Source organism: Psychrobacter sp. 1U2, from assembly GCF_051847575.1.
Genome location: NZ_JBPYDC010000009.1, coordinates 1 through 57,671, shown reverse-complemented (window position 1 = coordinate 57,671; position 57,671 = coordinate 1). Strand labels below are relative to the sequence as shown.

At 44.6% G+C, this 57,671-nt stretch carries 41 protein-coding genes (1 of these 41 running past the window's edge); 26 read left to right on the top strand and 15 right to left on the bottom strand.

What is annotated here, in order from left to right; genetic code table 11:
- The 3 genes from ACS8FD_RS06330 to ACS8FD_RS06320 all read left to right on the top strand — a co-directional run.
- Window positions 1-680, top strand: partial view of a DUF1176 domain-containing protein gene (locus ACS8FD_RS06330; protein ID WP_439274992.1) — the 3' portion only. It extends 484 nt beyond the left edge of the window; 680 of the gene's 1,164 nt are visible here — the last part of the coding sequence; the start codon falls outside the window, past its left edge; the stop codon is at window positions 678-680.
- Between the two features lie 537 nt (window positions 681-1,217).
- Window positions 1,218-2,909, top strand: coding sequence for a DEAD/DEAH box helicase (locus tag ACS8FD_RS06325; RefSeq protein ID WP_439274991.1), 1,692 nt, complete (start codon window positions 1,218-1,220; stop codon window positions 2,907-2,909).
- Window positions 2,910-3,133: 224 nt separating this feature from the next.
- Entirely contained in the window at window positions 3,134-4,378 is a 1,245-nt protein-coding gene (locus ACS8FD_RS06320; RefSeq protein WP_439274990.1) for a DUF819 family protein, read from the top strand.
- Window positions 4,379-4,494: 116 nt separating this feature from the next.
- Here ACS8FD_RS06320 and ACS8FD_RS06315 read toward each other — a convergent pair whose 3' ends face one another.
- Window positions 4,495-5,613, bottom strand: a complete 1,119-nt coding sequence (locus ACS8FD_RS06315) for an S-(hydroxymethyl)glutathione dehydrogenase/class III alcohol dehydrogenase (protein ID WP_439275030.1) — start codon at window positions 5,611-5,613, stop codon at window positions 4,495-4,497.
- A gap of 155 nt (window positions 5,614-5,768) precedes the next feature.
- Between ACS8FD_RS06315 and ACS8FD_RS06310 the strand changes: the two genes are divergently transcribed.
- Window positions 5,769-6,638 (top strand): LysR family transcriptional regulator, encoded by an 870-nt coding sequence (locus tag ACS8FD_RS06310; protein ID WP_439274989.1) that lies wholly within the window; start codon window positions 5,769-5,771, stop codon window positions 6,636-6,638.
- Here the strand turns inward: ACS8FD_RS06310 and ACS8FD_RS06305 are convergent.
- Window positions 6,611-8,071 carry an aminotransferase-like domain-containing protein gene (locus ACS8FD_RS06305; protein ID WP_439274988.1) on the bottom strand — a complete coding sequence of 487 codons (1,461 nt, stop codon included), beginning with the start codon at window positions 8,069-8,071 and terminating at the stop codon, window positions 6,611-6,613. The genes ACS8FD_RS06310 and ACS8FD_RS06305 overlap by 28 nt on opposite strands.
- Before the next feature lie 159 nt (window positions 8,072-8,230).
- On the opposite strand from ACS8FD_RS06305, the gene ACS8FD_RS06300 reads away from it, so the two are divergent.
- From ACS8FD_RS06300 to uvrA, 3 genes are all read left to right on the top strand, one after another.
- A complete protein-coding gene (locus ACS8FD_RS06300; protein WP_439274987.1) occupies window positions 8,231-8,908 on the top strand; it encodes a LysE family translocator in 678 nt (225 codons plus the stop codon).
- A gap of 56 nt (window positions 8,909-8,964) precedes the next feature.
- Window positions 8,965-9,924 (top strand): EamA family transporter, encoded by a 960-nt coding sequence (locus ACS8FD_RS06295; RefSeq protein ID WP_439274986.1) that lies wholly within the window; start codon window positions 8,965-8,967, stop codon window positions 9,922-9,924.
- Between the two features lie 162 nt (window positions 9,925-10,086).
- Entirely contained in the window at window positions 10,087-12,627 is a 2,541-nt protein-coding gene (uvrA, locus tag ACS8FD_RS06290) for an excinuclease ABC subunit UvrA (protein WP_439274985.1), read from the top strand.
- A gap of 47 nt (window positions 12,628-12,674) precedes the next feature.
- On the opposite strand, the gene ACS8FD_RS06285 is transcribed toward uvrA, so the two are convergent.
- From ACS8FD_RS06285 to ACS8FD_RS06270, 4 genes are all read right to left on the bottom strand, one after another.
- Complete coding sequence (locus ACS8FD_RS06285; RefSeq protein WP_439274984.1) at window positions 12,675-13,415, bottom strand: peptidase; 741 nt, start codon at window positions 13,413-13,415, stop codon at window positions 12,675-12,677.
- 34 nt (window positions 13,416-13,449) lie between these two features.
- Window positions 13,450-14,235, bottom strand: a complete 786-nt coding sequence (locus ACS8FD_RS06280) for a transglutaminase family protein (RefSeq protein ID WP_439274983.1) — start codon at window positions 14,233-14,235, stop codon at window positions 13,450-13,452.
- 52 nt (window positions 14,236-14,287) lie between these two features.
- Complete coding sequence (locus tag ACS8FD_RS06275) at window positions 14,288-16,597, bottom strand: circularly permuted type 2 ATP-grasp protein (RefSeq protein WP_439274982.1); 2,310 nt, start codon at window positions 16,595-16,597, stop codon at window positions 14,288-14,290.
- A 201-nt stretch (window positions 16,598-16,798) separates the two neighbouring features.
- Window positions 16,799-17,881 (bottom strand): DUF2855 family protein, encoded by a 1,083-nt coding sequence (locus ACS8FD_RS06270; RefSeq protein ID WP_439274981.1) that lies wholly within the window; start codon window positions 17,879-17,881, stop codon window positions 16,799-16,801.
- Between the two features lie 177 nt (window positions 17,882-18,058).
- Between ACS8FD_RS06270 and ACS8FD_RS06265 the strand changes: the two genes are divergently transcribed.
- The gene (locus tag ACS8FD_RS06265) at window positions 18,059-18,802 is read left to right on the top strand and encodes a M90 family metallopeptidase (protein WP_439274980.1); all 744 of its coding nucleotides are present in this window, start codon (window positions 18,059-18,061) and stop codon (window positions 18,800-18,802) included.
- A gap of 105 nt (window positions 18,803-18,907) precedes the next feature.
- On the opposite strand, the gene ACS8FD_RS06260 is transcribed toward ACS8FD_RS06265, so the two are convergent.
- Complete coding sequence (locus tag ACS8FD_RS06260) at window positions 18,908-19,567, bottom strand: hypothetical protein (protein WP_439274979.1); 660 nt, start codon at window positions 19,565-19,567, stop codon at window positions 18,908-18,910.
- A gap of 533 nt (window positions 19,568-20,100) precedes the next feature.
- On the bottom strand, window positions 20,101-20,685 hold the full coding sequence (locus ACS8FD_RS06255; RefSeq protein ID WP_439274978.1) for a hypothetical protein: 585 nt from the start codon (window positions 20,683-20,685) through the stop codon (window positions 20,101-20,103).
- 287 nt (window positions 20,686-20,972) lie between these two features.
- Here ACS8FD_RS06255 and ACS8FD_RS06250 point away from each other — a divergent pair, with 287 nt between their 5' ends.
- From ACS8FD_RS06250 to ACS8FD_RS06215, 8 genes are all read left to right on the top strand, one after another.
- Window positions 20,973-21,989, top strand: coding sequence for a LysR family transcriptional regulator (locus ACS8FD_RS06250; protein WP_439275029.1), 1,017 nt, complete (start codon window positions 20,973-20,975; stop codon window positions 21,987-21,989).
- A 184-nt stretch (window positions 21,990-22,173) separates the two neighbouring features.
- Window positions 22,174-23,460, top strand: coding sequence for an NRAMP family divalent metal transporter (locus ACS8FD_RS06245; protein WP_439274977.1), 1,287 nt, complete (start codon window positions 22,174-22,176; stop codon window positions 23,458-23,460).
- 476 nt (window positions 23,461-23,936) lie between these two features.
- Window positions 23,937-24,827 (top strand): methylisocitrate lyase, encoded by an 891-nt coding sequence (prpB, locus tag ACS8FD_RS06240; RefSeq protein ID WP_439274976.1) that lies wholly within the window; start codon window positions 23,937-23,939, stop codon window positions 24,825-24,827.
- Window positions 24,828-24,863: 36 nt separating this feature from the next.
- A complete protein-coding gene (locus ACS8FD_RS06235) occupies window positions 24,864-25,520 on the top strand; it encodes a DUF2059 domain-containing protein (protein ID WP_439274975.1) in 657 nt (218 codons plus the stop codon).
- A gap of 94 nt (window positions 25,521-25,614) precedes the next feature.
- Window positions 25,615-26,742: a bifunctional 2-methylcitrate synthase/citrate synthase gene (gene prpC / locus ACS8FD_RS06230; protein ID WP_439274974.1), complete on the top strand. Its 1,128-nt coding sequence runs from the start codon at window positions 25,615-25,617 to the stop codon at window positions 26,740-26,742.
- Window positions 26,743-27,004: 262 nt separating this feature from the next.
- The gene (gene acnD / locus ACS8FD_RS06225; RefSeq protein ID WP_439275028.1) at window positions 27,005-29,650 is read left to right on the top strand and encodes a Fe/S-dependent 2-methylisocitrate dehydratase AcnD; all 2,646 of its coding nucleotides are present in this window, start codon (window positions 27,005-27,007) and stop codon (window positions 29,648-29,650) included.
- A 138-nt stretch (window positions 29,651-29,788) separates the two neighbouring features.
- The gene (locus tag ACS8FD_RS06220; protein ID WP_439274973.1) at window positions 29,789-30,100 is read left to right on the top strand and encodes a type II toxin-antitoxin system Phd/YefM family antitoxin; all 312 of its coding nucleotides are present in this window, start codon (window positions 29,789-29,791) and stop codon (window positions 30,098-30,100) included.
- Between the two features lie 21 nt (window positions 30,101-30,121).
- Complete coding sequence (locus ACS8FD_RS06215) at window positions 30,122-30,382, top strand: Txe/YoeB family addiction module toxin (RefSeq protein ID WP_439274972.1); 261 nt, start codon at window positions 30,122-30,124, stop codon at window positions 30,380-30,382.
- Between the two features lie 11 nt (window positions 30,383-30,393).
- On the opposite strand, the gene ACS8FD_RS06210 is transcribed toward ACS8FD_RS06215, so the two are convergent.
- Window positions 30,394-30,546, bottom strand: coding sequence for a hypothetical protein (locus ACS8FD_RS06210; RefSeq protein WP_439274971.1), 153 nt, complete (start codon window positions 30,544-30,546; stop codon window positions 30,394-30,396).
- 86 nt (window positions 30,547-30,632) lie between these two features.
- On the opposite strand from ACS8FD_RS06210, the gene prpF reads away from it, so the two are divergent.
- Entirely contained in the window at window positions 30,633-31,856 is a 1,224-nt protein-coding gene (prpF, locus tag ACS8FD_RS06205; protein ID WP_439274970.1) for a 2-methylaconitate cis-trans isomerase PrpF, read from the top strand.
- 9 nt (window positions 31,857-31,865) lie between these two features.
- On the opposite strand, the gene ACS8FD_RS06200 is transcribed toward prpF, so the two are convergent.
- Window positions 31,866-32,330, bottom strand: coding sequence for a DMT family transporter (locus ACS8FD_RS06200; protein WP_439275027.1), 465 nt, complete (start codon window positions 32,328-32,330; stop codon window positions 31,866-31,868).
- A gap of 100 nt (window positions 32,331-32,430) precedes the next feature.
- On the opposite strand from ACS8FD_RS06200, the gene ACS8FD_RS06195 reads away from it, so the two are divergent.
- The 3 genes from ACS8FD_RS06195 to ACS8FD_RS06185 all read left to right on the top strand — a co-directional run bounded on the left by ACS8FD_RS06195 (window position 32,431) and on the right by ACS8FD_RS06185 (window position 36,723).
- On the top strand, window positions 32,431-34,293 hold the full coding sequence (locus ACS8FD_RS06195) for an ABC transporter ATP-binding protein (protein WP_439274969.1): 1,863 nt from the start codon (window positions 32,431-32,433) through the stop codon (window positions 34,291-34,293).
- Between the two features lie 112 nt (window positions 34,294-34,405).
- On the top strand, window positions 34,406-35,026 hold the full coding sequence (locus ACS8FD_RS06190) for a GNAT family N-acetyltransferase (RefSeq protein WP_439274968.1): 621 nt from the start codon (window positions 34,406-34,408) through the stop codon (window positions 35,024-35,026).
- 167 nt (window positions 35,027-35,193) lie between these two features.
- Window positions 35,194-36,723, top strand: a complete 1,530-nt coding sequence (locus ACS8FD_RS06185) for a bifunctional 2-methylcitrate dehydratase/aconitate hydratase (RefSeq protein ID WP_439274967.1) — start codon at window positions 35,194-35,196, stop codon at window positions 36,721-36,723.
- A 124-nt stretch (window positions 36,724-36,847) separates the two neighbouring features.
- On the opposite strand, the gene ACS8FD_RS06180 is transcribed toward ACS8FD_RS06185, so the two are convergent.
- Window positions 36,848-37,603, bottom strand: a complete 756-nt coding sequence (locus tag ACS8FD_RS06180; protein ID WP_439274966.1) for an SDR family oxidoreductase — start codon at window positions 37,601-37,603, stop codon at window positions 36,848-36,850.
- 202 nt (window positions 37,604-37,805) lie between these two features.
- Here ACS8FD_RS06180 and ACS8FD_RS06175 point away from each other — a divergent pair, with 202 nt between their 5' ends.
- From ACS8FD_RS06175 to ACS8FD_RS06160, 4 genes are all read left to right on the top strand, one after another.
- Window positions 37,806-39,191, top strand: coding sequence for a DUF2868 domain-containing protein (locus ACS8FD_RS06175; RefSeq protein WP_439274965.1), 1,386 nt, complete (start codon window positions 37,806-37,808; stop codon window positions 39,189-39,191).
- A gap of 52 nt (window positions 39,192-39,243) precedes the next feature.
- Entirely contained in the window at window positions 39,244-40,893 is a 1,650-nt protein-coding gene (locus ACS8FD_RS06170; RefSeq protein ID WP_439274964.1) for a DUF3482 domain-containing protein, read from the top strand.
- 226 nt (window positions 40,894-41,119) lie between these two features.
- On the top strand, window positions 41,120-41,788 hold the full coding sequence (locus tag ACS8FD_RS06165; RefSeq protein WP_439274963.1) for a hypothetical protein: 669 nt from the start codon (window positions 41,120-41,122) through the stop codon (window positions 41,786-41,788).
- 90 nt (window positions 41,789-41,878) lie between these two features.
- On the top strand, window positions 41,879-42,442 hold the full coding sequence (locus ACS8FD_RS06160; protein ID WP_439274962.1) for a hypoxanthine-guanine phosphoribosyltransferase: 564 nt from the start codon (window positions 41,879-41,881) through the stop codon (window positions 42,440-42,442).
- A 51-nt stretch (window positions 42,443-42,493) separates the two neighbouring features.
- On the opposite strand, the gene recD is transcribed toward ACS8FD_RS06160, so the two are convergent.
- The 3 genes from recD to ACS8FD_RS06145 all read right to left on the bottom strand — a co-directional run bounded on the left by recD (window position 42,494) and on the right by ACS8FD_RS06145 (window position 53,754).
- The gene (gene recD / locus ACS8FD_RS06155) at window positions 42,494-44,686 is read right to left on the bottom strand and encodes an exodeoxyribonuclease V subunit alpha (protein ID WP_439274961.1); all 2,193 of its coding nucleotides are present in this window, start codon (window positions 44,684-44,686) and stop codon (window positions 42,494-42,496) included.
- 73 nt (window positions 44,687-44,759) lie between these two features.
- Window positions 44,760-49,157: a UvrD-helicase domain-containing protein gene (locus ACS8FD_RS06150; RefSeq protein ID WP_439274960.1), complete on the bottom strand. Its 4,398-nt coding sequence runs from the start codon at window positions 49,155-49,157 to the stop codon at window positions 44,760-44,762.
- A gap of 106 nt (window positions 49,158-49,263) precedes the next feature.
- Entirely contained in the window at window positions 49,264-53,754 is a 4,491-nt protein-coding gene (locus tag ACS8FD_RS06145) for an exodeoxyribonuclease V subunit gamma (RefSeq protein WP_439274959.1), read from the bottom strand.
- A gap of 356 nt (window positions 53,755-54,110) precedes the next feature.
- Between ACS8FD_RS06145 and ACS8FD_RS06140 the strand changes: the two genes are divergently transcribed.
- Together ACS8FD_RS06140 and ltrA are read left to right on the top strand one after the other, a co-directional pair.
- A complete protein-coding gene (locus tag ACS8FD_RS06140) occupies window positions 54,111-54,890 on the top strand; it encodes a hypothetical protein (RefSeq protein WP_439274958.1) in 780 nt (259 codons plus the stop codon).
- Window positions 54,891-55,704: 814 nt separating this feature from the next.
- A complete protein-coding gene (gene ltrA, locus ACS8FD_RS06135) occupies window positions 55,705-57,075 on the top strand; it encodes a group II intron reverse transcriptase/maturase (protein WP_439274957.1) in 1,371 nt (456 codons plus the stop codon).
- Between the two features lie 212 nt (window positions 57,076-57,287).
- Here ltrA and ACS8FD_RS06130 read toward each other — a convergent pair.
- Window positions 57,288-57,671, bottom strand: a 384-nt coding sequence (locus ACS8FD_RS06130) for a transposase (RefSeq protein ID WP_439274956.1), incomplete at its 5' end; no start/stop codon positions are given.

Below are 57,671 nucleotides of genomic sequence, written 5' to 3'. Positions count from 1 at the left end.
AAGTGAACGCACTTCTTAAGGCGCTGACTAAGGAGAGTAAGATCGAGTTTGTGCTTCGTAATACTCGCTGGGAGCTGTCCGGTGACGGCGCAACGGCAGTCATGCTAAAGGCGGATGAAGCGCAAGGCCGAATCGGAACGATTGGGGCGCTAGTGAATAAAGGCACTAAGCCTGACAGCCAAGCGCTAGCCGCTAAATCCGCCCCACAATTACGATTGATTGTACCGACAGCAAGAGCAGCCACAAAAAACAGCTTCAAAATAGAGGCCTCGGCTCTGACGGCTATGATGAAAAATACTCTATCAGATGCAAAGCGCGACTGTCCAAGCTTAAGCGATGATTCAGGCTGGCGAGTGAAGCGCTTAAATGGCACTCAGCTACTCGTCCAACATAAATGCTGGATCGACGCTTATAATGTTGGTCACGGTATGTGGGTCATGAATGACAGCGAGCCCTATAATCCTAAATTGGTCACTAACAGTGCCACTAGCTATGATAGTGGTAAGATAAGCTCCATTCAAAAAAGCCGCAGCCTTGGAGATTGCCTAGAAAAATCAGATTGGATTTGGACGGGTAGTCGTTTCGAAAAAAGCTATGAGAGCACCACAGGTCTTTGCCGTATGGTAGAATCTGGCGGCGCTTGGGATCTGCCGACCTATGTCTCAGACGTTAAACGTTAGGTTCGGTAGTATTTCTGATAATATTAGCACTGGCACTGGCACTGGTACTTAGCGTCTTATCTTCTAACTATCCGTATTATTGGTTAATGCGTTACGGTTATGAAAGTTAAAAAATAGATAGGGATAATACGCAAGCTATGATATACTACGTCGCCACGTTAGCTTCGACTGACGTGTATTATGAGATTGATAACATCGCCTGCGATTTTGGGTCTAGGATGACCATGAGTAATTGTTGCCGATGATTTTGTGTACTTAAATAGCTTTTATTGATAGCGCTATTTTTGACTCATATCTTATCTACTGGTTCATTGGGACTAGATTGGTTGTGGTTTGGATTTATCAGCTTTGGATTAAGTTTTGATAAATGGCTTACAGCAAACAAGGATAAGACACTCGGCACTACCACCAAAATACGTCAGACATCATGCAGATACTTTACCAAGTTAATTGGTAAATAGGCTGTTTGATGAACGGTTATCAGTGGTAGGCAACAAGCACGCTGAATTTACAGCGGCTCAACTACCAAGGATACTCATGACTGACATCTTATCTACTATCGCCGCAGAAAACGGCATCATCGAAAGCAACGATACTCAAAAAACCAACACGCCAGCAATAGAAGCTCAAGCCGCTACTACTGACACGCCTGAGACTACTGAAGAAAACCAAGTGACCTTTGCGGATCTTAACATTGCCAAGCCTATTCTGACCGCGCTTGATCGCAGTGGCTATACTAACCCTACACCTATTCAAGCGCAGGCCATTCCTTTTGCGCTAGCGGGTCGTGATTTATTATTATCTGCGCAAACGGGTAGTGGTAAAACGGCAGCATTCGTTATCCCTTTACTGGATCGTTTGAGCCGTGCGACAAGCTTTGACAAGCATACTAAAGCCCTTATTCTAACGCCTACGCGCGAGCTTGCTCAGCAGGTTCATGATAGCGTGCGTACTTACTCGCATGACATGCGCGGTCTATTTTGTGTCCCATTAGTCGGCGGCGCGCCGTATAACGGCCAAATTCGTGCCCTTAAAAAAGGTGTGCAAGTGATTGTCGCGACTCCAGGTCGCTTGCTTGATCATATCAAAGCCGGCCGTGTTGATTTATCACACCTAGAAGTGCTTGTGCTAGATGAAGCCGACCGTATGCTCGATATGGGTTTTGCTGATGATATTAACGACATCCTAAAAGCGGCGCCAACCGATCGTCAAACGGTTATGTGTTCAGCCACTTGGGACGGCCCAGTGGGCAAAATCGCTGCGAGCTTCACTAAAAACCCTGAGCGCGTTTCTATTAAAGTTGAATCCGCTCATATCGATGAAAAAGTATACTACTGTGACGACTTCAATCACAAAAATAAGATTTTAGACAAAATCGTTTGTCAGCCAGAGATGGAGCAAATCATTATTTTTGCTGCGACTAAGCGTAGTACCGAAAAACTTGCTAATCAGCTCAAAGATGATGGTCACAAAGCCAGCTTCTTACATGGCGACTTGCCGCAAAGCAAGCGTAACCGTATCGTCCAAGATCTGCGTAATGGCAAATGCAAAATCTTAGTTGCAACCGATGTCGCCGCTCGTGGTCTTGATGTCCCTGCTATCTCGCATGTTATCAACTATGACTTGCCGCGCCAGACCGAAGACTATGTGCACCGTATCGGTCGCTGTGGTCGTGCTGGTCGTACCGGTGTTGCTATCAGCTTATGTAGCATGGACGATCGTCCACAGCTAGCGGCGATTAATCGCTACCTAGATCGCAAGATGGAAGTAGAAGTTATCGAAGGTCTTGAGCCGAAGAAAACTTACGTCCCAAGTGAGAATAAACCCAAAGGTCGCGGACGTGGGCGTGGTCGCTCAAACGGTGGCGGTCAAGGACGCGGACGTTCAGGTGGCTATGCCGGTAAGTCTAGCGGCGGTGGTCAGGGCCGTAGTCGCTCAAATGATAGCAATAGTACGGGTCAACGCGCTAGCAACGACAGCGGTTATCAAGGCCAAGGTGCAGGCAAGTCACGTGATTCATCTGGTAAGCCAAAAGATCGTTTCGGCGGCAAGCCATATCAAGGCAAGCGTAGTGGCCCTAGCCGCGGCGACAGTACTAGTGCCCCGCGTGGGGATCGCGCTGCAACCGGACGTGGTCGCCCAAGCGGTAGCCAAGGCCGTCCAGCCAATCGCTCAGGCGGCAATGGTCGTCCAAGTGGGAATCGCGGCAACCGTGGTGGCAACTCGTAATAAGCCGGCTCTAAGCGATACAAATCAGCTACATCCATCTTGATCGCTTAAGTTAGTGCAGACGTTTCAATAAAAAACCAGATATCTAGTTAATAGCTAGTATCTGGTTTTTTTGTATGTCAATGAATAAGGGTAGTCTTATGAGACTCACTTGCGCTCATTTTCGCCCTTCTTTATACTGCAACGCTTATTCACTAACTCTCAATCCCGCTTGGAGCCATTAGATGCTCGCTATTTCTGACTTAAAGATAGACAGCCTGCCGTTAGCTTTTGGCATCATCATGGCGATTATTGGTTTGGTATTTTATACCCAAGGACTACCGGGCAAATTTTGGCGACGTTTTTATGCCGTACTGCCAGGTATCGTGCTGTGCTGCTTTATACCGGCAACGCTCAATAGTTTAGGGGTGTTTGCTGACGGGGTTGGCTCGCAGATTTATGGCTTTACCGCCACTTATTTACTGCCAGCAAGTTTACTGCTGATGACCTTGTCTATGGATGTGCCTAAGATATTGGGGTTAGGCTGGAAAGCGATTGCGATGTTTTTTGCAGCGAGCCTAGCTATCATGATCAGCGGGCCTATCAGTTTGGGCTTGGCAAAATGGGTATCGCCGCAGATGTTCACCGATGATACCTTGTGGCGCGGGTTCTCGGCTGTAGCCGGCAGCTGGATTGGCGGCGCGGCAAATCAGGCAGCAATGAAGGAGCTGTTCGGGGTTAGCGATGATTTATTTGGCATGATGATCTTAGTCGATACCACCAATGCGTCGTTATGGCTACTGGCGATTTTAGTTTTAGCCAAACATAGCGACAAGATAGACCGCCTCCTACGAGCCGATACTAGTAGTATTGAAAAAGTTATCAAGGCAGTGGAAAGCTACGAGCGCGATCATGCCCGTCCTGCTACCTTAAATGATCTGATGGTAATGTTTGGGCTGTGTTTTGCCATGGTTGGCGTGGCGCACTTCTTAGGCGCGCAAATTGCAGATACTTTTGCGCCTTATGCTTGGGCGGTACAGTATAGCTTTGCAAGCAGCTTTTTTTGGATGGTAGTAATTATTACCTTGATCGGCGTTGTCTTCTCTTTTACCAAGATTCGTCGTCTTGATCATATCGGCGCTTCTAAAATAGGCACGGTATTTATTTTTGTATTGATTGCTGCTATCGGTATGCAGATTAACCTTGCTGGTATCGTTTCGCAGTGGCGGTTATTACTCATTGGCCTCGTGTGGATGATCATTCATGTGGCTCTCATCTTTATCGTCGCCAGACTCATTCGCGCGCCATTTTTCTTTTTAGCGGTCGGCTCTAATGCCAATACTGGCGGCGCGTCATCAGCGCCTATCGTGGCGACTGCCTTTCATCCTTCACTAGCGCCGGTTGGGGTATTTTTGGGTATTCTAGGTTATGCGGTAGGGACGTTTGGCGGTTATATCAGTACGCAGATGATGCGCTTGGTAGTGGGGTAGCCGCAGTTATAGCTTATTTGTGGCACTAAAAAGGCAGCATAAATCTAATTTATGCTGCCTTTTTTTTAAGCTAATGAATAGTTATCTTTAGTTTTTAGGTTAAGTATAACCGCCAGCTATTCTTCTCCAAAATGAACAACCGAGCGAATGCTTTTGCCTTCATGCATTAATTCAAACGCTTCGTTGATGTCCTCAATAGGCATAGTGTGGGTAATAAAGTCCTCTAGTGGAATCTCACCTGCCAAATAACGCTCAACGTAGCCGGGTAGTTCAGTACGGCCTTTGACCCCGCCAAACGCCGAGCCTTTCCAGACGCGTCCTGTTACCAGCTGGAAGGGACGGGTGGAGATCTCTTGACCCGCGCCAGCGACACCGATGATGACCGACTCGCCCCAGCCTTTATGGCAGCACTCGAGCGCTGAGCGCATTACATTGACGTTACCAATACACTCAAAAGAGTAGTCGACACCGCCATCGGTCATCTCAACGATAACGTCCTGAATCGGTTTGTCATAGTCTTTGGAGTTGATACAGTCGGTCGCGCCGAGTTTTTTGGCCAGCTCAAATTTGTCTTCGTTGATATCGATACCAATGATACGGCTGGCTTTGGCCATTTTTGCGCCTATGATAGCAGCTAAACCAATACCACCAAGCCCGAATATAGCGACGGTAGAGCCTTCTTCGACCTTAGCGGTATTCATAACCGCCCCCATACCCGTGGTCACGCCGCAGCCAAGCAGGCAGACTTTTTCTAGCGGCGCTTCTTTATCGACTTTGGCTAAAGATATCTCGGGCAACACGGTATATTCAGAAAAGGTTGAGCAGCCCATATAGTGATAAATCGGCTCACCATCTTTATAAAAGCGCGTGGTGCCATCCGGCATCAGACCTTTACCTTGGGTCTCACGTACTGCCGAGCATAAGTTAGTTTTGCCCGAGCGGCACATTTTACAGACGCCGCATTCGGCGGTATATAAAGGAATCACGTGATCGCCGACTTGTACGCTAGTCACGCCTTCGCCAACTTGCTCAACAATACCGCCACCTTCATGACCTAAGATAGTAGGAAATACCCCTTCTGGGTCTTCACCAGATAACGTGAAGGCATCGGTATGGCAAACGCCACTGGCCAGTATTTTTACTAACACCTCACCTTTACGTGGCAGCATCACGTCTACTTCTTCGATAGATAGTGGCTGTTTTGGGCCCCAAGCGACGGCAGCTTTGGATTTAATAAATTCATCAGTAGTATTGGTTTGCTTTGACATAGCTTCGCTTCCTTCTTTTTAATTGTCTTAAGTTTTTGGGTTATGGCGACTATTTTATATTATTTCTAGGGTGATGATAATATAGTAAAATTGAAAATATCTTTTACAAGGTGGTAATAATCATGCAGTGGGAAGGGGTTAGTGAATTTGTTTATGTTGCCGAGTACGAAAGCTTTACTAAAGCGGCCAAAAGGCTAGGAATTTCCACCGCGCAAGTCAGCCGACAAGTGAGTGCGTTGGAGGCTCGTTTGAACATCAAGCTTCTCTATCGTACCACTCGTAGGGTGTCATTGACAGAGGAGGGGCGGCTATTTTATGAGCGCTGCCGGGTGGTGCTAGATGATTTGAGTGCAGCGGAGCAGGCGGTAAGTAATCTGCAGTCTAAACCTCAAGGTAAGATAAAACTAACCGCGCCTGTTACTTATGGCGAGCAGCAACTCTTACCGCTGGTGAATGACTTTATGCTGCAATATAGAGATATTGAGGTCACGGCTTTTTTGAGCAATCAAACCATCGATTTAATCGAAGGCAGTTATGACTTAGCGATCCGTATCGGTCATTTAAATGACTCAACTTTGATGGCTAAGAAATTGAGTAGCCGGACTAATTTTGTCTGCGCTGCTCCTGCTTATTTAGAGAAGTATGGTGCTCCGCATCATTTAGCGGATCTTAGTCAGCATCACTGCTTACTGGGAACGCTAGATTATTGGCGTTTTAAGAGCACTGGTAAAGAAAAAAAGATGCAAGTGAGTGGTCCGGTGCGCTATAACAGTGGCTACAGCTTGGTTGATGCGGCATTAAAAGGCCTAGGTATGGTCCAGCTTCCTGATTATTATGTCCAAAGACATCTGAAGAGCGGCGCGCTAGTGAGTTTGCTGGATCAGTACCGAGAGCCTAAAGAAGATATTTGGGCCGTTTATCCACACAATCGTCATTTATCATCGAAAATCAGACTATTAGTCGATTACTTGGCTGAGCATTTGATCAAATAATCTTCTAACCAAAACAAAAAGTCATCACTTGTCGTTGAGACATTTAAACGCAGATATGTCGAAGCCCTAGCGTCTGGATAAAACAATTGCCCGGGGGCGACTAACCAGCCCTCCTTATAAGCATCTAGTGCCAGCTGACTCGTATCTTGCCCGGCATCTACCCAAACGAACAGTCCTGCCTGCGTATGCTCAGGATAAACAAGTCCAATCTTGGGCAGCGCGCTACGTAGTCTTTGATGCGCGGTATACAGCTGCTGCTGCACTTTTTTAATCTGCCGACGATATTCGCCGTGCGTCCACAAACGGTGAATAACGCGCTCACCAAACTCTGGGGTATTTAGAGTACTCAAGGTTTTTATTCGCAGCATATCATCGATAAATTTATCAGGATACACCAGCATACCGACGCGCCAACCTGACGCCATCGACTTTGAAAACCCCGTGGCATAGAGCACGCGCTCAAACTGATCGAGACTGGCATAACGCAGCACTTGTCCACCCGGTACAAAAGTGGCATACAAATCATCCTCAAAGATATAAGCATCGTACTCGTGAATCAGATTAAGCACTTGATGGGCGCGGGCAGGATGCAGATTATAAGAGGTCGGATTATGCAGTACGCTATTGGTGAGATACAGTTTGGGACGATACGCGGCGAACAGCTTTTGCATGTGCTGGGTATTTGGACCTTGATGATCACGATCTACAGCAACGACATTTAGACCCTGTTGTTGTAGGCTGCTCGATAGCCAATACCAACCCGGGCCATCGACGATAACGGTATCGCCTGCTTGAGTCAGTAATTGCGCCGCCATTGTCACCGCCTGCGATACGCCTGCTGTAGTAATGACATTATCGACATGGGTATGCATGCCTTGCGTATTTAACTGCTGCACGAGCTGCTGACGTAGCGGCAAATAGCCTTGAATATCTCCATAATTATAAACAAAACTGTCCGCTTGCTGCGTCACCTGCCGGATCGCCCATTCCATCTTTTCATTACGCACCCACTCACTAGGCAACGTACCAACGCCCGGTGAGCAGTGATGTGGAATATCACTAAAGACTTGTTGCACTAGCCATCGCGTATCGATAGCAGGGTATTTAACCGCTTGTTTTTTGGCGTTATTTGACGGTACTGGATTTATTTGAGTACGAACGTAATAGCCAGAGCTGGGCTTCGCAATTAATACATTGGTAGCGACCAGCTGCTCATAAGCTTGTACCACCGTAAAGCTCGATATATTCAAGAGCTTGGCTAGTTTGCGTACTGAAGGTACACGCTGATTAGGCAAGTAAATTTGCCAATCAATACGCTGCTGTAGCCATTCAGCGACAGCCGCAGTCTTGGTTAAATTGGGATTGAGCGTATAGGTTTCGACCACGATGCGCCACTTTTGTTTTGTTTTAAGTGCTGACTTCAGCTTGCTCACTCCGAGGCAAAGTTAAAAGAGCAAACCAGTCAATTGTTATGTCCATGGTAACTATACACTTTGTTCACCAATCGTGAAACTGTATCGGGTCTGTTATGGGTATTTAAATTAAAGTTGGTCTTATCAATAACGTTCAGCACTATTAGGGTGAAACAGCAGATGGACTTAACCACGAGCTTTGAAGGCAGTATAACGGCATTAGCTATTTTTATGCTGATCAATTCTATTACGCCAGGTCCTAATAATTTGATGTTATTGCACGGCAGTATCAAACGCGGATTTTGGGCGTGTCGCTGGCATATGCTTGGCATTACTACCGGTGTCGCGGTTATGCTCTGGTTAAGCTATTGGGGTATGGCGGCGTTAGTGGTTAGTTTCCCTGCTGTTATGTTAATTATAAAAATTCTCGGTACGCTATATCTGTTATGGCTGACCTATCAAATGGCGAAAACTGACTTTGCCGCTATTATCAACGAAGCATTATTACGTGAACAACAACGTAAGCAAGATGGTGAGAGTGATATTAAGGTAAAAAGAAGCTTCGGTGAATTACCGTTAAGTTTTGGGCAGGCGCTGCTGTTTCAATGGCTTAACCCTAAAGCATGGACGATGACAGTAGTCGCACCGAGTCTAGCGATGTTCCATGCTGGCAGACCTTGGCTAGATAATTATGCACTGCTTGTGATGTGCGCGCTTATCAACATTTTATCCATCAACTGCTGGGCGGCAGGGGGTCATTGGTTACGCAAGCTAGTACATCTACCACGAGTAATGAAAGTAATTCATGCGGTCATTGTACTCATGACGCTGTACTGCGCAGTAACGCTTTGGCTATAAATCAAACCTGCTTAAAATCTTAACAATAATTAAAAACCATTATCTAGGATAACCCTATGACCCCAATCCACATCGCCTTAGCGGTACTCGTTGCCTTTATATGGGGTGTAAACTTCACTTTCATTGCGTGGGGACTTGAGAGTTTTCCGCCACTGATGCTGACTGCCATGCGCTTCTTCTTTACCGCGGTGCCTTTAGTGTTATTTCTGAAACCGCCTAAATTTAACCGGACGCTATTTGTCTATGCGATTGGTACTTTCGTACTGCAATATGCCTTTGTATTTACTGCCATGCATTTGGGTGCCTCGGCAGGATTAACCGCGCTGCTACTGCAAATGCAGATTTTTATTACCGTATTGCTAGCCTATTTTATATTAGGTGAGGCGGTAAGTCGCAAGCAAATAGCCGGTATGCTGGTTGGTGTATTAGGGTTAGGAGTAATTGCATTAAACCTTGGCGGCGATATGCCACTGAACGGTTTTATTTGTATTTTGATTGCGGCGATAGGTTGGAGCTTTGGCAATATTGCCTCCAAGCAGGTATCAAAGCAAACCGCCATAAGTACTACGCATCAGCAGCCTAACGTGTCTACTATCGCGTCTGTCAATACTGTATCGAACAGAACATCGGCATTATCTGCCTTAGCACTAGTAGTATGGGGTGGTCTGATCGCATGTGTGGTTTTGACGCTATCTTCTCTTATATTCGAGACGGAGGCCTGGCAGTTTGCGACCTTTACGCAGGCATCGCTAAAGTCTTGGCTGTCGCTTGGATTTATTGTGTATATCTCAACCCTCGTTGGCTTTGGTCTATGGGCGCATTTGCTCGCGCAAAATACCGCTTCTAAGGTCATACCATTTGCTTTACTAGTACCTGTATTCGGTATGGCAACCTCAGTATTGCTAATAGGAGAAGTGCTGACGTGGTGGAAAATGCTAGCGATGGTATTGATCTTATCCGGATTGATACTAGCAAACGTGAAGATAGGAGTTAGAAGAAAGCCTGTCATTACTTAAATCTATGAGCTACTAACCACTTTTGGATCGAATCATATAACTATCAAAGTTATCCTTTTGTCTATCTATGCAAGTATATGTAAGCCCAGACCGAACGACTCATAATTACTGTTAGAATACGGAAAAATAGATAATGACATATAGATAGCGACAGGATAAGTAATGACTGATAACAATAATAAAACCTCAAACCATGCCAATAACCAAGTTCAAGTCCGAGGCGCGCGCGTTCATAACTTAAAGAACGTCGATGTCGATTTGCCGCGTGATGCGCTGGTGGTGTTTACTGGGATATCAGGTTCGGGGAAGTCATCGCTGGCGTTTGGAACCTTATTTGCCGAGTCGCAGCGGCGCTACCTGGATTCAGTAGCGCCTTATGCTCGCCGTCTGATTGACCAAGTGGAAGAGCCTGATATCGATGCGATAGAAGGGCTACCACCAGCAGTCGCCTTGCAGCAGCAGCGCGGTACGCCCTCGGTGCGCTCATCAGTGGCGAGCGTCACTACCATCTCCAATGCGCTGCGTATGCTGTATTCGCGGGCAGGGGAGTATCCAGCTGGTCAAGAGATGCTCTATGCTGATGCTTTCTCACCCAATACGCCAGAGGGTGCTTGTCCGACTTGTTCAGGAATAGGCCGAGTATTTGAAGTGACCGAAGACTTGATGGTGCCTGATGCTACCAAATCTATTCGTGAGCGCGCGATTGCGTCATGGCCCGGTGCGTGGCAAGGTCAAAACTTAAGCCGGATCTTAACTACTTTAGGTCATGATATTGACGTGCCATGGCAAAAACTGCCCAAAAAGACTCGTGATTGGATTTTGTTCACCGATGAGACCCCAACGGTGCCCGTCTATCCTGAGTATGATCTTGAGCAAGTGCGAGCGGCTATTGAAAAGGGGGAGAAGCCCAATTATATGGGCACTTATATCAGCGCTAGAAACTTTATTTTGCAATCATTTACGACCACTCAAAGCCCGCGGGTCAAAAAGCGGGTGTCGCAGTTTATGCAAATATCGGTATGCCCAGAATGTCATGGCAAAAAACTCAAAACAGAGTCGCTATCGGTTACCTTTGCAGGGCTAGATATCGGTGAGTTGTCACAACTAACCTTGACGGAGCTGGCGGACAAGCTACAAAGCGCCGCCCATGCCAGCATAAATAGCCCAAACTATGAGCAGAACTATGAAAAAAATCCTGAAAAAGCCATTGTAGCGCAGCGCATTGCTAGCGACATTTTAGCGCGCGTAGAAGCCTTAACTAGACTGGGATTAGGATATCTATCGCTTGAGCGCACCACGCCGACTTTATCTCCGGGCGAGCTTCAGCGTCTTAGGTTAGCCACCCAAATTCGCTCGCAATTGTTCGGGGTGGTGTACGTGCTTGATGAACCCTCCGCTGGTCTGCATCCGGCTGATACGCAAGCGCTACTCGGTGCCTTGGATGAGCTGATAGCCGCTGGCAATTCAGTATTCGTGGTGGAGCATGATGTTAGCGTTATCCGGCATGCTGATTGGATAGTCGATGTCGGGCCGCAGGCGGGCGTGCATGGCGGCGAGATTGTTTATAGCGGTCCGGTAGCGGGTCTGCAGAACATTAAAGAGTCGTCGACGGCTCGTTATCTCTTTACTAATAAAGACAGCAGGAATAAACAAAACCTTAGACAACCTAGCGCTTGGCTTAAGCTTGCTGATATAGAGCGTAATAATATCCAAGGTTTAGAAGTTGAGTTTCCGCTAGGGGTACTTACTAGTGTTACTGGGGTATCTGGTTCAGGCAAATCAAGTTTGGTCAGTCAGGCGCTAGTTGAATTAGCCAATGAAACATTGGGAAAAAAAGCAGTGCTCGAAGCACCAACCGATGAGGTCGATTTGCTAGAACAAGAGTTTGAAGCGCCAATCGGAGGGCGCATTGTCTCGGGCATGGATAAAGTGAGCCGGCTGGTGGACATTAACCAAAAAGCCATTGGTCGTACACCGCGCTCAAACCTTGCGACCTATACCGGATTGTTTGATTATGTGCGCAAATTATTTTCTGCTGCCGAAACGGCGAAAGCACGCGGCTATGATGCGGGTCGCTTTTCATTTAATACGCCTAAAGGACGTTGCCCGAACTGTGAGGGTTTAGGGTTTGTCAGCGTTGAGCTGCTATTTTTACCCAGCGTCTATGCGCCTTGCCAAGTTTGTCATGGACAGCGTTATAATAATGAGACGCTTGAGGTGACTTATCGCGATAAAAATATCGCTGAGGTGCTGAGTCTAACGGTTGAAAAAGCTCATGAGTTTTTTGCCAATGAAGCGCCTATTTTGCGCGCGCTAGATGCTCTCTTGCAAGTCGGCCTTGGCTATCTACGTTTAGGTCAGCCAGCCACTGAATTATCAGGCGGAGAGGCACAGCGCATCAAGCTTGCCACCGAGCTGCAACGTATCCAGCGCGGCGATACGCTCTACATCCTTGATGAGCCGACTACCGGCCTGCATCCAGCTGACGTTGCTATGCTGATGGCACAGTTAAATGGGCTTGTTGACGCAGGCAACACGGTTATTATGGTTGAGCACGATATGCAGGTGGCGAGCAATAGCGATTGGATTATCGATATGGGACCGGAGGCAGGAGACAAGGGCGGACAGATTGTCGCTCAAGGCACGCCTGATAAAGTGGCTCAGTCAAAGACTAGCCGTACCGCGCCTTTTTTAACCTTATAAGCTTCAGCTTTATAAGGTTAACTCTGTAAATAAAAAAAGGATAAGTATTAGCTCCAATAATCATCAGGGCAGGCAGGCAGCTCTACTAAAGTATTGCGTAGCGCCTCCGACCAATGACGGCTAATCTTATTAAAGTGCTCGTCATCGGCTTCGATACGGCGACCTTTAGGCAGGGTTAAGCGATCGTTTTGATAGATTAAAAAGTCTATCGGCATACCCACAGACAAGTTGGAATGAATGGTCGAGTCAAACGATAGCATCAGCGCTTGGGTGGCATGATTGATATCAGTATCGTATCTGACCGAACGATCCAAAACAGGCTTGCCGTATTTGATCTCGCCCAATTGAAAGAAGGGAGTATCTTCTGTGGCTTTTATAAAGTTGCCTTCAGGGTAGATCATGTAAAGCTCAGGCTCTTGGCCTTTTATTTGACCACCGAGCAAAAAAGAGCTGGTAAAGGTACTACTATTATTATCGTTAGCCACCGCTTGTGCGTGTGCCATTACATTACGCATACATTCGCCCACCATCTGCGCGGCATCAAACAAAGTCGCTACGGTATTGATATTGCTCTCGGCGCGTTGATCGATATCGTTTTGTAGCTTATTAAACACCGCTTGCGACGTGGCTAAGCTGCCGGCGGTTTGTAGCGCCATAAAGCGCTCACCTTCAACGCCGTATTGATAAAGCTTACGGAAGGTAGAGATGTGATCGACTCCAGCGTTGGTACGCGTATCACTAGCGAAGATTAGACCGTCTTTAAGGCGAATAGCGGCGCAGTAAGTCATGAGTATCCTAAGAGTATATAAAAAGTAGTGAAGGCTATGATAGCCGCGTGACTAGTACTTGACTGTAAAGATTTTCGTAACCACCTCCTATTCTGACGCCGCGTACGGGCGCGGTATCTAAGTAGTCGCGGCCAATAGCAACATACACGTGCGAGTTTGGCTGGAACGCTTGGTTTGAGATGTCAAAAGTGTACCAAAAGCCGTCTATATAAGCTTCCGCCCAAGCGTGGCTAGCCATATGGTTTTCGGTATCGTCATACAAGTAGCCTGAGACGTAGCGCGCAGGGATTTGCTGATCTCGCAGTAAGCTCAAAAACACATGGGTATGGTCCTGACAGACGCCGCCCGCCATTTTGAAGGCCTCAGCAGCCGTAGTACCGACATGGGTAACGTCTTTGACAAAAGGCATGGTCATGATCAGCGCATTAGCCATTTTTTTTAGGCTATCAAGAGTAGGGGTTTTTAAAAAGGGCGCAGCAAACTCGCGCATCTCCTGTGAGCATTTAGTTAAGGGACTTTGTACGGTGAATAGCAGATAGGGCACATTTTCCATATCCTCAAGCCGCTCGGTGTCGGGGTTAATCTCAACGATACCAGAGGCCTGCATTTGCAAGTTATCATGGGTCTCATTACGGCTAAGGGTTAGCCAATCGTTACCAAAGCCGTCTTTTTGACTGACAGCGACTTTGGGCAGTAGCACATCCCAGCGGTGTATAATTTGGTGCGGCAGCTGCATCGGGGTCATACGGATATACTGTACACTGCGCTGCGCTTGTTCACCATAGTAGTAGTTGGTCTGATGACTGATTTGTAGTTTCATAATGTCCTCGTATTATTCTATTTATCATTTCTTATTAGGGTTACTTATGCACCTAGACACCTTGCTGCAAAATGATATTGAACTCACGGCTGATCAGCTTAAAGTCGCTGAACTGCTTTGAGCGAATCATTTGGTTGGTCAAACGTGTCAGCTCACGCCAGCGGGTATTTTCAGGGAGCTGGTTGATCCAGTATTTAAATTGCAGACTGATCTCGCTAGTCTCTTCATCGAGCAAGACTGCGCGCTCAAGCTGCTCAAAGTAGCGTCCCAGTTGCCAAAAGCAGGTCACCGTTGGATGCTCTTGCTTCATTGCGGCGTTACAGGCATACAGCTGCAGCGTTGCTGCGCGGTAAGTGCCCGCATTGGACAGACGCTTAATCAGGTTATATAGCTCTGCAGTGTCTTTACCAATGACGCCTTTTGCTTCTTGTACATTGGTCTCGATAGAAGTGACCACGCTTGGGATTATATTTTGTTCCAATTCATTGAGCATCTGTGCTTTCATCATTTTTAGCGCGCCGCTAGTATCAGCACTAAAGCCTAAGTTATGAATGAGATGCTGAACCTGTGATTTTTTGATATCACCATTGATGAGCTGCTTCATGATACTGTCATAGTAATACAAGCGCTCGCTATAACGACCGAGCCAAATCAAATAGCTCCCAGTGGATAGAAGCAGGATCATCGGTGCGTCGTCTAAATCCTCAAATCCTGCTTCAGTTGGCTGCGCGCGGTTGTAGTAGCTGGCATGATTGACAGCGCTGCTATCAAGGTTTGCTAGGCTTGAGCCGTCAGCTCTATCAGCCGTTTTATTCACCTGAGTTTTGCTAGTGTGAGGTTGATTTAACTTATCATCATCGACAACCCAAGTATCTTTAATGCCGCCGCCTTGAGAGGAATTGACTACTAATGAGCCTTCAACCATGGCTACTCGCGTGAGGCCACCTGGAACGATGTCGACTGAGCCATCGCCATGACTGAGTATGAACGGACGCAAATCAATATGACGCGGAGCGATACCGTCGATGACGGCGGTAGGATTGGTCGATAAAGAAATGGTTGGCTGCGCGATAAAGCCTGCTGGGTTTTCAAGCAAACGCGTGCGGTAGTCGCTAATCTCTTGTTTACTAGAGGTCGGACCAATTAGCATTCCGTAGCCGCCCGAGCCTTGGGTTTCTTTGACGACTAATTTATCGAGATTATCTAACACATAGGCGAGCTCATCAGGTTTGCGGCACTGGTAGGTTTCGATATTAGGGAGCAGCGGCTCTTCATTAAGGTAGAACTTAATCATGTCCGGCACAAAAGGATAGAGACTCTTGTCATCAGCGACGCCCGTACCTGGCGCATTCACAATGACGACGTTACCGGCGCGGTAAGCACTCATTAAGCCCGAAACCCCTAAAATAGAGTCTGATTGAAAGGCAAGCGGGTCAATAAAAGGATCGTCGATTCGGCGATAAATGATATCGACTTGTACTTTACCGCGTATGCTTTGCATATAGACTTTACTGTCCTCAACAACCAAATCATAACCGTGAACGAGTGGCACATTCATCTCATGCGCCAAAAATGCATGCTCATAATAAGCGCTGTTGAAGCGCCCTGGGGTTAAGATGACGATTTGTGGGTCATATTTGCTGGTTGAGCTGGCAAGACATTTCTTTAAGCGTTTCGGGTAATCGCTGATGCCCAATACCGGCGTATGCGCAAATAAATCAGCGAGCAGGGTTTCAGATATTGTGCGGCTCTCAAGCATATAAGAGACGCCAGAAGGGGTGCGCAAATTGTCTTCTAATACACAAAACCGGCCGTCTTCATCACGAATCAAATCGATACCGCTAATGTGCGAGTAAATCGGCTTATCGAGCTTAATTCCCATCATCCATGGCTCATAGCAGCCGCTAGCGTAGACGTAGCTTGCAGGCACGATATCGGCTTTCATAATAGCTTGATCGTGATAGATGTCGTGCAAAAAAGCATTCAAGGCGGTGATACGCTGCTTACAGCCAGCTTCTATGAGCTGCCATTCGCTAGCAGAGATAATACGGGGCACGATGTCAAAAGGAATCATCCGCTCGATATTTTTGGCATCGCTATAGACAGTAAAGGTCACGCCTTTACGATAAAAGATATTTTCGGCTTGCTCATTAAGATGGTTAATCGCATCCATGCTTGTATCATCAAGCCAATCGCCGACCGCTTGGGCAACGGGGCGATATTTGCCTTTGGCATCTTTTAGCTCATCGAAACAGGGGCGCTTTTCCAAAGGTTCTTTTAGATTGTCTTTTGGTTGTTTTGGGCTTTGAGATTGCGCTTTTTTGTCGTTCTGGTTCTGGGTTTGAGTCGCTTCTTTAGTCATAAATACCTCACGCATCCTTGGTAAAGTTTAAAGTTATGATGAACACAATAACTCTCCCTATATGACTTAAGACTATAACGCGTCTTTAGGGCAATACACAACAGAGGTTTGATATTAAAATTTTGTTTTTATTCGATTTTTTTTCATTCTATCGTTAACCCTAAACAAAAAGGGCAGCTCTAGTAGGGTGCTCATACTCAATTACATCACTACCACCAAGCCCTCATCCGCTGGAATATGACCCGCACAAACGTCTTTATAAACTTCTGATAGTCCTTCAATCCCATCTAGCTCTTTAACTTTTAGCCAAGAACTGGTTTTTTTGGCACATTGCATAATATATTCGCTAGTGCGTTTGTTGGATTCCTCAGCGCCTAACTCTTTCATTAGCTTTTGAATATAACTTGGCGCAAAGAACTGCTCGCTACGCTCCTTAATAATGCCACTCATCTGACGCGGCTCTTCCCAGTGAGTCAGTCCGACATTGCTCGTGAAGCGCATATTATCGCCTAAGTGGCTATGCAATCGGCTCAACACCGCAAAGTTAGCAGACATATCGACGATGACGGTAGGCTTGCTCGCATCGATTTGTTCAAGATTGTCATAGCTCAGCACGCCATCATAAGCGTCTAGCGAAGTTACAAAGTCCAAGTTAGGAGTTGATGTCAGTCCAATAACGGTAGGCGCGCCCTTGTCCTCATCAAGTCCATAAGCGAGACCAATGCTAGTCTTGCTCGACGCACTAATAATGACAACTTGCTCAGCACCATACCAGTTATGACTCTTAAGTAAATCCAGCAAACAAAAAGCCGTTAGATGTAAGACGGCCAGCAGCATACGCAAGTTATCATGAGCTGGGTCATAGCTTGGCTCATGATTGACGCGTTGATATAAGTTATAGCTTGGTGGTAGATGAGCGCGGCGGTCACTACCATCCATTAAGCTTAAGCCATTGACTCGGATAGGGGTGAGCACTAGCTCATGGGCAGGCGGGAAGTAGCCAAAGAGTCTATCGCCAACAGGGATATCATCACTGTTAGATTCAATAACATCAGCGAAACCCCATACAGGAATAATGCCCCATTGGTCAGCGTTTTCGCCGTTAGGCGCAAAGAACTGCCAGTAGCGCAGCTGATCACCCATCACCGCATAAGTGATGTTATTGGCGGTAAAAGCAAAGCGATCGACTTTGACGAGTATTTCGCCATGACTAATAACAGGCTTATCGGTTTTCACGATTCGTGATTGGGTTAGATCGGCTTTATTGGTTTGAAACTCTAGCATGTCTTCATCCTTGATATGACTTGGCAGCTATTTAAGCGCCGCAAATTTAAGTACCACAAACATACTTTATCATATCACGACACTTATCTTATTTTGACGGCTACGATTATGCAGCAGATAAATGCGATAAGTGTGGTTTAATTGACATAACGAATAGAACCAATGCAAGGCAAAGATATGTTTGAGATGATAAAAGAATGGCGCGATCAACGTATTTTGGATAATAGCGAATTCACTAGCGCTGACTGGCAGCGAGCAGCGGGGCGTATCCCAATACTTGAGCGTCTCACTGATGATGAGATGAACGAGTTATTTGAGCTGGCAACGCTGTTTTTGGCGGATAAATCCATTACGGGGGCACAAGGTTTTAAGATTACTGATAAAGTCAGACAATCTATTGCGCTGCAAGCCTGTCTGCCGATCTTACATTTGGGTCTTGAGTGGTATAAAGGCTGGTCGTCGATCATCATTTATCCAGGGTCTTATAAAAGCGAAGCCAAGAGCGTCGATGAATTCGGCATTGTCCACGAAGGTCAACAACATCGTAGCGGCGAAGCTTGGCAGCGCGGGCCTGTTATTCTGTCATGGAAAGATGCCAAGCATTCCGGGGAGCGTGACGGTCATAACGTCGTCATACACGAGTTCGTCCATAAGCTTGATATGCTAAATGGCCGTGCTAACGGGTTTCCGCCGATGCAGCCGGATATGGATCCTGAACGCTGGACCAAGATAATGAGCCGCGACTTTGAAGATTTTCAGACCCATCGTAAATCAGGCCTAGATCGTTATGGCGCAACCAATCCTGCAGAGTTCTTTGCGGTATTAAGCGAAGTATTCTTTGAGACGCCGCAAAAGCTGGTCGACGCTTATCCGGATATTTACGATATTATGGTGAAGTTTTTTCGGCAGACACCGCTATGATACATATCTAAATATAAATATAAGGTACTAGATATAACGTACTAATACACAAAAAGGGCAGTTCAACAATGCCCTTTTTGAATAGTTATCAGTTAAATCAACACCTTAAACCGTCCACTGATCAGAGATAATAGCGACTAAGTAGCGCTTACCTTGATACTCATCGAATACCAAACGCATAGCACGCCAATCCATGCCGCCATATTGTTCGCTACCATTGTGATAAAACTCAACATAATCAACGTTTTGATATATTTTACTTAAATTATCAATACTATTGCCGGTAGCTTGGCTGTCGTTGATAGTTAGGGTTGATTTATCATCGAATACATCTGCATGTACCCAAGTCTGCAAATAGTCAGGTAAAGGGGTGATTAAGGGCTTTCCTGAACCATCTTTTTCGCCCCAAGTGAAGCGAATGTCAGACTCTTGCAGATATTGAGAAAATTGAGCACGGCTAAAGGTTTTATCAGATTCTGGGCGCACATAAGCATACATTGAGACGCGTACGCCGCGTGTCGGATGAATATCATTAATAATGCTAGCATAGTTGCCATTAGCCAAAGCTCGTTGAATACGTAGAGCCTGCTGTTCAAGTGTCTGCGTCGGTGCTGACGTAGAGTTTTGATTATGGTGCGCAAGAGTGTTGATAGCTGCATTATGTTGTACGGCGCTGTTTTGCGCATTAATGGCAGACTGACAACCAACAAGGACTAATGGCACAGCTGCAGTGATAAGTTGTAAAGTATGAGATAGTTTGGTCATAAAATATCCTTAACGTGGCAAAAAATTATCGCAATGACTCGTTATTTATAATAACGTCGATAAGTTATCAAACATCAATAGTAAATGTCATACGATTAAAACATATCTGCTAAGTCATACTTTTGAAACTTATAGCGTGGTCTAATAATAAACTCAATATAGATCTAACTAAAAACGCTAAATAAACATGACGAGTATTAGAGTAATAGCTTCTACCGCCATAAGTAAAAGCCGTTGGTTTGTTTTCGCATAATGTATATTATGTTAAATAAGTTCTATTAGAGTGTTGATTCTACAATAAATATCATTCTATTGTTCGTCTGTCATGCCAGCCAGTGATTTTGATAACTTCCTTCTTATACTCTTTGCGTATCCATGAGCCATTGTATCCATGAGCCATTGTCGGTTTTATCTTTTTTGCTTACCGGTGTTTTAGCCATGTTTCTTTATTCTCTAGTTGTGATACTTGCAATTGGTACGATGATTGGTTCGCTCTATCTTTGTGAGTGAGGTAAAAAAAACGACGCTGTATGTTAATAATCACTATCACGATATAACGTACTTTGTGCTTCTTTGGCAAAATCCTCATAGCTTACGGTCGTTTGTTTGTCAGCTTGCAAGCTTTGTTCCTCAGCGACTTCTTGGTTACTTTGTGAGATTTGCTTATCTCCTAACGGATCGTCACTTTTTTTACTATCAGTTTTTGCACTATCAATTTCTATATTATCAGGGCTAGCGCTAGTATTTTCGGTTACAGCGGCTGTGCGGTTATCGGTTATTATCTCTTCAGGAGCTATTGGATCTTCGTTTGCAGTGGCTACTAGATCTTCAGTAGATGAGCTATCGGTAGTATTTAAGCTAAAGAGAACGGCGGCCGCTCCCAAGAGCACTAACACCATACTCGCCGCAACAATTTTTAGGCCACTACCCTTGTTAGTGAATATCGTGCTTAGAAGTTTGTTGTTCTTTTTTTGTCCTGAAAAATACTGTAGCTCCTCTTCACTCAAGAGGCTATGAGCTAAGCTTCTATCGATACTGTTATTCTCAATATTATTGACACTATTATTGATACTACTATCTTGAGCTTCATTGCCGCTATTGTCATTTGAATCGTGCATAGTACACCAATCAGTTTTAGTATTAATCGAATGCTCACTTATCGTCATAAAGCTGCAATGAAAAAAAATGCTACGATAAGCCTATCATAGAGCCAATTATTATATAGCCATAAAGCCAAAAACATCTAGATGAATGGCTACTATTTTTTAAAGACAAGCTCTTTAAGTGTAATATAGAGGTTTTTTGATATCTGCAAAAATAGCATTAAAGGTATCAAAACCCTGAGCAAATGCTATTGGTTACGGCATGTGAGTATCTAGGCGTAGTCAGTATGAAGGAAGCAAATATGGACTTAAAACAGCTAAAGGCCTTTATTGCGGTTGCCAAATTACAGAGCTTTAGCGCTGCTACCCAAGCTACTGGTCTGTCTCAGCCTACCCTGAGCCGTCTGCTGAAACAGCTAGAGCGTGATCTAGAGGTAGTGCTAATCGATCGCTATCACCGTCCACTGCAGCTAACAACTGCCGGCCTGTTTTTTTATGACAAAATAAGTGCTTTATTGATAGAGCTTGATGCCGTCACTCATATGACCCAGCGCCTATCGGCACCTAGCAAAGGCTTGAATATAGGCTTTGTACCCTCTGTACTTTATGGCCTGTTGCCTGAGGTTATTGCTACTTTTAAGCAGCAAAACGCTGATATCGAAGTGACTCTCAAGGATATCAGCTCTTATCAGCAGATAGAGGCGCTAAAGTCTGGTGAGATTGACGTGGGTTTTGGGCGCTTTGCCCATCAAGATCCTTGGATACAACAAATACTACTGCGCCATGAGCGCTACCTCGTAGCCCTGCCAAAGGCGCATGCACTAGCTGAAGTCAAGGAACAGCGCTTGCTGGATTTGGCCAATAGCCACTTGATTCTGTATCACCAAACCCACCTACCCGGCTTAATTAATACTGACTCTACTGCTGATGACACGAGTATGAGCACTCGAGATAAAAGTGCAAAACAAAGCGCCAAATCCGCTACAAATTCAGTGACTGATTCAGTTACTGAGCCGCTGTTATACCTATTTGCCCAGCACGGAATTACCCCGCTCAGAACCAGTAAAGTCAGTGATCTACAAGTGGCGCTCGGCCTCGTCGCTGCAGGAGAAGGCATCACCTTAGTGCCTGCAAGCCTACAAGTGATGCGAACCAAACAGATCAGCTATCAGCGCTTGATCCATGAAAACGTTACCTCCCCTATTTATTTACATACACTAAAAGACTTTACCCACCCAAAAGTATCCGATCTACTCACTGCTATCTATGAGATCTATGAGCAGCGCGGCATTACTTACCGGCGTCAGCAGTTTGTCTAAGGTAAGCTAATAGTTATTATTCGCAAACCTGCTAGGTGTGCTAAAGTCACCGAAAAAAAGCCCCTACAAACTTCAATCGACTATACTTTCTCACGAGTATTGCTCATTATGACATTTTCTAACTTTATGGGTCAGCTATCACAGGTCAGTGATAGCTTGTCGCCTGATGTAAACTGAGGTATCTATGACCACACAACGAATAAATAACCCTGATATAAATAGCCAAGACGATGGCCGCGCGCCTGCAGGTTTTAGTTGGCGAATTTTTGGTCCAGGTATCCTGATGGCAACAGCCGCTATTGGCGGCTCGCATCTGATCTCATCGACGCAGGCAGGCGCGATATATGGCTGGCAGTTAGCTATTATGATTATCTTAGCCAATGTCTTTAAGTATCCGTTTTTTCGCTTCGGTACTGATTACGTCTACGACACCGGCGAGAGTTTGATTGCCGGCTATGCCAAGCGCTCAAAAGGCTATCTTTGGATCTATTTTATTCTCTCGATCTTATCAGCCATCATTAGTACCGGCGCAGTATCTTTGATCGCAGCGGTCATCTTAGGCTTTATGCTGCCCACCTCAATTGGCCTCTCAACGATTAGCTTATCGCTCATCATCGTCGCAGTCTCGTGGTTATTTTTGATTGCCGGTCATTATAAGTTGCTCGATGGCGTGACCAAGTGGATTATGATTGCACTGACAGCAGCCACCGTAATTGCCGTCCTTATCGCAGCCGGCAAGCCTACGGTGATGACGGCTGACTTCGTTGCCGCCTCGCCTTGGAACCTCGCCACTCTAGGTTTCATCGTCGCGTTAATGGGCTGGATGCCGGCGCCATTGGAGTTTGCCGCTATTACCTCGATGTGGACATCGGCGAAGAGAAAGACGGACAATACCACCCATCGTCAAGGTCTATTAGACTTCAATGTAGGCTACGCGGTTTCGGCGATTTTGGCGTTGTTCTTTTTATCGCTTGGCGTTTTTGTGCAGTATGGTTCAGGCCAAGAGATTGAGCTAGTTGGCGGCGCTTATATTAATCAGCTGATTAGTATGTATACTAATACCATAGGCGACTGGTCGCGGCTATTGGTCGCCTTTGTCGCCTTTATGTGTATGTTTGGCACGACGATTACTTGCGCCGATGGTTATGGCCGTGCCAATGCGGAGTGTTGGCGACTGATCAAAGGTCAAAGTGAAATCAACAAAAAACAAATCGCCTTTTGGACGACTTACGCTATCGGCGGCGGCTTAGTGATTATTACCTTCTTTACCGGACAGCTCGGCTCTATGCTCAAGTTCGCTATGATATCGGCGTTTGTCTCCGCCCCTATCTTTGGTTGGTTGAACTACTCTTTGGTACGCAGTCATCAAAAGCTCTCTGCTGGCATGAACGCCTTATCGATTGCCGGTTTATTGTTCCTCGGCGGCTTTGCGCTCCTATTCTTGGCCAATCTTTTTGGTCTGCTCGGCTAGTGTGTTTCATAATCGGATAAAGTGCTAGTTGCTGTTTATCACTGCTAATTCCTACTATTTAATACTTAAAGTCCTTATAGCTAAGCTATAAGGGCTTTTTTGTGCTAACTGTCATAAAAACTGACCAACGCTCATTTAACCTTTCTTACGGTATAAAAAGCCACAATAATAGTAGCTATATAATTGTAACTAAATGTAATGGAAAACAGCTTGATTGCCCTATTTGATAAAGCAATTTGAATACTAAAACGATGCAATGAGCGAATATATGAATATAATTATTCAATAATTGAATACTATTAACTTATTTAAACAATCTTTTTATTAATTATTGAATCACTGGTGCCATTCTTACTTTGCAATAGTAGTGATTAAGTGTACTCTTAAGCGACAAACTATATCGCACACTCAAATTCATTACTTAACGGTCAGACTCTCTCTACGTTAAGTCATCTCCTCTATGCAAGGATTCTCATATGAGCTTATCAGCTGGCGCGCGCTTTCGTAATGCGATGCAACAACAAAACTCCAATAACCTGCCTTTACAAATCGCTGGGACTATCAACGCTTACACTGCCATGATGGCTACCCAAGTCGGTCACAAAGCCATTTATCTCTCTGGTGCTGGCGTGGCGAATGCCTCTTTTGGTCTACCCGATTTGGGCATGACCAGCCTTGATAATGTACTAGAAGACGCGCGCCGTATCACTGATGCCGTAGAGACGCCGCTATTAGTCGATATCGATACGGGTTTTGGCGGTGCCTTTAATATCTCGCAAACCATCAAAAAGATGGAAAAAGCGGGCGTGGCAGCCGTACATATCGAAGACCAAGTGGCACAAAAGCGCTGTGGTCACCGCCCGAATAAGGAAATCGTCAGTATCTCAGAGATGGTCGATCGTCTAAAGGCCGCTATGGATGCCAAAACTGATCCTGACTTTGTGGTGATGGCGCGTACCGATGCGCTGTCGGTCGAAGGTTTGGACGCTGCAGTTGAGCGCGCAGTTGCTTTTCAAGAGGCAGGCGCAGATATGATTTTCGCCGAAGCCTTGACGGATATCGAGATGTATCGTAAGTTTACCGATGTATTAGACATTCCTGTCCTTGCCAATATGACAGAGTTTGGTCAGACCGATCTGTATACGACCGAACAGCTATATAGTGTCGGTGTCGATATGGTGCTCTATCCTTTATCAGCGTTTCGCGCAATGAATAAAGCCGCGCTTAATGTCTATCAGCACCTATTAGACGACGGCACGCAAGAAAAAGTTGTCGATACGATGCAGACACGCATGGAGCTATACGACTTCTTAAACTATCATGAGTTTGAGCAAACACTAGATAAACTGTTCGCTGATAATAAGTAGTGTAGCTGTTGATATTCACCAAACTTTAGGGTCTTTATGTCAGTTGTTATTCATATTAAGAAGCAAACCTTATCCAAAGTCTCATTAGGCTGTGCTTTAGCTGCTGCGGTATTTATTACCGGCTGTAATGATACCTCCACTACAGAAGCGACAGAAGCGGTGGAGGAAGTCGACACCGTCAATGACACGGCCATCGTTGCTAATGATGATGCCGCTACTAACGCTCCTGCTGATTCAGATGAGCTGGTCATGACGACGATAACGCTAGATACCGTCGATCAAATGCTATTTGTACCGCTACTGACTAACGGCGAGCTGAGCCAAGAGCAAGTCAGCTGTCTCGAGGCTCGAGACAAAGACTTGGGTAAGGCGGAGGTCGATGCCTTTTATAAAAGCAAATTTAGTGATGCTGAGCTTGCCTCACTAAATGAGTTTTATGCCTCGGATGTGGGTCAAAAGCTACTAGACTTCGGTAATGAGCAGCTGCTTATTATGAACGGCCAGCAAGTCGCTACGCCAATGCCTGATCCTACTCCTGAAGAGATGGCTGAGATTCAGACCTTTATGGAATCACCGCTTGGCGCTAAGTATATGGAAGTCAATAACGCTGAAGGCGCTGGCAGTGCTATGGAGGTGATAAATAAGCCTCTCAATGCCGAATTTGAGCGTTGTAATATCGATATAGAGCTATAGAGTTTTAAGTAAAGTAAATCCGTTCACCCTATTAGTATGATTTTTCGTGAAGTTGTTTCGTTCAACCCCAAAAGCCACCAAAAGGAATTTAATCATGGCAGCACAAAAAGAGTTATCAGGCGCAGGTCTACGTGGTCAAGTCGCTGGCAAGACAGCCCTCTCAACCGTTGGTAAGTCAGGTTCTGGCCTGACGTACCGCGGTTACGATGTCTCGGATCTTGCAGATAAGTGCATCTTTGAAGAAGTCGCTTATCTACTACTGTATGGCAACTTGCCAACTCAAAGCGAGCTTGATGACTATCAAGCCAAACTAAAAAAATTGCGTGGCCTACCGCAAGCGCTAAAAGATGTGCTTGAGCGTATTCCAAAGGACGCGCATCCGATGGATGTGCTGCGTACCGGCTGCTCGATGCTAGGTAACCTCGAGATGGAAACCGACTTCTCACAAGAGAATGATAAGACTGACCGTATGCTCGCGGTATTTCCCTCTATCATTAATTATTGGTACCGCTTCACGCACGACAATGAGCGTATCGAGACAGAAACTGATGATGATACCATTGGTGGTCATTTTCTGCATTTGCTCAAGGGTGAAAAACCAAACGAGCTACATACTAAGGTGATGAACGTCTCACTTATTCTGTATGCTGAGCACGAGTTCAATGCGTCAACCTTTACCGCGCGTGTCTGTGCGTCTACCTTGTCTGACATCCACTCATGTATCACAGGCGCGATCGGCTCCTTGCGTGGTCATTTGCATGGCGGCGCGAACGAAGCAGCAATGGATATGATCGAAGGCTTTAGCTCGCCTGATGAAGCTGAAAAAGAGATGATGGCCATGCTTGAGCGTAAAGATAAGATCATGGGCTTTGGTCATGCCATCTATAGTGAGTCTGATCCACGTAATGTCGTGATCAAAGGTTGGGCAGAAAAATTAGCTAAAGATGTCGGCGATACCGTGCTCTATCCTGTTTCTGTTCGTGCCGAAGAAGTGATGTGGCGCGAGAAGAAATTATTCTGTAATGCGGACTTTTTCCATGCTTCCGCTTATCACTTTATGGGTATCCCGACTAAACTATTTACGCCCATATTTGTGTGCTCGCGTCTAACCGGTTGGGCGTCTCACGTTTTTGAGCAGCGCGCTAATAACCGTATCATTCGCCCAAGTGCAGAATATACCGGTGAAGAGCTACGTCCTGTGCCTGATATAAGTGCTCGTTAGTATTTTGAGTATTTGTGACAGAAAATAGAGTTGTAGGATGGGTTAGCAAAGCGTAATCCGACTAGCCCTCCTTACAATTTATTTTAAATCTACCCTACCCTTTATTTAGCAAAGTCTATATTTAATAGGTTTTTTGAAAATAAATTTTGCTAAATAAACTATCTCTAAAAAACCTCTCTTAAACCTCTTATACACCTACAAAGGAAAGCACGCCATGAGCGATGATAGCAAGCAGCCTTTAACGCAAGTTAATCCGCAAACCATGAATGAGCAATACAAAAAACCACTTCCCAATACTGACTTGCATTATTTTGACGTCGAGCAAGCCGTCAACGAGATTGAGCCGGGCGCTTATGCCAAGCTACCTTTTAGCTCAAAGGTGCTGTGTGAAAACCTTGTGCGCCGTTGTCCGCCAGAGGATCTGACCGAAGCGTTATCGCAGCACATCTACCGTAAGCAAGAGGTTGACTTTCCTTGGTATCCTGCCCGTGTCGTGTGCCACGATATCTTAGGCCAGACCGCCTTTGTTGATCTTGCAGGTCTGCGCGATGCCATCGCGGCGGAAGGTGGCGACCCCTCCAAAGTCAATCCAATCGTACCGACTCAGCTCATCGTCGATCACTCATTAGCGGTTGAGCACGCAGGTTTTGAAGAGGACGCTTTTGAGAAAAACCGCGCAATTGAAGAGCGCCGTAACGAAGACCGTTTTCACTTCATCAACTGGTGCCAGTATGCCTTTGATAACGTCAACGTCGTACCGCCGGGTAACGGCATTATGCACCAAATCAACCTAGAAAAAATGTCGCCTGTGGTACAAGTTGTTGCCGACCAAAACGGTGACGCGGTGACGTTCCCTGATACTTTAGTCGGCACGGATAGCCATACACCGATGGTCGATGCCCTTGGCGTTATCTCTATCGGGGTCGGCGGACTTGAGGCCGAAAGCGTCATGCTGGGTAATCCTTCCTATATGCGCTTGCCGAATATCGTTGGCGTTGAGCTAACCGGTAAGCTGCAAGAAGGTATTACCGGTACGGACTTGGTCCTCGCGATGACTGAGTTCTTACGCGAGGAAGGCGTGGTTTCCGCCTATCTAGAGTTCTATGGTGAAGGCGCTCGTAACTTAACCGTTGGTGATCGTGCCTCTATCTCGAACATGACCCCAGAGTATGGCGCAACCGCTGCGATGTTCTCTATCGATGAGCAAACCATTGATTATCTACGTCTAACGGGCCGTACTGAGCAACAAATAAAAACCGTTGAAGCGTATGCTAAGCAAACCGGGCTTTGGGCTGATGGTATGGTCGACGCTGAATACGACCGTGTACTACATTTTGACTTATCCAAAGTCGTGCGTAATATCGCCGGACCCTCGCGTCCGCACGCGCGCGTCTCAACCACTGATCTGGTTAAAGAAGGTATCGCGCACGGCGAAGGTAACAAGCTGCCTGAGCCAAAAGATGGCCTAATGCCAGATGGTGCGGTTATTATCGCCGCTATCACCAGCTGTACCAATACTTCTAACCCTCGTAATATGGTAGCAGCTGGCATCGTAGCCCGTAATGCCGTCGAAAAAGGCTTATTGCGCAAGCCTTGGGTTAAGTCATCCTTAGCGCCAGGCTCCAAAACCGTTAAGCTGTATTTAGAAGAGTCTGGTCTACTACCTGAACTGCAAACCTTGGGCTTCGATGTCGTCGCCTTTGCTTGTACCACTTGTAACGGTATGAGCGGTGCGCTTGATCCTGAAATCGAGCAAGAAATCATCGACCGTGATCTATTTAGTACCGCCGTACTCTCAGGTAACCGTAACTTCGATGGTCGTATCCATCCATACGCCAAGCAAGCGTTCTTAGCGTCACCGCCGCTAGTCGTTGCTTATGCTATCGCCGGTAATATCCGTTTCGATATCGAAAAAGACTCGCTTGGCAAAGATCAAAATGGTAATGATGTCTATCTAAAAGATATCTGGTTTGATGACGCGGAAGTTGATGCTATCGTTAAAGCTTCGGTTAAGCCAGAACAGTTCAACGAAGTCTACATCCCAATGTTCGATGAGGCCAAAGCTGAGGCAGGACGCAACGAGGCGTCCGTCATCGATCCACAGTACGACTGGCGTGAAATGAGTACGTATATTCGTCGTCCGCCGTATTGGGAAGGCAAAATGGCGGCGATGAATCGTCTAAAAGGTTTACGTCCATTAGCGGTACTCGGCGATAACATCACCACCGATCACATGTCGCCATCCAATGCCATTATGGGCGATTCTGCTGCTGGCGAGTATCTCGATACGATGGGTCTGCCTGCCGAGGACTATAACTCTTATGCGACGCATCGCGGCGATCACTTAACTGCGCAGCGTGCGACTTTTGCCAATCCTAAGTTATTGAACGAGATGGTACGTGACGAAGACGGCAGCGTCATTCAAGGCTCACTCGCTCGCGTTGAGCCAGAAGGCCAAGTGATGCGTATGTGGGAAGCGATCGAGACTTATATGAATCGTGAACAGCCACTTATCATTATCGCTGGTGACGGCTATGGTCAAGGCTCAAGCCGTGACTGGGCCGCTAAAGGTGTGCGTCTCGCTGGCGTGGAAGTCGTCGTCGCAGAAGACTTTGAGCGCATTCATCGCCAAAACTTAGTTGGTATGGGCGCCCTTCCCGTACAGTTCAAAGAAGGCACCAACCGTGAGACGCTAAACATCGACGGTACAGAAGTCTTCGATATCAAAGGTGAAGTATCCGCTGGCGGCGAGATGACGTTAGTGATTCATCGCACTGATGGTACAGTCGATAAAACGCCTGTTATCTGCCGTTTAGATACGGCTGATGAAGTGAAGATGTATAACTCTGGCGGTATGCTACAACGCTTTGCGAAAGAGTTTATCGAAGGAACGATTGATATTGCTTAGTTTTTGGCGTGAACGCTAATAATTAGTAAATGAGCCGATGTTGTATAGAAATATGGCATCGGCTATTTTATGCTTATTGATATACTTTTATAAATAGCGTAACATGTACTATTAACTGTACAAGTATTGGAGACTGTTATGAGAGTGATTAGTTTTTCAGAAGCGAGAAAGCATCTAAAATCGGTTTTAGACACCGTTAATGATGATGCCAATGCCACTATCGTGACTCGCCGTGATGCAGATGATGCTGTGGTCATGTCCCTTGATTACTACAACAGCCTGATGGAAACTGTCTATTTATTAAAATCTCCTGCTAATGCAGCTCATTTAGCAAAATCAATTGCGCAATATCAAGCTGGCAAGACAGCAGAGCATAATCTAATAAATGATGCAGATATAGATGACGCTGACCTCAATATCAATAGTGAAAACAATACTGAAGATGCTTAATATGATAATGAGTAAAAGGCTATGAGTGAACAGTTAGCGTGGACGGATGCGGCTTGGAAAGATTATCTATATTGGCAGTCGCAAGATAAAAAAACCCTTAAACGTATTAATAAGTTGATCACTGACTGTAAACGAAATCCATTTGAGGGCATTGGCAAGCCAGAACCTTTAAAAGAAAATCTATCAGGATTTTGGTCTAGGCGTATCAATGATGCCAATCGTTTAGTCTATGCCGTTGACGATCATTACCTAACTATTATTTCTTGTCGCTATCATTATTAAGACAATCTATTTTATTCAAGCTCATAAGGCTCAACTTTATCAGCCTCAACTTCCTCTAGAGCGATTGTTAATTGACGGACAAATTCATAAGACAACTCAGGATTATCTTGCATAATCCGCTCAATTTTAGCTGATCTTTCGTTTGGCATTTTATCCATATCCATGATGATCTCTATCTTTAGCTACTTTATCTTTATTCATATTAGCAATAAAACATAATTAAATCATAACTATATTAAGGACTCCCACAATGACCCAACCAAAATTCTCTCCGCAAATATCAGTCCCCGTGACATATATGCGCGGTGGTACTTCTAAAGGCACGTTCTTTAAATTATCCGACTTACCGGAGCGTTGCCAAGTTGCTGGCAAGGCACGCGACAATTTTTTATTGCGCGTTATCGGTAGTCCCGACCCTTATGGCAAACAAATCGATGGCTTAGGTAATGGCAGCTCTAGTACCTCAAAGACGGTAATTTTGTCTGAGGCAAAACAAGCCGATCATGATGTTAATTATCTGTTTGGACAAGTCAATATCGCAAAGCCGATGATTGATTGGGCGGGTAACTGCGGTAATTTAACCGCAGCGGTTGGCGCTTGTGCGATTAATATGGGTATCGTTGATGCGGCAAAAGTAGCGACCAGTAGCGAAACTGGCATTTGTGAAGTACGTATTTGGCAAGAAAATATCGGCAAAACCATCATTGCTCATGTGCCAGTCTATAAAGACGAGAATGGTCAAGTGCAAGTACAAGAAACGGGCGATTTTGAATTAGACGGAGTCACTTTTCCTGCTGCTGAGGTTAAGATTGAATTTATAGATCCCGTCGATTCCTCAAGTGATATGTTTCCAACCAATAATCTCGTCGATGATTTTGATGTCTCAGGTTGCGGCTTAAATAAAGATAGCGTTAAAGCCACTTTTATTAGCGCCGGTATTCCTACTATTTTTATGAAAGCAGAAGATTTAGGATTTAGCGGTACTGAATTGCAAGGCGACATTAATAGTAATAGCGAGCTACTGGCTAAACTAGAAAACATCCGTGCTCGCGGCGGTGTCGCTATGGGACTATTTAAAGACGAGTCTGAGGCGCAAGCGAGCCAACATATTCCTAAGATCGCTTGGGTTGCTCCAGCGGCGAGTTACACCGCATCGAGTGGTAGTGAAGTTGCCGCTAGCGATATTGACTTAGTAGTACGTGCCATGAGTATGGGGCAATTACATCATGCGATGATGGGCACCGCAGCGGTAGCGATTGCCGCGGCTGCTACTACGCAAGGGACACTAGTTAACGAAGCGGCTGGCGGCGGTAGTCTTAGCGAAGTACGTTTTGGTCATCCTTCTGGTACGTTATTAGTCGGCGGTAAAACGGAGCAAGTCGATGGGCGCTGGCAAGCCAAAAAAGTCTCTATGAGCCGCTCTGCGCGTCGTATTATGATGGGAGAAGTTTTTGTACCAGCGAATGCGTTTTAAGTCGCAATATTAAGCTACTGTTTTAGTCTCACCATATATCATTAACATACCACCAAGAGTAACTAAAGCTAAGCCGGCGATTTTGTAAATATCTATTGCTTTAACTTCTAAACCAAACAATCCCGTTTGGTTTAGAATCAGGGCAAAATACATTTGTCCAAGAAAGACCCAAAGCAGTGTATTTCCTGCACCAATTTTGGGCGCGGCAATAAACATAAATAAAATATAAAAGCTGCCCAAAAGACCCGGCAGCCACATCCACCAAGTAGCATTTTCTATAATGGGTGGCTTAATACCTCCACTCATTACATACGATAGCAATAAAGAAGCTAACGCCCCACCTAAGTACAAATAAAAGGTAGATTGTATTTGCGAAGCCTGTGTACTTTCTCGAAAAGCGTTAACGATAGCCAATTGTAGCGGAACAATAGCTCCGCCTAAAAGGCTTATCAAGACGTAAGGAAGGATTTTCAAACGTTTACTACCCAAGAGATAAATACTTAGTATAACTAAATAATATCAATATTAGCTTGCGAATATAGATTTTTAACAGCGATTACTTTACCCTACTAAAATGCCAACCACTCCTAATCTCAGCAAATCCCCTTTTAAAAAGCCGCCAGTTAAAAAGACTGAGCGGCGGGCGCTACTTTGGAATATCCTAAAAAAGCTCGCTGTCTTTGCCGCGCCTTATAAAATACTGATTGTGGCTACCTTAGTATTGACGGTGTTAGGCTCTTTTACCGCCCAGGTTAATGCTTTTGTATTGAAATACACCGTCGATACTTTAACTGAGATTGCCGCTCTAGCCGATCCTTGGCAGGCAGGTTTGCGTATGCTGGGTATTATTAGCGCGGTACTATTAACCAAAGAGATACTGTCGATATTTATCTCTTTCGGTCAGCGCTTTTTTGGCGAGAAAATTCGTATCAATCTATCGCGGGATTTATCGCAAAAGATCATCGAGCGTATTCTTACCTACCGTATGGCGTTTTATACCAGTAGCGAGAATGATAGCGGTAAGCTGCAAACCCGTATCGATTATGGCGTGATGAGCCTGACCAGTCTGGTGCAAAACTTCTTTATCGATATGCTACCGCTGTTTGCCAGTGCCATTGTCTCGCTTATTATCATGTTCTCGACTAACTTTTGGATTGGCCTCGTTGGTCTAATTATTATTCCGATTTACTTCTTTATTAGTCAAAAGCAAGCCCGGCGTCTGCAAGGCTTTCGCAGACAGATGCGCGGCTTTCGGGAAGCCAAAAGTGGTTTGGTTATTTCACTGATTAACTCGATTAGCGTGGTCAAATCCTTCGTTCGCGAGCCTATTGAAGCGGATAAACATTGGACCATTCAGCGCGACATGACTGATAATCAGCTGCGTATTCGCAGTATTGGCTTTATCTATGACGCAGTAAAGACCTTTATCGAGCAGATTGGTATTGTCGTTATTATCCTATTGACGGCCTATTTTGTCCTGCAGGGTCAGATGACCATCGGTATGATTTTGTTCCATGTACTACTGTTTCAAAACGTCGCCGCCCCTATCCGTCAATTGCATCGTATTTACGATCAAATTAATAACGCTTTAACTTATGCTGAAGGTTTTTTTGAGATATTAGAAGATGACAAACAAGTTGAAAACATAAAGGGTATCAGTAGCAAAAACCTAAAAGGTCATATCGAGCTTAAAAATGTCGATTTTACTTATCCAAATGGTACTCAAGCATTAAAAGACGTCAGTTTTGAGATTCGCCCTAATCGCATTACCGCGCTTGTGGGGCTAAGTGGCGCAGGTAAGAGTACGATTATCAATTTATTAGTCAAATTTTATGAACCAGATGCAGGCATGATTTGCTTAGATGGACATGACCTAAAAGATTGTGATACTCATGATTTACGTCAAAATATCGGTCTGGTATTACAGAGTAATCATATTTTCTCAGGGACTATCAGCGAAAACATTCGCTATGGCGATATGAATGCGACGCTAGATGAGATCATAGTCGCCGCAAAAAAAGCTTCTATTCATGAACAAGTGATAAAGCTTGCAGATGGTTATGAGAGTACGGCCAAATCCTTATCAGGAGGTCAGCAGCAGCGTATTGCGCTGGCTAGAATGTTCTTAAAAGATCCGCCGATTGTATTCTTAGATGAGCCGACCGCGAGCCTCGATGCTATCGCCAGTCAGCAAGTCAAAAAGAGCTTGGATCTGATCAAACAAGATAGAACCGTGATTATGGTGTCGCATAATATTGCGCAGATTATCGACGCCGATGATTTAGTCGTTATTGAAAACGGTCAAGTGGTCGAGACTGGTACGCATGAAGCGCTCTATGATAAAGGCGGTAAGTACTATGAAATCTTCAGTGCCATGTCTGATAGCTTAAATTTGGACAAAATCAGTCAGACGATTAATCATACGGCTGATACTTAAAATCTGGATGGTTGATAAGACTTTATGTCGCTATAATGCGCTTTTATCTTTTAATCCTGTACCACCTTTACTCTCTCAATCTGATAACCCACTTGTATAAAGCAGCCCCATTATGACCGCTATGTTTGCTATAAAAACTTTCGATGAGTTAACCTCAGTTGATATTTATCACATCTTAAAAGCGCGCTCGCAGGTGTTTGTGGTGGAGCAAAACTGCGCTTATCAAGATATGGATGAGCTAGATTTTGACTGTTTACATCTGGTCGCACATCAGAACGAGTCGCTCGTTGGCTACTGCCGTATTATTCCACCAGAGTATAATACTCTTAGATCTAATCTTGGTGTCACTGACGATGATCAGCTCAATACGGCTATGTCTGCTATCGGACGTGTATTAGTAGTATCAGCGTACCGAGGCCAAGGGCTAGCGCGGCAGATAATGACTCAAGCCATCGCCCATTGCCGCAAAAAATATGGCAAGAAGCGCCCTATTATAATCTCCGCACAGACTTATTTGCTCAGCTTTTATCAGTCATTAGGGTTTGTGCCGGAAGGTGATTATTACCTTGAAGATAGTATCGAGCATGTGAATATGGTGCTACGAGTCGCTAAGAAAACTAAGATCAAAAAAATTAGTAATACAACTACCAGTACGACTTCAAAGGTTTTAAGCGCTCTACTTTTTATATTGGTTGCACTATTTATCCTAGGGCTACTGTACTTGATGATCTAAAAATTGAATAGTCCAAAAGCGAGACCCTAATAACGCCTTGAGCGCTTATTAAGGTTTTAATTCTTAACATAATTCAGTTTGGTTGTTGGCTTTCGCCTGTGCTACTTTGAGGTATGACTTAGTTTTTAGTGCTTTAAAAAAATTCACTCAAGGAAGAGGAGACGATGATGTCTAATACCAAATCAGATAATAAAAATGCTACGGTTGAAAGTAACGTCCGTCCCGAATACGACGATGAAATTCAAAAAATTGCTGATTATGTGCTTAATTACTCGATAGATCAGGATTCCCAAAATAGTGAGGATGCTTGGAATACCGCGCGCCATTGTTTAATGGATACGCTTGGCTGTGGACTACTTGCCCTGCGCTTCCCTGAATGTACCAAACATTTAGGCCCTGATTGCACTGATCAAATTACTCCCAATGGCGCGCGCGTCCCTGGTACCTCACATCGGCTAGATCCGATCAAAGCCGCTTTTGATATCGGCTGTATCGTGCGCTGGCTAGATTATAACGATACTTGGCTAGCCGCTGAATGGGGTCATCCTTCAGATAACTTAGGCGGTATTCTTGCGGTAGCCGATTATATTAGTCAGCAGAACATTAGCCGCAATATTGAGCCTTTGACTATGCGTGAGGTGCTTGAGGCGATGATTATGGCGCATGAGATTCAAGGGGTATTGGCACTAGATAATTCGTTTAACCGTGTTGGTCTCGACCATGTATTCTTAGTCAAATTAGCCTCGACCGCAGTTGTCGCTAAGCTCTATAACTTATCTCGCGAGCGTATTATGGCGGCGATATCACAAGCGCTAGTCGACGGGCAAGCGCTGCGCACGTATCGCCATGCGCCCAACGCTGGTAGTCGTAAATCTTGGGCGGCAGGTGATGCAACCAGTCGCGCCGTACGCTTGGTCGATATTACTCGCCGCGGCGAGATGGGTATCCCAGGCGCGCTATCAGCGAAGCAATGGGGTTTTTATGATGTGCTGTTTAGTCATACTAATAAAGACTTAGCAACTAAGCCTGAAAATGAGCGAAAATTCAGCTTTCAGCGTGAGTTTGGCAGTTACGTGATGGAAAATATTTTATTTAAGTTAAGTTTCCCGGCCGAGTTTCATGCGCAGACCGCTTGTGAGGCCGCCGTTATTCTGCATCCGCGTATCGATGATAGGATTGATGAGATTGAGAAGATCGTCCTCGCAACCCATGAGTCTGCTATTCGCATTATCTCAAAAGAAGGGACGCTCGCTAATCCTGCTGATCGCGACCACTGCTTGCAGTATATGGTAGCAGTGCCGCTATTGACTGGCGATCTAATGGCGGAGAATTACGAAGATGACTATCATGAGCAGCACCATATATTGATTGACGGGCTACGCCGCAAGATGGTCGTTGAAGAAGATGCCGACTATACCAAGGATTATCATGATCCTAGTAAGCGCTCGATTGCTAATGCCATTCAAATTTTCTTCAAGGATGGCACCAGTACTGATAAGGTTGTTATTGAGTATCCTATCGGCCATAAACGCCGCCGTGCTGAGGGTATTCCTATTCTGGAAGCAAAATTCCGCGCCAATCTAGCAACTCGTTTTATCGAGAGTCGTTGCCAAGAGATTATTGAGCTATGCGATAATCAGGCAAAGCTAGAACAAACGCCTGTGCATGAGTTTATGGACTTATTAATGATCAATTGATAGATATGTACAAGACAGAGCTCTTTAATAACCAGGGTGCCTTATATACAGGGCGCCCTTTTTTTTAACTGACTGCTTTTTAACTTACTATCTAATTATTATGCTAAGTGATATTCAAAACCGCCTACCAAGGTATAGACTCCCCTGCCCAATCAAAGAAGCTAGCGGTTTGATCGCTACTCATATTTGAGAGTACTTCTAATAAGGATTCTGCGCTATAAACTGGCGAGAATAGATGACCCTCTTTAACGTTCGCTTGAAAAGGTGCCGATAGCTGCGTATTCACAGTACCGGGCTGCATAACCACTACGCAGACATCTTTTAATGAGCGCGACCATTCGATACTTAAATTCTTCATGCCCATATTTAGCGCCGCTTTACTCATGCGGTAGCTGTACCAGCCGCCAAGCTCATTATCACTGATACTCCCGACTCTAGCTGATATCGTCGCAAATATCGCAGGATTAGCATTACTTCGCGACGCGTTTTTGAGTAGCGGTTTGATATGTTTGGCAATGAGCATGCTGGCGAGCGCATTGACTTGCATATTTTTTAGAAAGAAACTCGACTCCATCTGACGCAGCGCTTTTTCAGGTTGATTCTGTTCGGTATGTAATAAACCTGCGCAATTAATGACCCAATCGATATGATCGCTATGAGATTTTATGGCCTCAATACTTTGCTTGATACTTTCCTCATCGCAAATATCCATTTTTAGCCAATGCAAGTTATCGGCCTCGATTTCGGGCACGCTATTATGATAAGTCGCAAAAACAGCTATGCCTGTCGCTGCTCTATGGGTAATCTCGATGAGCTGTTCGACCATGGCCTTACCGATACCGCCTGTACCGCCGATGATAAGATACGTTTTGCTATTCATAACTGACTCCTAGTTTGTTATCACAGTTTCGTTATAACCTCATTTATAAGTTAGCATTGTTTAACATGGTTTTGACGTTAATTAGCTAACATAATTTAATGAATATTGTTCAATAATAACCGTTATCGAGATTAGATATACGCTACAATAATCTGCAGTCGTTATTTTTACTCATTTATCTTTTACTTGGATCTTATCGCTTATGCTATCACCGCAAGACCAATTGACTGAGCTGGTACGAAACCTTGAGACCAAGAACCATGTATTCGCCATTGATCCGCTACTGGCCACCGAAAAGCTACAAAACGAAGCAGGCTCGCCAAAACAAAAACTACACAGGCGTGCTCAGAGGATTGATAGTAATGGGATGTTGGCAAAAGTCTTAGGTAAAATAGACGCTCGTATCAAAAGCATCATGGTCATTATGAGTGTGGTTTGGTGCCTTTCAGGATTCTTAGGCTTATTCACTTTATTGCAAGCCAACGTCGTCAATTTCTTTTATGTGCTCGTCTGTTTACTAGGCTTTCACACGCTTATGCTCGTAGGCTGGCTAGTATTTACTTTGCTCAATCAAGGCAAGCAATCGGCTAATTGGTTTGCAAGCTTGATCAGTCCGAGCTACTTGATACGCGGTAAAGACGATGTGACCCAAGCGGCGGTTAGTCTCTATGAGCAGCAGCTTGAGCATAGCGGTATGCGCTGGTATCTTGGCCGATTTAGTCATCAGTTATGGCTCGCAACTTTGACAGGTATGCTACTGGCGATTATATTCTTGTTAGTGGTGCGCCAGTACAGTTTTAGCTGGGAGTCTACGCTGCTATCGGACAACGCTTTAATTACTTTGACTCAAATTCTCGGCTGGCTACCTAGTCTGGTAGGGTTTAATGTTCCTGATAGTGCGGCTATTATCCAAAGCCGTTTAGTCACCGATGCGCTACCCTTATCGGTGGCTAGGCAATGGGCAAGTTTGCTCGTGGGTAGTTTATTGATGTACGGTATCGTACCAAGGGCTATTGCTTGGGTGTTTTGTGCGCTGATGTTCCGCAGTAAAAAAATGCGCCTTGATATCAAGCTGCCTTACTATCAAAAGATTATTAATTTTTGGCAGCGTAAGGTCGTTGATGCTGATGATTTTAAGGAGGTGCCCGCTCCTATTGCGCCAAAAGCTAAGGTAAGCTCGGCCAAAAAGCTCGTTGCCCTACTCGAATATCCTAACGAGCATCAGCAGTGGTGGCAAGCAGGTGCGGCCGTCCAACCCGATGAAGCAATAGAAAACTTCGGTATCGTCGATGATCGTGACGATATGGCGCGTTTGCATCAGTATCTAGACACTCACCCCGTACAAGTACTATTAGGGATTCATAGTAAAGCACTACCTGATCGCGGTACTTTACGCAAGCTGGATCAAATTGCCACTCATGCTAAGCATGGCTTAATTGTACAATTACTAGATAATGATAAGGCTGACACCGATATAGATACAAATATACATACTCAGTCTACTAACGAAACGAACAAAAATGTGCGCTACCAGCAATGGCAAACGGCACTAGCTGAGCGACAAATTGGTTTGGTCGCTAGTCATTAATCATTCATTATTACAAAACCCTATTTTGATAACCTGAAAATAAGACCATGCTATGAATAATAACGATGCTGACACCGATACCAAGAATAATAAGAAGCCAGCCGGACTGTTTGCTGATAAAGCTTTAAAGGACGACCCGATTCCTGCGTTTGTTCCTGAGCACAATATTTCCAACGTCTCCAATAACCACAATGTCAATGAAGCCACTACTATTCCAGATACAACTACAGTAGATAAAGACGCTGCTAATAGCCTCAACCAAAAAAAGACGACCGCTAGCGGTGAACCTCTTAAACTCGCTATCGTTGGTCATACCAATACCGGCAAGACTTCTATTTTGCGCACCTTACTCCGTGATGTCTATTTTGGAGAAGTCAAAAACGAAGCAGCAACCACTCGTCATGTAGAACGCGCGCAGTTGACCGATAGTCAAACAGGTGAAGTGCTGGTCTCTTTGTACGATACACCAGGATTAGAAGATGCCTCGGGGTTGATGGATTGGCTTGAAGACAATACCGCCAGTCGCCGTGATGGTATTGAGCGTTTGCAGCAGTTTTTGGCGGCAGACATTGCGACTGGCGCTCAAGGTGCCCAGGACTATAGCCAAGAAGCTAAAGTGATACGCCAATTGCTAGCAAGTGATATGGCGGTTTATGTCGTCGATGCGCGTGAGCCTGTGCTCGGTAAGTACAAAGACGAGCTTGCGATTTTATCTTGGGCAGCGATACCTGTGATGCCGGTGTTTAATTTCACCGACAGTCAAGAGGCTAATATCGATGAGTGGCAGACGATGCTAGCACGGCGTAACCTGCACATCTCAACGCGCTTTGATTCAGTAGCCTTTGAGTTTGAGGATGAAATGCGATTATGGCAAAACCTTGCTACGATGTTGACTCACGCCCAAATGCTTGAGCAGTTGATGCAGCGCCGTACCGAGGACTGGGCGCAGCTATATGACGAGGCGAAAATCATTATCGCGGACTTTTTATTAAATGTGGCTGCCTTTGTCCGTGAGATTAGTGAGGATGACGATCCTATGCCGGTACTGCAAGATATGCAAGAAGCGGTTAGGCAAACCGAACGCGCGATGCAGCATCAGCTGCTTAATCTCTATAAGTTTTATGATAATGCAGTTGCCTCTACTCCACTTGAGTTGCAGGCATACCAACAAGATCCGTTCGATCCTGAGCTGCTCAAAAGCTACGGTATTCGTACCACTTCTGGCGCAGCAGCGGGTGCTTTATTAGGATTAGGCATTGACGCGGCAGCACTTGGAACGACCTTAGGACTAGGTGCCGCTTTGGGTGCAATAGGCGGTGGGCTATTATCAAACACCAGTAGTATCGCTGATAAAATTACCGGTGTTAAGCGCCTGTATATTGATCCGGCTACTCTGACATTGCTTGCTACTCGCGCTACTGACTTATTGACCGCGCTGCGTCATCGCGGACATGCAGCAACGGATGCCACGCAATTGCTTTATCAAAATGAGAGTGGCGGTGATGGACAGATATCTGCTGTCAATCAAGACGATAGTCTAGAAGAGGATAAGTCCATCACTCTTTGGCCGCCTCACAAACTGCCAAGCGAGCTTAAAAAAGCACGCGGCAAACCGCAATGGTCATCTCTGAGTAGCGGTAAATCAGAACAAGCACAGAGCTTACGCATAGATACAGCATGGTCGCTGGCAAGCAAACTGTAACTCTAGCTTTATCATTGATAGTGCAGTTATGTACTTTGTATTTGTGACTCGAGGTTAAGTCTTATCATTTTACTTTAATAATTTTTAGCACTAAAATTCTCTTGGTTATTTCAACATGGTTATTCTTTATTTTAGACTTCGTCACTTCTAAATACAGTTATAACAGTCAATTCAATGACTCAAACTACAGGATGTAGTTATTTATAATTATCGATAAGGACCTTAAATGGCATACTATTTCGGATTTCCACCCTCAGAAAACCTCAAACAATTAATAGAGGAAGCGGCGCAAGCAGAAGCATCTGATGAACATGTCGAGTACTACAAATACCGCGACGCACTAACCCATCAAACCGCTAGAGATCTGATCGATAATCTGCTCGTAGGCTTGGTAGAGATCATCCCAAACCCTGAGCGTCAGGCCTCTATGCGCAAAATCGTTGGCACCATCGAGCGCTCAGCAGATACGCTACTTAATATTTTATTAAATAAAGAGAATAATGAAGATGTATTACCCAGTTTTCATTTTCTGCGCGACCGGGCCACTTTTACGGATAACGAAGGGGTAAGTCGGGTCGGTTTTAAACTGTCTGAGGATAGTGCTAAGAAAATAACAGAAGGCTTTGCTTCGGTAACTCCTGATGATGTCGATATGAGTAAATTCAAATTAGCGTTAGAGACAATGAACGAAGACACACTTACTCATTTTATCACTCGTTATGCCGAAACGCTTAAACTGGGTATGCTCAAACGCAAATCAGTGCCCGTTGCCAAAGCCGCTATCGATAAAGGTATGAGCATGGCCTTGAATAGACTATTGCCTGACCTGCCCATCAGTTCATTGAACCGTTTGGCCGATTACTATCGTCCTTTTGTTGTGGAAAAGGCGGATTAATTAATATTGTTTTAATAGCGGTTTGCGATTAGGTAAATTCGCTAAAACTTGCTAAAATATGTGGCACTTTTATCAAAGGCGCACCCTACTATGACTCAAATCAGCAATCAAGAGATTGAACAAACTCTGCGTAACTCAGAGTGCCTCATCAGCAGTATCGAAGTTGCTGCCGCGTACGAGCGACTTGCCGCCCAGCTTAATCTACATTATGCAGGTCTGAATCCTATCGTTATGGTGGTGATGAACGGTGGTCTTATCCCAGCAGGACAGTTACTGACTCATCTGACTTTTTATCATCGCATGCATTACATCCATGCGTCGCGCTATCGTGACAATGAAGGGACTAACGATCTTGATTGGAAATTCAAACCTGATGTCAGCATCGAAGGTGAGCACGTACTTCTCATTGATGATATTTTTGATGAAGGCATCACGCTAAAAGCTATCGTTGAAGAATTAGGGAAAGAGAACCCCGCTTCTATCGATTCTTGCGTACTGTTGAATAAAATGCATGATCGAAAAGTCGCTGATTTCGATGTGGATTTTGTCGGTATCGATGTTGATGATCGTTATGTCTATGGCTGCGGTATGGATTTTCACGGTTACTTGCGCCACCTACCAGGTATTTATGCGATTAAAGAAGACAAAGTATAATATCTCTAACTTTGACACAAAAAAAGCACTCTATTGAGTGCTTTTTTTGGTTTATAGCGCCTCAAACTGTAATGCAAGTCCGGTATGGCGCTGCGTCGGTGTTTGAACGGCCTTCTCAAAAGCGAGTTTGGTACTGTATATGCTGACCTGTTTTTTTGCGCGAGTCACTGCCGTATAAATGAGCTCCTTGCTTAATAGTCTAGAATGGCTACTGTCAAAGGTAATTGCCACATGATCAAACTCAGACCCTTGCGACTTATGAATAGTCATCGCATAAGCGGTCGCAACGAGCTCTTCATTTAATAAATTGACCGCTATGCCCTGAGCTTTATTTTCAAAAAAAACTTCTAACTGTCCGCTATCATCACTTGTCTGTAAGCAAAAGCCAATATCACCGTTGAACAATCCAAGCTCATAGTTATTTTGTAGCACCATAACTGGTCGACCATGAAACCAAGTATTTTGACCCAGCGGTAGCTTTAGCTCAGTAAGATGCCACTGGGTAAGGTAGTTATTAATATAGTGATCGCCCCACTCGCCATTATGACCCGCAGTGAGAATTCTAAATTGATTAAAAGTTTTCATTAAAGATGTGACTATACTTTGAGTTTGTTCTGGCATAGATTTTTCTATCGGAATTTTTGATAGTTTTTTGATATCATTCAAGAAATTTTGATATCTTAAAGTGATTTCTTTTAATAGTTTTAAGTTACTTAGGCTATTTATCGTTTGATCATCTTCAACTGTTCCCGCAGCTTGCGTATTGATGCTCGAAAAACTTAACGCTTCATCCTGTTTTAACAGCTGCCAAATCGCTTGAGTATCTGTGTTAGCCTTATTGATTTGCTGTGCAAGTTTACCAATACCAGAATCCTTACTGAACCTGCGACTTTCAGTGAGCTCCACATGTATAGGTTGTAGTTGTGAAATACGGCACAAGTCCGCTAATACGGCTCCAGCATCTACTGCGGCTAATTGATTAGCGTCCCCCAGTAAAATAAGTCTCGCGCCTTTTTTTACTGCACTGACCAGATAGTTTGCCATCTCCACCCCTAGCATAGAGGCCTCATCAACAATGATAATATCCTCACCAAGTGGATTGTCCGCATCGTAGCGTGGCCTACCCGTTCGGCCTATACCTAATAGGCGATGAATGGTTTTGGCTTCTTCTAACTGCATATCTACGTTGGCTGCATCCAAAGCCGCTTGTAAAGATTCCTGCATACGCTGCGCAGCTTTACCCGTTGGTGCAGCCAGCGCTAAGCTTGCGCTATCGCTACTAAATTTAATAGGAGCATCTTCTCCTTTCCTACTCTGGGTCGCGTGTTGTAGTGCAATGACTAGCTGTGCCACGGTATAAGTCTTACCCGTGCCGGGGCCACCGGTAATGATACTAAAAGCGTTATGGTTAGCCACGTTAATTGCTGCTATCTGCTGATCTTCTAGATTTTCGGGCATAGCGATTGTTAGGAGCTTTATCTGTTGACTCATAATAGTATGAATACGTTTGGCCAAGCTAAATTCTGCTTGCCAAGTGCGATGTAGCCAAAAAGTGATTGATGTACTTCGGTTCTTTTCCTTTTTAATTTGGTAAGTAATGGGTTTATTATTTTTGCTTAGGCTATTTTCATTATCCTCGCTAAGGTGCAGAACGTTGCTGAACAAATCGTATTCACTGATTGATTCCATCACAGCCTCTAGATCTGTATTTTTTAGGCGCTGATATAATGCAGTGATGGCGTCAAAGCGCTTCGTCAGAAGCTCTCTTTCATAATTAGTAAGCACTGACTGTGACCATAATTGATGTTTTTGGGCAAATACAATGCTTAGTAAATTGAAGAGTGATGGCTCCATAGCATTCTCACCTGCTATTAAGTGCTGGCCTTGCGCCTCTACTAACGCTAAAAGTGGTGTGGCTAGCATCTCTAACAGCTGCAACTGCCAAGCATAGAGAGCCACTGACTCATCCCCAATGTGCCCCTGTACGGGTATTTCATTCTTAGCTTCCTCTACCGTTAATACCGTATGCCCCTGTTCTAGATGAGTCGTCAGCATAATAAGCAAAGCGCTAAATAACGCTTTATCTTGCGCCCTATCTACTTGGCCGTTATCGCTACTCGTATTATTGTCAGGCACTTGGTAAGCTGATTGCGTCTGCTGACGACGAAGCAAGAGATAATCGCTAAGGTTACTGGCCCAACTTTCTTGCAAGCTAAGGGCTGCCCTACTGTTGTTGTTATTCATAATATGTCTGTCTCTATAGTTATCTAAAGTTATCTGGTCGGCATACAGGCTATCGATTCTTAGTCATAACTTGTTAAGCTGGTAAGCCCAATAAATTATCTAAAGCTTTAATAAAATCGATCGGTATATCCCAAGTGACTAGTCCGTAGCGCTTATCGTTAACTATAGAGCCATCGTCAGTATTCTTCACATCCTGCATATCATTACTCTCTGCTTGTGCGTCTGCGTTATAGACACCGCGCAAGAACACATACTCAACAGCGCCGAGATATTTATCTTCATTACCGCTATAATCATTGACTCTCATACTCAAGAATCGATGTAATGCGACTTGGTAAATAGCGGCTTGTAGCCAATACCCCGCTTTTGACATAGCTTGCTTAAGAGTGTTTTCATTATAACTGCTTAGGCTATTTCCTAAATAGTTGCTTTTATAATCGACTACATAATACTTGCCAGCGTGCTCATAAACCAAGTCGATTTCGCCGCGTAGATAGCGATATAAGTGCGCTTTATTTTGCGCCACTAAAGTAACGTGCTTATCCGGCTCGTTTGGTAAGTGCTGTGCAAACAGATTAGTAATATCCTCTGCTCTAAAGTGTTCTGATAAGCCCATATTGAACTCTAGCTCAGCAAAGCGCTGTGCGGTATCAAGCAACTGCAAAGGCTGATTGGAAGCTAGTAGCGGGGTCTGTAGCACCTCATCAATCCAGCCAATCAATGCCTCATGTTGGCTAGCCACTATAGCGTCCGAATCGGCAGATTGACTACTCTGCTTTTTGTTGGCTTGCAATATACGCTGTTGCTGCTCAGCGCTACTATAGATCTGTGGTAACTGATAGCTACTCACTGCGCGATCGATGACTTGAGACCACTGAGATTTATTAATAAAGTCAATTTTTTCAAATATTTCATGCAAAAACGTACCCGCATTAGCGCCTTTAACAAAAGTAAAGCGGATATCATCATCCCCCTTAAACCCTAAATCGCGGCTCTGCTCAATACTCTCATCGCTATTTAGCAGTCCTAATGGCTCTCTTGTATCTATATCTATAGCATCATCAATACGTTCATCCACTACCGCCATAATCTGTGTTGATTCATCCAACTGACGCGCTAAAGCGGTAAAACTGGTCTTCGCCCAACCATAAAAGTAACGGCTTCTCATAACCTCCGCAAACGGCGCGTATTCAATTGTCTCTGTTGTCAGTTTGGTTTTAGCTGGAGTCAGGCTATCATTTGGGCTGATGTGTCTAGCCTGATTCTCTTCATGGTATTTATTGACATTATGCGCTCTAAGCATTCCTATCGTGTCTTTGAGCCTATCAGGTAACTCAATGTTTTTAGCAGCTACGTCGAACCAATAACAGATTGGTCTTAGGTCAGAGTTCGTATTACTATAGGCATCTTTTAGCACCACATAAAGCTGCTCACTAGCTCGAGTAAAAGCCACGTAACCTAGCCGGCGTAGCTCGTCAAAGCCCTCTTGCGTTTCCATATCAGTGTAATAGCCTTCTTTAGTGGCTGAGCCTTGCACTGGAGAAAAGCGGCGTTGATTGCCAGTCGCTTCCTGCATGATTAACTCTGCAGGAGATTGCGGGTTGTTGTATAGATATAATCCATACTCTTCTTTATGACCTGACTTCCTACTAGCATCGCCCATACCTAAGACATAGACAATCGGAAACTCAAGGCCCTTCGACTTATGAATGGTCATCAGCTGCACACCAGACTCAGTCGGTAGCGGATACTGCTTCGCCCAATCACTGTTAGGAGCGGCATCGATGTTTTGTCTAAACCACGCCAAGAGCTCATGCTCGCCCATACCGCTACCGTACTGTGCCATAACATCCAACACATGACGCAAGTCCATGATATGACGATCGCCTTCTGGATGATTCGCTAGCGATTGCCAAACGCCTTGCGCTTGCACAGGGCTTTGATCTAATAGATAGTGCAGAGCCGATAAAACTCCAAAGTGCTGCCAACGCTGCGCGCCTTCTTTTATATAAGCAATAAAGTCTTGATAGCTTTGTTTGTTAACGCTATCGCTGCTATCAACAACCCCTGACTCATGATCCGTCATCATAGCTCTAACGGTTTTGATATTTAGGCCATACAGATGGCTTGTCAGCACTCGGTTGATCATGTCATGACGATAGGGATAGAGCATAGCACTCAGCAGCGCGGCCACATCTTCTGCCATAATAGTCTCAAAGATACTGACATCACTAGTCGTCAGCGTAGGTACGTTTAGCTTCACCAGCTCATCTTCAACCTGCTTTAAATCTTTTTTGGTACGTGCCAGCACACCAATATCGCTAGGTTGAATGGGATTACCTTTTAAGGTCTGCTCACTACTTAACAAAGTTGCAATATGACGCGCGGTAATCTCATGCTCATCGTACTCAAGCTCGTTGTCATACGGTAAGTGTAATAAACTCACTGGCTGGGCTGAAAGCACCTCCATCACTAGTTCATTAGTTCGAGATGCTGTCATACTAAACCAAGATAATTGGCTATCTGTTTTTGCCGCCTTAATGTGCTGATAATAAATACCCGTGCCTAGTTGCGATAGCTTATTATCGGTAGTGCTAGGGGTAGCCATGCCAAACCAGCAATTAAGCGCGTGAATGACGCCGGCGTTTGAGCGACGATTGACATCAAGCGTCCAATAGCTTCGTTTATCAAACTGAGCTTTCATGTAGTTGTAGTTGGCCACATCACCACCACGAAAGCCGTAAATCGCTTGCTTTGGATCACCAACTAACAGCAAAAACTCATGGCTAGTTTTCTTCGTGCTAGATTGCTTGTCATTGATTGAGGCCGTGCTCTTTTTATTCGCTAAATAAATGCTTTCAATCATCAAAGCCTGTTCGCCATTGATGTCTTGCGACTCATCAATAAGCGCAATGGGATAATGATGGCGGATATAACGCGCCAGCTTTGCTCCTTGTTTGCCCGTTAAAGCTTGATTGAGGCGCACCATCTGCAAACTAAAAGTCGTCTCACCGCGCTCTTCTAAAATGACTGGCAGTCTATCTCGAACTGATAGAACGATATGGCGGTTAAGATTGGCTAAGATAGCGGTTATATAGCCATCGAGCTTTTTGCTTTCTTCGATATAGCGCTTAAAGTCACGGACGACCTTTAACTCATTAAAATGGTTATTAATCTGCTCAGTATCTTTTGTTTTATAAAACTGCTTGCCAATATCATCCGTTTTTTGAAACGCCTCAATTAACTTACCCGTTTGCTTATTTTTATCAGATATAAACGAGTAAGCAGCCGTACCAGAGTCTTTTAACGCTTGGATTATCTTTGGCCAAGAATCTCTATTATTTTGTAGCTGCCCTTTAGGAGACTCATAATATTCACCATCAGATTTAAAGAAAATATCAAGCTCATCGCTACAATGAATCACCTCATTAATAAGGCGCTCGTAACCCTCGAAAGAAAACTCACTAACTACAACTTCATCAATAGGCGCTGATACAAAATTAAGCGAGCGCGTCACAAAGTTTTTATGATCGCGAGCAGCAGTAAGTTTGCCTTGTTGCTCCAGTAGCGCATACAGTTTCGGTTGCTCATGATAGAGCCGACTTTGGAATTGGCGTAGCTCATCATGAATAATGCTATCAGTGACTTGCTCGATACTGCTATCTTCAATGATGCCCATGCCTTGCTGATGACCAGTCTCGCTGCTGTATTCTGTCAGCCACTTCTGCGCTAAGCTATCCAGCGTACCTACAAACAGATTATCTAGTGTCGTGAGCACCAGTGCCGTACGCCGAATAGCTTCAGTCATCGGATAGCTGTAGACATGATCTAGTAGATAGCTAACCAGATGCAAATTAACAGGGTCTTGCATTAAGTCCTCTAAGCGCGCATAGCTGGCTTGCTGAATAAGCCAAGTATCGCGCTGTTCTTTGGCTCGTATGCGTTTTTCACGAGTGCTTTTTTGCTTACGTTGTTGGTCATAGTCCAGATCTTGGTTGAGCTCCTCAGTTTCTATAATAGTCTCTACAGCAGTCTCGCCATTGGATTCTTTCTCTGGGGTGACTTGCAAAACCTCGGGATACAGAGTAGCTTTATTATTAATATCAGTGCTTAGGCTATTTACCCATTGCAATAACTGATAAAACTCGACCAGACGCTCATGGATACGCTGACGCATCTCAGCGGCTGCGGCACGGGTAAAAGTAGTGGCAATGATTTGCTCAGGTGCCCGCCTTGCCTCAATTAGCAAACGCAGGACGATACCCGTCAGCGTCCAAGTCTTACCGGTGCCCGCTGACGCTTCAATAAGGTGCTGACCGTTGAGCTCAACCTCAATTGCCGGTACTTTTTCAGATGCCTTATCCGCCTTGTCTTTATCAAAAGTATCAAAGTTTTCAAATAAATGTTGCGACTCATGGGAGTGCGCGTCTGCTATTGGCGTCTGCTGAGCGGTATCGGTAAACTCTGTCATATAGGCGTACACTTTAAATGGTTATAAATTTAGTTTAGGGTATTAGAACAAGCCAATAAATAACAACGAAGCGTTATAACTAAGTGTTATTTTGGTTGCTCAGTCTCTAGCCGTCCAATCCCTCTAATGCGGTAAGCATGGGCTCATACAAAGGCTGCGCTATGGTCGTCAGCGCTGTAGATAAAGCCTTGAAGGTATCTTGATCGCGCAAGACGTATTGCCATATAGCGTGCTGCGAGCAAGTATCATAAATCATATCTGCCTGAAAGCTAGGCCTTAACCAGTCTGAGAAATCCGCTCGTTTGGGCCAATAGCTACCATTATCACTCTGCTGCGCTTTTTGCTGTTTTTCTAAATAACTTAGCGCATATTCTGGCAATATTGTAATAGGCACTTGACCGACTAGCTGAGCAAAGATCGCCCATTTTATAAGCTCTGTCACCGCCTCCTCATAGACGATAGGAGCGATCTTAAAGGCAATGGCCTTCTCAAACTTCTTCACTCCTGATCTAGACTTATTAAAGCGCCAAATGCTTACGCCATCATTCAAGGCGACTTGCTCAGCAGTGGTGCGTCTCGCTACTTGCCAATACAGATGCGACAACCAAAACTTTAGTAAATGCTTGGGGCTAGCAGAATTCGGCAATATATTTAGCCACTGCTTGGGGGACTGTTCGCTATATGACGAGTGCAGATGAGTGTCGCTGCTATGAGCTTCTATCGGTACCAGTCCTTTTAATTTAATAAACTTAGGTAATACAGACAGTAAGGACTCATTGTAACTATCTGGCTCTTTGTCAGTACAATTTAAAATCGTTGCCAGCTCTATGCGTATAGGGTGCTCAGTAGTCGGAGTCAGCAACTGGAAAGACTTAGCCTTGCCCTTTGCCTCTTTATTGAGCTCATCAGTGTCACCAAAGCCATTAGCAAACAGTTGCTCCTGAAACTCCAAACACTGCTGCTGCAGTTTTTGCTGCTCATTGACTAAAGTGGTTTGACGCGCGATACCGGCTGGCATGATTTTTTGGTACATCAAAGTTGAATCATTAGGGCTAGCAAGCATAGTAGGGTCATTAGACTGAGTATCTGTATTTGCGTTAGCAGCATTAATAGCGAGCGCATTAATGAGATAATCTGTAATCTGATAATTCGTTAAGCCATCCAAAAACAACGGCTCTTGCTGCGCCTTTGCTTGCTCACCTTGTACCACGTGTACCTCTTGGCTGCGCAAAAAAGCCTTTGCAGGATGTCGGACTTGATAAGCCAACACCCCTTCTACGTCTATCTCATGAATATTAAACAGAGTTTGGCTCAGTACATTAGCTATGTCCGTTGCATTATTTGTATCGCGAGCCTTTGTATGCATATCTAGCGCTAACATCTCAGCCAGTGTTTGCAAGGCGTGATGATCTATGTGTCCAAGCTGACCTAAACCATGACCGAGTACTTGAGCGATAGCTTCATATTGCGATTTTGTGGGCAAACCGACGAATTGTAGCCGCTCGCTCGGTGCGCGGCCCTTTAAGGTATGAAAGACAGCTTGCCAAAGCGGTGCGGGTGGAAACTGCTTTTTTTGTGCCAGCTTGGTTTTACGCATGGCTTTACTTAAGAGTACGTCTAACTCATCGCTAGCATCAATCCGCGCATAAGCTTCAAGGTTATCCTGAGCAGTATCCGCCATCTCGCTCTGATTAGCAGGATTGTCACTGCTTTTTGCAGCAAAAACCTCATCCTCTTCAATCACAGATTCAAACAGACTCTCGTGGAAAGGTAAGGCCGGATGCTCAGTCACCAACCACTGTTTTATGAGCTTAGGCAGATAGCGCTTTAGAGTCTCAGTGGTCGCCTCAATATTTCCAGGTAATGATCCCAATGCTTCAAGCGAGTTTACCTGCCACTGCACCTCCCCTTGCAAAAACTGTAGCAGCTCACTGACAGGGTTAGCGGGTAGATGCTCATGAGTATCGGTCAGGCTTTGACCGTTATAAAATATCCAGCAGGCACTGCGCGCGCACAATAACGCATCTAAAAACGCACCATTATCATCGTCCTCGCTGACCCGATCACCGCGCCGAGCCATAGTGGTTTTCATCAGGTCATAGCGATTATTACGATCACGATTCGGAAATTCAGAGAGATTCATATTGAGCATGACGACGAGCTCAAACGGTACGTTTCTTAGGGCACCAAATCGACCAAAGGTAATCACCCCCGTCGGCTCGGCACTGACTTGCTGACTTTCAAGCTCAGCTTCGATACTATCGAGCATAAAGCTTAATTTGAGCGGTAACTGCTCAACGCCTGCCAGCTTTTGCTCTACTTCATGATTATCACTATCGCTACTAGCGTACTGCCGATAATGACGGTTGGCACGTAGGCTAGATTTAAAACCATTCATCGCGTTATAGATAGCGCGCATAGTACGCGTTTGATCGACCTCGCCAAAGTAGCGATGAATCACTTGCGTCTCAATCTGACTCAGCCATTCTTCTGCCTTCAGCTTTAGGGTATGGTCATGACGGCGCTCAGTCAAACCTGTATAAATTCGGCAAAGCGCCTCAACGATCATTCCATCACCCAAGCTCACTTGTGGTAGTGGCAGGCTCATCTCAGGCATAGCTGTACTCGGCCAGTCTGTCTCTGCGAGTGGATACAAACAATCGCTCGCGCTCGCCTCAGGCATAATTAGGCCTAGCGCTAATCTGTCTAACGCTTGGGCGAAGCTAAAGCGGTAATCATAGTCATTGGCATCCAAAGTTTGTTTGAGATGCTGCTCATCAAAGCCGCGAATAAAACCTGCTTCTACCAATAAATCACAGCCGCGACTCATCTGTTCATGCGTGAGCCCAAAGCTTTCAAACAAAGGCGGCAACATGAGCCAATCCAGCACCTCAGCCGCTTCAAAACGAGCGCTATGGCTGCCAAGTAGCTTATAAAAGCCTATAATAGCTTCCCACAGTTGGCGAATATCGGCATCGACAACCCCAGTGACTTTGGCCGGTAGGGTCAAACCATCTTGCCCTTTACCACTGACAAAAATAGAGGTGATCAACTCATGATGCCGCTCAACATCAGGCATAAGCACTACAATCTCTGAGATATGGCGTTTTTTTTCGCCAGGTTTGATCGGCTCGTTAAGCCAGCGCCCAATCATAATACGTAGTACTTCAAGTTGACGCTGCAAATTATGGCAAGAATGAATGCTTAGGCTATTATCTTGAGCTGACATTGCCCAGTAACGCGCTTTCTCAAAGCGCTTGTTCTCTAAGGCTTTGTCGTCATACCACGGCGTATCTACTGCTACGTTTTCTTGCATTTGCTCGCTTACGGCTTGCGAGACTTGTACAGCGGTTGCTTGTTGTGTTGCTTGCTCATCGAGCATCAGTACATCGTTTTGCAAACGTCTGAGTAAACTGGGTCTATTTTGCACACTATCTGCTTCAACACTCCGCTCTTCATTAACATAAGTATGATCGATGAAATCTTCGTCGCTTGTATCAAAATTATCGTGCCACTCTACTAAGTCCTCTTCATATTGCTCATTACCAGATAGATTAGCGAGCATGGCAAAAGTATCTCGCGACTGCTTACCCAAACGCGATAGCAAGCTATGACCATAATCGCGTAAAAAGACACTCTCAGGGTTAATGATTTGCTGACGTTGTAACCAAGACTTATCGACGATATCCGCCCAAAATAACTTTGAGGGATTGTAGTGTAGCAGCGTGATATCCATGTATTTCGATAAGCGCTGCAAAAAGTCTAGCTCCGTTTGCGGCAACTGCTGAATAGTAAAAATACGCAGCACTGCAGGCAGCTGACCACATTCATTCGCCTGATTATACTTGAGAGCCGACCAAAAGGTATTTTCAAGCGCGACGCGATGCTCATGCACATCCGCAAACAGATGCGTCCATAAAAAGCGCTGAGCCACTTCTAGCTCCACATAATGCGCCACCAACCATTCGGGCGTACCGCGTGCATACTTATCAAAGCGTAGTGACAAAGCGTCTTTATCTGCTATTAGCTTATCAACAGCAAGTGGCCGGTTTTGCGACCAAAGTGCTAGCCAGTCTTCACGGTGGGTTAAGTAGCGATTAAACACCCGTGCCAAATCGCTCGCCAGCTGCCAGATACGCACGTCTTGCTGCGCTTTATCAGGCGTGCTTCCCTCTTGCGGCTTATCGATTAAAGGCGCTAGCAGCGAGTGCACTGGGTGCTTATCATCTTTGACAATCGTCTCTTGATAGTACGTTAAGTACCCAAACAAGCGCCACTGCATTACCGTTGGCGATAATACGGCTACTTCAGGCACATTTAAGGTTGACGCTTCAGGGTTATGCGCGAGCAGATACTTATTATGACGCGCCAACACCTTTTGCATCAAAGTCCACTGATACTGACCCCAAAAAGTCGTCGTCACTAAGGTGCTAATGCCTGCTTGGCTGGCAATAGACTTATCAAGCCAATCACCTAATACCATGGAAGGCACGATAACGATAAACTCAGCAAAAATAGGCTGGTTTTTCGATTGATAGTCTGTGAGTAGCTCAGCAACTAAATGCTCGGTACGGTGCGATTGAATAATTTTAAACATAGATAGCGATCTGATTAGAGTAAAAGACGAGATGAAGTAATAGCAATGATGGTAGTATTCACCAGATAGTTAACGATGCTTACGCAAGACTTGATAGCGGACTAGTGTTACAAAGGTCCGTTTTGTAGTCGTGGCCGCTTTTTATTTCTGTTAAGATATGGCGCATAGTAGCTTTGAGTGGTTATTCTATTACCTTGAATATTTATCTCAATAAGTAGATAACGCTTAAGTGTGCCACTGATAGCGCTGATTTGCTAGTACACTATCCCAATACTGGTAAAATCCAACATAGCTTGCGACAACTAGTGTCGTCAGTTAGCTAAAACACCTCATTATAAGAATAAGAGCCCTATATTATGAAAGACTACAAGCTACTACTTGCTGGGATAATACTGTTATTGCTTCTTATTATTATCGGGGTTATATCGTGGTTATGGCTGAACAATAGCAAAAACATTGATCCATTACCGATTTTGAGCAATAAAGACGCAAAATCACGGCAAGAGAATGCTGAAGAAGATAGTGATGCTGTCAACAACAACACCGATGCCAATACACTATATATTCAAGCGCAGCAGCCCCTACAAGTACCTCTAGACGACGTCATCGTCAGCTTTGAGGCGCGTTATCCGCATATGCAAGTGTTAACCAATTACGTGCCAGCTACTGACCTGTTGATTTTGGACAATACCAACCCTACTGATTTAGTCATTGCGGATGATAAATTATCTGATTCATTATTAGCGTTATTAGAAGATGAGCTTAATAGTAATATAAAAAATAACATTGTTAATGCGCCATCATCATCAAAAAATAGCTCAGTGACTGATGTAGAAAACCCTGAGTCTAAAACAACACCAGAGAACGATGAAGCCCGAACGCTTAATCCGTTCGGTTACGCGATTAGAGAGTCGCAAACCGTTGAAGGCGTCATACTAAGTGATAAACCGCTTGCTATTAACTTTCGTAACTTCCTTATTTCAAGTTCTGGGCAAGACATTCTAAGGCAGTATGAATTCGACAATATTGATGGCTATCAAAACAGTGTAGACGACTTATTTAACCCTACCTCACATGGTAAAACCGCGGTTGAAGAAACCGAGATCGTCACTGACGCGATAACTAATAGCCAATAATACATAGCTTCTTTTAAGTAGATTCATTCCCAATCAAACAGCAGGTTAACATTGCTTTTATCACTCATTTTTTTTACAATAAGCCTCTAAAATGCGCCTATAGCTCAACAGGATAGAGCAGTTGCCTCCTAGTGCGACACGTTCCACAATGAAAAGTTGTGGCATTATAATGGCTTTATAGCATTTTAAGAGAACTAAATAACCGACAGATGAAATGAGAAGGGGCAGTTCCTTCAAAGCGTCTGCGCTGATACTACGATGTGCGAATGTAAACGTTAATTTATATTGGTGCAAAGCTCGTTGAAGTCGGCTGAAATAGACCCTAGTGGAAACACGGGAAATTCCTGTAGAGGTACAGGGTGTCTATGATAGGTCGGGTGGGATGAAATTCTATGGTGAGAATGACCCTAAGGGTCTGACGAATTCTCGAATGTACGCTCTGTAACAACCGAACAATACAGAAATGTAATACGATAAATCAGGTCAAGTAAGAATTAGGAGTATGAAAGACCTCGGCATCTACGGATGTTTGAAGAATTTATTCAGGGTATAGAGAACACCTAAGGGATGGACTAGGTTATTTGGAACGTGGAAAGTAAACGATAAGTATCAACCTTTAACGAGGGCTTATAGATAAGGGTTTAAAACCTTATTAAACGTTTATGAGAGTAAGGGCACAGTACCTATGAAACAGAGATAATAATCTGCGGAGGGATAGCCCTGAGTCGTAATATGTTCGACAAGAAATCCGTATGCAAGAGACTATCTACCAAGGTATGTCGATAAACCTCATTTCTTTGGAAGGAGGATTGCTATGAAAGCAACATACGAAAAGATTGTCAATTATGACAATATTAAATTAGCTATAGAAAATATGGCTAAAAACAAAGGTAGTAACACGGCTGGTATTGACGGAAAGACAAAGACAGATTATCCCGACACGGATAAACTTAATCTTGAAATTCAAAAGAGGCTCAAAAAGTATCACCCTCAACCAGTTAAAAGGGTATTCATACCTAAACCTAACTCGAATGAGGTGAGACCACTTGGAATCCCTTGTTATATCGACCGTGTTATACAAATGGCAATTAAGCAAATTATAGAACCTATCTGTGAAGATAAATTCTATAAGAAATCCTACGGTTTTAGATATCGTAGGAGAGCTGAACACGCCATAGCTGATATTCATAAAATAGTAACATTATCCAGAAACTATCATGTTGCATCGGTAGATATTAAAGGATTTTTCGACAACGTTAATCATGAGATACTTTACCAGCAATTAGTTAAAATTGGAATAACTTGTACTAGAACACTAGCTCTGATTAGAGCCATTTTGAAAGCGCCAATTAGTGAGGATGGGAAACTGTTCAGACCTAATAAAGGTACACCTCAAGGTGGTGTTATCAGTCCTCTCTTATCAAATGTAGTATTAAATGATATAGACTGGCTTGTAGATAAGCAGTGGCTAGGAAGACAGTACAAGACTATGAACAAGGTCACTGGAAAACTCTCTGCTAAGGTACGTGCAAACAATGACGTTAAATTACAGAAGATGAGGCAAGACGGTATTCCTAGTAAATGGATAGTCAGATATGCAGATGATTTTGTATTACTGTCCGACCAAGAAACAGGTATAAGAGAACTCAAAAACTTAGTGGTAAGGAAACTTAATAAACTAGGTTTAGAGGTATCCGAAGAAAAGACAAAAATTGTTGACCTTAGGGCTAGCAGTATTGATTTTCTAGGGTTTAAAATCTTTACTAAGTACAATGGTCAAGCTAAAAACACTAGAGGTGAAACCATAGGCAGTTATGTTATGGTAAGCACACTTAGTGATAAAGCTGAAAGTAAAGCATATAGAAACATCAAGAAAGCGTGGAAAACATTTAACAAACAACCGACTAAGGAAAATTACAATCTTCTGAACTCGGTTATAGCTGGAACCCAAAATTATTATTGTATTGCAACCAGAGTTAGTGGGGTTACTGCAAATTGGCAACACCGATTATGGGATACCATGAGAAGGTCAACCAATTTAAAATTGAAATATGATAAGTTTCCTAAATATGTCAAGCAGAAATATCCTACTTACAAAGGAGGGTTATTTTGGAGTAAATATGGAGTTATACTGCCTATTTACATTACCTTCAGAAAACCTTATGTATACAAGAAAATAAAATAGGTCAGCGGATACCTTTGAATTGCTCAGAGTACACTGGCACGAACATATTACGAGGGAATGCCGTGTGAGGTGAAAGTCTCACGCACGGTATGGATTGGGGGAAAAGAAGGATTGGTGTTAAAACCAAGAGTTCTTACCTATCAATATAGCGATCGATCCGAGTTCGAGTCTTGGTGGGCGCGAGCCCATCTCAGATTCTGTGTAACTGCCATTTAGATTAAATGCTTACTGATACGGTCATCAAACATAATCATAAAGCGATTCAGAGCAGACGTCCAGTTACGGATCGGCATCGACCACTTCTTGGATGCCTGCTGGGTTGCTAAGTACACCACTTTAAATGCTGCCTGATCAGATGGGAACACCTTACGCTTATTCACCGCCGTCCGAATCACACTGTTTAGCGACTCAATAGCATTGGTGGTATAAATCGCTTTTCTGATGTCTTTAGGATAACCAAAGAACACCGTTAAGCCCTCCCAATTACTACGCCAAGACTTAACCACGTGCGGATAGTCCTTGCCCCACACCTCATCAAAGTGCTCAAGATTGGCCTCTGCTATCTCAAGCGTATCAGCGCCGTAGATGGCTTTTAA

What these genes read in the sequence shown, in the direction of transcription:
- ACS8FD_RS06310 (WP_439274989.1), top strand. Translation starts at nt 5,769, where the DNA reads ATGCAGTGGGAAGGGGTTAGTGAATTTGTTTATGTTGCCGAGTACGAA.
- ACS8FD_RS06255 (WP_439274978.1), bottom strand. Translation starts at nt 20,685, where the DNA reads ATGCACGATTCAAATGACAATAGCGGCAATGAAGCTCAAGATAGTAGT.
- prpC (WP_439274974.1), top strand. Translation starts at nt 25,615, where the DNA reads ATGGCAGCACAAAAAGAGTTATCAGGCGCAGGTCTACGTGGTCAAGTC.
- ltrA (WP_439274957.1), top strand. Translation starts at nt 55,705, where the DNA reads ATGAAAGCAACATACGAAAAGATTGTCAATTATGACAATATTAAATTA.
- ACS8FD_RS06300 (WP_439274987.1), top strand. Translation starts at nt 8,231, where the DNA reads ATGGACTTAACCACGAGCTTTGAAGGCAGTATAACGGCATTAGCTATT.
- ACS8FD_RS06260 (WP_439274979.1), bottom strand. Translation starts at nt 19,567, where the DNA reads ATGACCAAACTATCTCATACTTTACAACTTATCACTGCAGCTGTGCCA.
- ACS8FD_RS06295 (WP_439274986.1), top strand. Translation starts at nt 8,965, where the DNA reads ATGACCCCAATCCACATCGCCTTAGCGGTACTCGTTGCCTTTATATGG.
- uvrA (WP_439274985.1), top strand. Translation starts at nt 10,087, where the DNA reads ATGACTGATAACAATAATAAAACCTCAAACCATGCCAATAACCAAGTT.
- ACS8FD_RS06210 (WP_439274971.1), bottom strand. Translation starts at nt 30,546, where the DNA reads ATGGATATGGATAAAATGCCAAACGAAAGATCAGCTAAAATTGAGCGG.
- prpB (WP_439274976.1), top strand. Translation starts at nt 23,937, where the DNA reads ATGAGCTTATCAGCTGGCGCGCGCTTTCGTAATGCGATGCAACAACAA.
- ACS8FD_RS06250 (WP_439275029.1), top strand. Translation starts at nt 20,973, where the DNA reads ATGGACTTAAAACAGCTAAAGGCCTTTATTGCGGTTGCCAAATTACAG.
- ACS8FD_RS06245 (WP_439274977.1), top strand. Translation starts at nt 22,174, where the DNA reads ATGACCACACAACGAATAAATAACCCTGATATAAATAGCCAAGACGAT.
- ACS8FD_RS06215 (WP_439274972.1), top strand. Translation starts at nt 30,122, where the DNA reads ATGAGTGAACAGTTAGCGTGGACGGATGCGGCTTGGAAAGATTATCTA.
- prpF (WP_439274970.1), top strand. Translation starts at nt 30,633, where the DNA reads ATGACCCAACCAAAATTCTCTCCGCAAATATCAGTCCCCGTGACATAT.
- ACS8FD_RS06280 (WP_439274983.1), bottom strand. Translation starts at nt 14,235, where the DNA reads ATGAAACTACAAATCAGTCATCAGACCAACTACTACTATGGTGAACAA.
- ACS8FD_RS06270 (WP_439274981.1), bottom strand. Translation starts at nt 17,881, where the DNA reads ATGCTAGAGTTTCAAACCAATAAAGCCGATCTAACCCAATCACGAATC.
- ACS8FD_RS06190 (WP_439274968.1), top strand. Translation starts at nt 34,406, where the DNA reads ATGACCGCTATGTTTGCTATAAAAACTTTCGATGAGTTAACCTCAGTT.
- ACS8FD_RS06170 (WP_439274964.1), top strand. Translation starts at nt 39,244, where the DNA reads ATGAATAATAACGATGCTGACACCGATACCAAGAATAATAAGAAGCCA.
- ACS8FD_RS06185 (WP_439274967.1), top strand. Translation starts at nt 35,194, where the DNA reads ATGTCTAATACCAAATCAGATAATAAAAATGCTACGGTTGAAAGTAAC.
- ACS8FD_RS06220 (WP_439274973.1), top strand. Translation starts at nt 29,789, where the DNA reads ATGAGAGTGATTAGTTTTTCAGAAGCGAGAAAGCATCTAAAATCGGTT.
- ACS8FD_RS06150 (WP_439274960.1), bottom strand. Translation starts at nt 49,157, where the DNA reads ATGACAGAGTTTACCGATACCGCTCAGCAGACGCCAATAGCAGACGCG.
- ACS8FD_RS06320 (WP_439274990.1), top strand. Translation starts at nt 3,134, where the DNA reads ATGCTCGCTATTTCTGACTTAAAGATAGACAGCCTGCCGTTAGCTTTT.
- ACS8FD_RS06235 (WP_439274975.1), top strand. Translation starts at nt 24,864, where the DNA reads ATGTCAGTTGTTATTCATATTAAGAAGCAAACCTTATCCAAAGTCTCA.
- recD (WP_439274961.1), bottom strand. Translation starts at nt 44,686, where the DNA reads ATGAATAACAACAACAGTAGGGCAGCCCTTAGCTTGCAAGAAAGTTGG.
- ACS8FD_RS06160 (WP_439274962.1), top strand. Translation starts at nt 41,879, where the DNA reads ATGACTCAAATCAGCAATCAAGAGATTGAACAAACTCTGCGTAACTCA.
- ACS8FD_RS06140 (WP_439274958.1), top strand. Translation starts at nt 54,111, where the DNA reads ATGAAAGACTACAAGCTACTACTTGCTGGGATAATACTGTTATTGCTT.
- ACS8FD_RS06180 (WP_439274966.1), bottom strand. Translation starts at nt 37,603, where the DNA reads ATGAATAGCAAAACGTATCTTATCATCGGCGGTACAGGCGGTATCGGT.
- ACS8FD_RS06195 (WP_439274969.1), top strand. Translation starts at nt 32,431, where the DNA reads ATGCCAACCACTCCTAATCTCAGCAAATCCCCTTTTAAAAAGCCGCCA.
- ACS8FD_RS06325 (WP_439274991.1), top strand. Translation starts at nt 1,218, where the DNA reads ATGACTGACATCTTATCTACTATCGCCGCAGAAAACGGCATCATCGAA.
- acnD (WP_439275028.1), top strand. Translation starts at nt 27,005, where the DNA reads ATGAATGAGCAATACAAAAAACCACTTCCCAATACTGACTTGCATTAT.
- ACS8FD_RS06285 (WP_439274984.1), bottom strand. Translation starts at nt 13,415, where the DNA reads ATGACTTACTGCGCCGCTATTCGCCTTAAAGACGGTCTAATCTTCGCT.
- ACS8FD_RS06145 (WP_439274959.1), bottom strand. Translation starts at nt 53,754, where the DNA reads ATGTTTAAAATTATTCAATCGCACCGTACCGAGCATTTAGTTGCTGAG.
- ACS8FD_RS06265 (WP_439274980.1), top strand. Translation starts at nt 18,059, where the DNA reads ATGTTTGAGATGATAAAAGAATGGCGCGATCAACGTATTTTGGATAAT.
- ACS8FD_RS06175 (WP_439274965.1), top strand. Translation starts at nt 37,806, where the DNA reads ATGCTATCACCGCAAGACCAATTGACTGAGCTGGTACGAAACCTTGAG.
- ACS8FD_RS06165 (WP_439274963.1), top strand. Translation starts at nt 41,120, where the DNA reads ATGGCATACTATTTCGGATTTCCACCCTCAGAAAACCTCAAACAATTA.
- ACS8FD_RS06275 (WP_439274982.1), bottom strand. Translation starts at nt 16,597, where the DNA reads ATGACTAAAGAAGCGACTCAAACCCAGAACCAGAACGACAAAAAAGCG.